At 50.9% G+C, this 57,671-nt stretch carries 54 protein-coding genes and 1 pseudogene (1 of these 55 only partly in view); 18 read left to right on the forward strand and 37 right to left on the reverse strand.

What is annotated here, in order from left to right; translation table 11 throughout:
- The 5 genes and pseudogenes from V7Z75_RS01405 to V7Z75_RS01425 form a co-directional block, all read right to left on the reverse strand.
- Positions 1-1,627: the 5' portion of an ATP-binding protein gene (locus V7Z75_RS01405; RefSeq protein WP_334106610.1), read on the reverse strand. 152 nt of this gene lie to the left of the window's left edge; the window shows 1,627 of its 1,779 coding nt (coding positions 1-1,627); it begins with the start codon at positions 1,625-1,627; the stop codon falls past the left edge of the window.
- On the reverse strand, positions 1,624-2,787 hold the full coding sequence (locus V7Z75_RS01410; RefSeq protein WP_334106611.1) for a hypothetical protein: 1,164 nt from the start codon (positions 2,785-2,787) through the stop codon (positions 1,624-1,626). Before V7Z75_RS01410 ends, V7Z75_RS01405 begins: the two co-directional genes overlap by 4 nt.
- Before the next feature lie 161 nt (positions 2,788-2,948).
- Positions 2,949-4,526 carry a hypothetical protein gene (locus V7Z75_RS01415; protein ID WP_334106613.1) on the reverse strand — a complete coding sequence of 526 codons (1,578 nt, stop codon included), beginning with the start codon at positions 4,524-4,526 and terminating at the stop codon, positions 2,949-2,951.
- Positions 4,523-6,358 (reverse strand): hypothetical protein, encoded by a 1,836-nt coding sequence (locus V7Z75_RS01420; RefSeq protein WP_334106615.1) that lies wholly within the window; start codon positions 6,356-6,358, stop codon positions 4,523-4,525. Before V7Z75_RS01420 ends, V7Z75_RS01415 begins: the two co-directional genes overlap by 4 nt.
- Positions 6,359-6,386: 28 nt before the next feature.
- Positions 6,387-7,098 (reverse strand): annotated as a pseudogene (locus V7Z75_RS01425) (cyclodeaminase/cyclohydrolase family protein).
- A 397-nt stretch (positions 7,099-7,495) separates the two neighbouring features.
- Between V7Z75_RS01425 and V7Z75_RS01435 the strand changes: the two are divergent.
- The 6 genes from V7Z75_RS01435 to V7Z75_RS01460 all read left to right on the forward strand — a co-directional run bounded on the left by V7Z75_RS01435 (position 7,496) and on the right by V7Z75_RS01460 (position 14,789).
- Entirely contained in the window at positions 7,496-8,662 is a 1,167-nt protein-coding gene (locus V7Z75_RS01435; RefSeq protein WP_334106621.1) for a tyrosine-type recombinase/integrase, read from the forward strand.
- Positions 8,655-10,163, forward strand: coding sequence for a site-specific integrase (locus V7Z75_RS01440; RefSeq protein WP_334106624.1), 1,509 nt, complete (start codon positions 8,655-8,657; stop codon positions 10,161-10,163). Before V7Z75_RS01435 ends, V7Z75_RS01440 begins: the two co-directional genes overlap by 8 nt.
- Before the next feature lie 2 nt (positions 10,164-10,165).
- On the forward strand, positions 10,166-12,511 hold the full coding sequence (locus tag V7Z75_RS01445; RefSeq protein ID WP_334106627.1) for a hypothetical protein: 2,346 nt from the start codon (positions 10,166-10,168) through the stop codon (positions 12,509-12,511).
- Positions 12,508-12,957: a hypothetical protein gene (locus tag V7Z75_RS01450; protein ID WP_334106629.1), complete on the forward strand. Its 450-nt coding sequence runs from the start codon at positions 12,508-12,510 to the stop codon at positions 12,955-12,957. Before V7Z75_RS01445 ends, V7Z75_RS01450 begins: the two co-directional genes overlap by 4 nt.
- A gap of 76 nt (positions 12,958-13,033) precedes the next feature.
- Positions 13,034-13,534: a GNAT family N-acetyltransferase gene (locus V7Z75_RS01455; RefSeq protein ID WP_334106630.1), complete on the forward strand. Its 501-nt coding sequence runs from the start codon at positions 13,034-13,036 to the stop codon at positions 13,532-13,534.
- Entirely contained in the window at positions 13,527-14,789 is a 1,263-nt protein-coding gene (locus tag V7Z75_RS01460) for a YiiX/YebB-like N1pC/P60 family cysteine hydrolase (protein WP_334106631.1), read from the forward strand. Before V7Z75_RS01455 ends, V7Z75_RS01460 begins: the two co-directional genes overlap by 8 nt.
- Before the next feature lie 698 nt (positions 14,790-15,487).
- Here the strand turns inward: V7Z75_RS01460 and V7Z75_RS01465 are convergent.
- The 8 genes from V7Z75_RS01465 to rpsF form a co-directional block, all read right to left on the reverse strand.
- A complete protein-coding gene (locus tag V7Z75_RS01465) occupies positions 15,488-16,030 on the reverse strand; it encodes a ThiF family adenylyltransferase (protein WP_334106632.1) in 543 nt (180 codons plus the stop codon).
- A 407-nt stretch (positions 16,031-16,437) separates the two neighbouring features.
- Entirely contained in the window at positions 16,438-17,799 is a 1,362-nt protein-coding gene (gene radA, locus V7Z75_RS01470) for a DNA repair protein RadA (RefSeq protein WP_334106634.1), read from the reverse strand.
- Positions 17,799-18,872: an alanine racemase gene (gene alr, locus V7Z75_RS01475; RefSeq protein WP_334106635.1), complete on the reverse strand. Its 1,074-nt coding sequence runs from the start codon at positions 18,870-18,872 to the stop codon at positions 17,799-17,801. The genes radA and alr overlap by 1 nt, the downstream gene beginning before the upstream one ends.
- Before the next feature lie 2 nt (positions 18,873-18,874).
- The gene (dnaB, locus tag V7Z75_RS01480) at positions 18,875-20,260 is read right to left on the reverse strand and encodes a replicative DNA helicase (RefSeq protein WP_334106637.1); all 1,386 of its coding nucleotides are present in this window, start codon (positions 20,258-20,260) and stop codon (positions 18,875-18,877) included.
- Between the two features lie 131 nt (positions 20,261-20,391).
- Positions 20,392-20,841: a 50S ribosomal protein L9 gene (gene rplI, locus V7Z75_RS01485; RefSeq protein WP_334106638.1), complete on the reverse strand. Its 450-nt coding sequence runs from the start codon at positions 20,839-20,841 to the stop codon at positions 20,392-20,394.
- 11 nt (positions 20,842-20,852) lie between these two features.
- Entirely contained in the window at positions 20,853-21,080 is a 228-nt protein-coding gene (gene rpsR, locus V7Z75_RS01490; RefSeq protein ID WP_334106640.1) for a 30S ribosomal protein S18, read from the reverse strand.
- 13 nt (positions 21,081-21,093) lie between these two features.
- Positions 21,094-21,393: a primosomal replication protein N gene (gene priB / locus V7Z75_RS01495; protein ID WP_334106642.1), complete on the reverse strand. Its 300-nt coding sequence runs from the start codon at positions 21,391-21,393 to the stop codon at positions 21,094-21,096.
- A 4-nt stretch (positions 21,394-21,397) separates the two neighbouring features.
- Entirely contained in the window at positions 21,398-21,781 is a 384-nt protein-coding gene (gene rpsF, locus V7Z75_RS01500) for a 30S ribosomal protein S6 (protein ID WP_334106644.1), read from the reverse strand.
- Positions 21,782-22,089: 308 nt separating this feature from the next.
- Here rpsF and pgi point away from each other — a divergent pair, with 308 nt between their 5' ends.
- Entirely contained in the window at positions 22,090-23,742 is a 1,653-nt protein-coding gene (pgi, locus tag V7Z75_RS01505) for a glucose-6-phosphate isomerase (protein ID WP_334106646.1), read from the forward strand.
- A gap of 65 nt (positions 23,743-23,807) precedes the next feature.
- Here pgi and V7Z75_RS01510 read toward each other — a convergent pair whose 3' ends face one another.
- The 3 genes from V7Z75_RS01510 to V7Z75_RS01520 all read right to left on the reverse strand — a co-directional run bounded on the left by V7Z75_RS01510 (position 23,808) and on the right by V7Z75_RS01520 (position 26,451).
- On the reverse strand, positions 23,808-24,746 hold the full coding sequence (locus V7Z75_RS01510; protein WP_334106648.1) for a S49 family peptidase: 939 nt from the start codon (positions 24,744-24,746) through the stop codon (positions 23,808-23,810).
- Between the two features lie 74 nt (positions 24,747-24,820).
- The gene (locus V7Z75_RS01515; RefSeq protein ID WP_334106650.1) at positions 24,821-25,477 is read right to left on the reverse strand and encodes an HAD-IA family hydrolase; all 657 of its coding nucleotides are present in this window, start codon (positions 25,475-25,477) and stop codon (positions 24,821-24,823) included.
- Positions 25,474-26,451: an RluA family pseudouridine synthase gene (locus V7Z75_RS01520; protein ID WP_334106651.1), complete on the reverse strand. Its 978-nt coding sequence runs from the start codon at positions 26,449-26,451 to the stop codon at positions 25,474-25,476. The genes V7Z75_RS01515 and V7Z75_RS01520 overlap by 4 nt, the downstream gene beginning before the upstream one ends.
- A gap of 585 nt (positions 26,452-27,036) precedes the next feature.
- Between V7Z75_RS01520 and V7Z75_RS01525 the strand changes: the two genes are divergently transcribed.
- On the forward strand, positions 27,037-29,739 hold the full coding sequence (locus tag V7Z75_RS01525; protein WP_334106652.1) for an Rne/Rng family ribonuclease: 2,703 nt from the start codon (positions 27,037-27,039) through the stop codon (positions 29,737-29,739).
- A gap of 121 nt (positions 29,740-29,860) precedes the next feature.
- On the opposite strand, the gene uvrB is transcribed toward V7Z75_RS01525, so the two are convergent.
- Entirely contained in the window at positions 29,861-31,906 is a 2,046-nt protein-coding gene (gene uvrB, locus V7Z75_RS01530; protein ID WP_334106654.1) for an excinuclease ABC subunit UvrB, read from the reverse strand.
- Between the two features lie 151 nt (positions 31,907-32,057).
- On the opposite strand from uvrB, the gene V7Z75_RS01535 reads away from it, so the two are divergent.
- The gene (locus tag V7Z75_RS01535) at positions 32,058-33,251 is read left to right on the forward strand and encodes a pyridoxal phosphate-dependent aminotransferase (RefSeq protein ID WP_334106656.1); all 1,194 of its coding nucleotides are present in this window, start codon (positions 32,058-32,060) and stop codon (positions 33,249-33,251) included.
- 171 nt (positions 33,252-33,422) lie between these two features.
- A complete protein-coding gene (locus V7Z75_RS01540; RefSeq protein WP_334106657.1) occupies positions 33,423-34,382 on the forward strand; it encodes a hypothetical protein in 960 nt (319 codons plus the stop codon).
- Positions 34,383-34,407: 25 nt separating this feature from the next.
- Here the strand turns inward: V7Z75_RS01540 and V7Z75_RS01545 are convergent, their stop codons facing one another.
- The 7 genes from V7Z75_RS01545 to V7Z75_RS01575 all read right to left on the reverse strand — a co-directional run bounded on the left by V7Z75_RS01545 (position 34,408) and on the right by V7Z75_RS01575 (position 41,186).
- Entirely contained in the window at positions 34,408-34,905 is a 498-nt protein-coding gene (locus V7Z75_RS01545; RefSeq protein ID WP_334106659.1) for a DUF2059 domain-containing protein, read from the reverse strand.
- Positions 34,906-35,004: 99 nt separating this feature from the next.
- On the reverse strand, positions 35,005-35,556 hold the full coding sequence (locus tag V7Z75_RS01550; RefSeq protein WP_334106660.1) for a hypoxanthine-guanine phosphoribosyltransferase: 552 nt from the start codon (positions 35,554-35,556) through the stop codon (positions 35,005-35,007).
- Between the two features lie 4 nt (positions 35,557-35,560).
- On the reverse strand, positions 35,561-36,436 hold the full coding sequence (gene galU, locus V7Z75_RS01555) for a UTP--glucose-1-phosphate uridylyltransferase GalU (protein ID WP_334106662.1): 876 nt from the start codon (positions 36,434-36,436) through the stop codon (positions 35,561-35,563).
- Between the two features lie 17 nt (positions 36,437-36,453).
- Complete coding sequence (locus tag V7Z75_RS01560) at positions 36,454-38,370, reverse strand: polysaccharide biosynthesis protein (RefSeq protein ID WP_334106663.1); 1,917 nt, start codon at positions 38,368-38,370, stop codon at positions 36,454-36,456.
- A 92-nt stretch (positions 38,371-38,462) separates the two neighbouring features.
- Positions 38,463-39,014 (reverse strand): sugar transferase, encoded by a 552-nt coding sequence (locus V7Z75_RS01565; RefSeq protein ID WP_334106664.1) that lies wholly within the window; start codon positions 39,012-39,014, stop codon positions 38,463-38,465.
- A gap of 2 nt (positions 39,015-39,016) precedes the next feature.
- The gene (locus V7Z75_RS01570) at positions 39,017-39,946 is read right to left on the reverse strand and encodes a UDP-glucose 4-epimerase family protein (protein ID WP_334106665.1); all 930 of its coding nucleotides are present in this window, start codon (positions 39,944-39,946) and stop codon (positions 39,017-39,019) included.
- A gap of 211 nt (positions 39,947-40,157) precedes the next feature.
- Entirely contained in the window at positions 40,158-41,186 is a 1,029-nt protein-coding gene (locus tag V7Z75_RS01575) for a glycosyltransferase (RefSeq protein ID WP_287110481.1), read from the reverse strand.
- Between V7Z75_RS01575 and V7Z75_RS01580 the strand changes: the two genes are divergently transcribed.
- Positions 41,099-41,284: a hypothetical protein gene (locus V7Z75_RS01580; RefSeq protein WP_334106894.1), complete on the forward strand. Its 186-nt coding sequence runs from the start codon at positions 41,099-41,101 to the stop codon at positions 41,282-41,284. The genes V7Z75_RS01575 and V7Z75_RS01580 overlap by 88 nt on opposite strands.
- Positions 41,285-41,300: 16 nt before the next feature.
- Here V7Z75_RS01580 and V7Z75_RS01585 read toward each other — a convergent pair whose 3' ends face one another.
- The 6 genes from V7Z75_RS01585 to V7Z75_RS01610 are packed head-to-tail and all read right to left on the reverse strand — an operon-like array spanning position 41,301 to position 46,677.
- A complete protein-coding gene (locus tag V7Z75_RS01585) occupies positions 41,301-42,161 on the reverse strand; it encodes an FkbM family methyltransferase (protein ID WP_334106666.1) in 861 nt (286 codons plus the stop codon).
- Positions 42,145-43,419 carry a glycosyltransferase family 4 protein gene (locus V7Z75_RS01590; RefSeq protein WP_334106667.1) on the reverse strand — a complete coding sequence of 425 codons (1,275 nt, stop codon included), beginning with the start codon at positions 43,417-43,419 and terminating at the stop codon, positions 42,145-42,147. Before V7Z75_RS01590 ends, V7Z75_RS01585 begins: the two co-directional genes overlap by 17 nt.
- A complete protein-coding gene (locus V7Z75_RS01595) occupies positions 43,416-44,144 on the reverse strand; it encodes an ABC transporter ATP-binding protein (RefSeq protein ID WP_334106669.1) in 729 nt (242 codons plus the stop codon). The genes V7Z75_RS01590 and V7Z75_RS01595 overlap by 4 nt, the downstream gene beginning before the upstream one ends.
- 4 nt (positions 44,145-44,148) lie before the next feature.
- Entirely contained in the window at positions 44,149-44,949 is an 801-nt protein-coding gene (locus tag V7Z75_RS01600) for an ABC transporter permease (protein WP_334106670.1), read from the reverse strand.
- Positions 44,936-46,339 carry a mannose-1-phosphate guanylyltransferase/mannose-6-phosphate isomerase gene (locus V7Z75_RS01605; protein WP_334106671.1) on the reverse strand — a complete coding sequence of 468 codons (1,404 nt, stop codon included), beginning with the start codon at positions 46,337-46,339 and terminating at the stop codon, positions 44,936-44,938. The genes V7Z75_RS01600 and V7Z75_RS01605 overlap by 14 nt, the downstream gene beginning before the upstream one ends.
- Positions 46,336-46,677 (reverse strand): MarR family EPS-associated transcriptional regulator, encoded by a 342-nt coding sequence (locus V7Z75_RS01610; protein WP_334106673.1) that lies wholly within the window; start codon positions 46,675-46,677, stop codon positions 46,336-46,338. Before V7Z75_RS01610 ends, V7Z75_RS01605 begins: the two co-directional genes overlap by 4 nt.
- A gap of 129 nt (positions 46,678-46,806) precedes the next feature.
- On the opposite strand from V7Z75_RS01610, the gene V7Z75_RS01615 reads away from it, so the two are divergent.
- On the forward strand, positions 46,807-47,505 hold the full coding sequence (locus tag V7Z75_RS01615) for an SDR family oxidoreductase (protein ID WP_334106675.1): 699 nt from the start codon (positions 46,807-46,809) through the stop codon (positions 47,503-47,505).
- Entirely contained in the window at positions 47,474-48,595 is a 1,122-nt protein-coding gene (locus V7Z75_RS01620; RefSeq protein WP_334106677.1) for a PA0069 family radical SAM protein, read from the forward strand. Before V7Z75_RS01615 ends, V7Z75_RS01620 begins: the two co-directional genes overlap by 32 nt.
- Before the next feature lie 68 nt (positions 48,596-48,663).
- On the opposite strand, the gene V7Z75_RS01625 is transcribed toward V7Z75_RS01620, so the two are convergent.
- The 6 genes from V7Z75_RS01625 to V7Z75_RS01650 are packed head-to-tail and all read right to left on the reverse strand — an operon-like array spanning position 48,664 to position 53,451.
- Positions 48,664-49,059: an RNA-binding S4 domain-containing protein gene (locus V7Z75_RS01625; protein ID WP_334106679.1), complete on the reverse strand. Its 396-nt coding sequence runs from the start codon at positions 49,057-49,059 to the stop codon at positions 48,664-48,666.
- Complete coding sequence (locus V7Z75_RS01630) at positions 49,056-51,197, reverse strand: Lon protease family protein (RefSeq protein WP_334106681.1); 2,142 nt, start codon at positions 51,195-51,197, stop codon at positions 49,056-49,058. Before V7Z75_RS01630 ends, V7Z75_RS01625 begins: the two co-directional genes overlap by 4 nt.
- A 43-nt stretch (positions 51,198-51,240) precedes the next feature.
- Positions 51,241-51,696, reverse strand: coding sequence for a molybdopterin synthase catalytic subunit MoaE (gene moaE / locus V7Z75_RS01635; RefSeq protein WP_334106682.1), 456 nt, complete (start codon positions 51,694-51,696; stop codon positions 51,241-51,243).
- Entirely contained in the window at positions 51,697-51,948 is a 252-nt protein-coding gene (gene moaD / locus V7Z75_RS01640) for a molybdopterin converting factor subunit 1 (RefSeq protein ID WP_334106683.1), read from the reverse strand.
- Positions 51,945-52,124 (reverse strand): hypothetical protein, encoded by a 180-nt coding sequence (locus V7Z75_RS01645; protein WP_334106685.1) that lies wholly within the window; start codon positions 52,122-52,124, stop codon positions 51,945-51,947. Before V7Z75_RS01645 ends, moaD begins: the two co-directional genes overlap by 4 nt.
- The gene (locus tag V7Z75_RS01650; RefSeq protein WP_334106686.1) at positions 52,114-53,451 is read right to left on the reverse strand and encodes a DNA recombination protein RmuC; all 1,338 of its coding nucleotides are present in this window, start codon (positions 53,449-53,451) and stop codon (positions 52,114-52,116) included. Before V7Z75_RS01650 ends, V7Z75_RS01645 begins: the two co-directional genes overlap by 11 nt.
- Before the next feature lie 255 nt (positions 53,452-53,706).
- Between V7Z75_RS01650 and V7Z75_RS01655 the strand changes: the two genes are divergently transcribed.
- The 5 genes from V7Z75_RS01655 to V7Z75_RS01675 all read left to right on the forward strand — a co-directional run bounded on the left by V7Z75_RS01655 (position 53,707) and on the right by V7Z75_RS01675 (position 57,084).
- Positions 53,707-53,907 (forward strand): YezD family protein, encoded by a 201-nt coding sequence (locus V7Z75_RS01655; RefSeq protein ID WP_334106688.1) that lies wholly within the window; start codon positions 53,707-53,709, stop codon positions 53,905-53,907.
- 60 nt (positions 53,908-53,967) lie between these two features.
- Complete coding sequence (locus V7Z75_RS01660) at positions 53,968-55,380, forward strand: OprO/OprP family phosphate-selective porin (protein ID WP_334106690.1); 1,413 nt, start codon at positions 53,968-53,970, stop codon at positions 55,378-55,380.
- Between the two features lie 29 nt (positions 55,381-55,409).
- A complete protein-coding gene (locus V7Z75_RS01665) occupies positions 55,410-56,423 on the forward strand; it encodes a sulfate ABC transporter substrate-binding protein (protein WP_334106692.1) in 1,014 nt (337 codons plus the stop codon).
- Positions 56,424-56,495: 72 nt separating this feature from the next.
- Positions 56,496-56,831 carry a DUF2325 domain-containing protein gene (locus V7Z75_RS01670; RefSeq protein ID WP_334106693.1) on the forward strand — a complete coding sequence of 112 codons (336 nt, stop codon included), beginning with the start codon at positions 56,496-56,498 and terminating at the stop codon, positions 56,829-56,831.
- Positions 56,832-56,868: 37 nt separating this feature from the next.
- A complete protein-coding gene (locus V7Z75_RS01675; RefSeq protein WP_334106694.1) occupies positions 56,869-57,084 on the forward strand; it encodes a TOBE domain-containing protein in 216 nt (71 codons plus the stop codon).
- A gap of 193 nt (positions 57,085-57,277) precedes the next feature.
- On the opposite strand, the gene V7Z75_RS01680 is transcribed toward V7Z75_RS01675, so the two are convergent.
- The gene (locus V7Z75_RS01680; RefSeq protein WP_334106695.1) at positions 57,278-57,661 is read right to left on the reverse strand and encodes a cupin domain-containing protein; all 384 of its coding nucleotides are present in this window, start codon (positions 57,659-57,661) and stop codon (positions 57,278-57,280) included.
- Positions 57,662-57,671: the final 10 nt, after the last annotated feature.

The following is a 57,671-nucleotide window of genomic DNA, read 5'->3' on the forward strand; positions in this document are numbered from 1 at the left end:
AGTTATCAAGGGTAGTGATTGTGTTATCTATTAGAAACAAATCACGATCATTCACAAGACGATGAATGAAAAAGTTATGTAGCTGCGAGACGATGGTTGGGGAAATATCAGCGGGCCTTTGGCTGGCGATCGTAATAAAAATGCCAAACTTTCTGCCTTCTTTAATTATTTCTTCGAATTGCTCTAGTCGATAATCTTTCCAACTTTCACTTTCGCGAGCGGATTGATGGGAAAGAATGTTATGAGCTTCATCTATGATGAGATGAACTGTTTTATTTGGCGGCGTTTGGACTGAGTCTTTATGTGAGATGTAGTAGTGCTTAGCAAATAAAAGTGGCAATACTTTTTTTATTTCATTATTGCAACGCCGCAAAGATATTACTGTTAACAGCTTCTGTTCAGGCTGCTCATCGCCGACAGATAGGACCTTTTTCAAGCTGTTTAGCGATGACTCAATTCGTTTAAGCAATGGCTGAATATGCTCAAACTGCACATATCCATTAATAAGATCACCGATCAACCGTAGATGAATGCGAAGGATTAATTGATTGAAAGCATCCAAATTTGTGGCGTCAATCGTATTGACCATAGGTTCTAGATTCTGGGCATACGCTAGCCCATTTGCATCGTAATATGCTCCGGGACCGATAAATCTTTTTTGAGTGCTGTGCCAGGAGATCTGATTTAATGCCATTTGCAATGGGCCATTTTCCAGTAGCCGGGCTACAGTCCGCATCAGGTCAAGCGTCGCTGGCTTAGGGTCTGCAGCGCAAAAGGCATCTCTGAATTTGCTCTTGGCATAGTTTGAGAGCGCTTCTGGACTATTTCCGTATCTTCTCTTTCCTTCAATTACACGATTCAAGAATGGCCGTTGAGTATTAGTCGTTGCTTGGAACAACAAGGATAATGTTTCCAACTCCCAGAACTCATTCTCAAGGAGTGGGAAACGGTCCACTGGAACATTTGGATTTGAATTTTGGGTTGTTAATGCATATACCATTTTGGAAGCAGCTGGAGCAAGTTGCTCGCCTGCGTATTCGCCATTAAAGTCAAGAATTACAAATTGGCTTTTGCCCTGAATTGCGGCCAATTTTTTCTCAAAAAGAACTGTAAAAAGTTTGGCGAGCGTGTTCGATTTCCCGCTACCGGTATTCCCGAAAATTCCAATATGACTATTGAATAGACTCTGCCAAGGCAAGCTAACAGGTAACTCTTCCTTTAGCATAACTCCAATCTTGAACCCGCCTTCACTACCAGCATCGCGATCATAGATCTTTGCGACTCGATCCTCAGAGAGAAGAAATGCTGCGTCTCTAATCATAGGCATGTATTTAATGCCTTGCTTGAAGCCTTCTAGATCAAAGTAACCAATTGGCCTTGCCTCAACCTTTCTGATGTATCCGATTTTTCCGCCATTGTTTTGTACATGAGACTCATCCAAATACTCACCTTCAACCAAGCATACAATATCCCGAAAACCTCGCTGAATAGTCAGGTACTCTCGAATCGATACCCCTCTGTACTTATTTCCTTTGAAAAAAAGCGTATCTTTATTCGAATCCTCATCGATTTTTAAGGTAATTTTGGTCCCGTTGACTGCTATGACCTCTCCTACACGAATAGTCATGCCAATGCCTCTTCTTCCGGACCAGGTTCTGGTGCTGGAGCGATTGGCGTAGCAGTATCCCCACTGGCAAGAGTAAAGACTTTGGAATTGAAAGCTGAAAAATCTAGACTCTCTCCCTCGAGAGTGAAACACTTAACATTTTTGAAACTGCGGAATTCATCCGATAATTTTTGACAAGAAGCTTCGCTATAACAGCAAACAAAAACCTGCAAATGTGGATTCGAAAGAGACCGTTTCACCAAATTGAGGATATGTTCATCTGCAAACGAAAATCCAAATGTAATCAGCACAGCATTAGGTTTCTCTAACTCATAACTTAGAAGCCTTAACATCTGGTAGTAATGCTCTTCGTATACTGTTTCGTGAAACTTCCACTTAGTCGGATTAACGATTGGTATTTTCTGATACGCGTCCCAGAACTCATCTAATTCTGCCTCTGTAAATCCTGGGGTAGCCAAATCACCGAGGGTCGAGTCAGCATTCTCTAGCACGTCAGAAAATGGCTTGAGCTTGGCTAATTTAGCCTCGTCTAGTAAAGAGTCCCCTACTTCTGACTCATAATTTACTTGAATGCCCCTATCGGTTCTCTTCCAATATATAGATCCATGTAAATTCATTAGATTGATTTGAGGAATGCTGACTAAATGCCGATCAAAAACACCTGATTGACATAGATACTGACTAAAATTCTGAATTTGAAGATGCTTTGTTCTGAATCCGCGCGACCCGTCATTCAAAACAAAATTGAATAAGCCTTCTTGTATTAGCTCATCGGCAACGAGGGGAAAGCAACCATCATAATTGGTGGTGAAAAGATTACAGCGCCGTTCCATTGATTTCCTGCGTTGCAGGATATTTAAAACGGTTTTGAGAAAGACGCGATAGTTTTCGATTACAGTTCGTTGAGGTCCGATCGCGGGGATCAAAGTCAGATCCAATAATTGAGCAGGCCTTATGCATGAGGAATAATAGTGCATGAAAAGAGGGATTCGCCTGCTCGGCCCCTCTGCTTCAAGATGGGTGGCAAGCTCTTCTAGAGACCAGCGCGTTTCTGCATCTTTTTGGATCTGGAGCTGTAATGTAGGATAAAGCCCAGAAGACGCTCCAGATCCAAATAAGAAATTCAGATCCTTATCGTAGATATCGCTGATTGAAATCATCTTTAACTCCCTTATTCTTCTTTATAATATTGACTAATTTATAACTTCGTGCCGCCCCGACATCGTCGTGAAATAAAGGACTCTACGAAAGAAGCCAAAAACAGTAGGATGCGCCAAAGAGTGCTGTAAATCGCGGAGTGCAAGGTTTGTAACTCATGCTCTTAAACGTAGTACTTGAAATTGTGCCTCCACTTGTCCGGAGGCAAGCCTGGATTGGCAAGAAGAATTTCCCCCACCCGGTCAGAGTATTTGACTGTAATTGGTTGCCCCTCCCCCAGCTGACATGCGTTGTAATTTAGTTTGGTGAGGCCCAGAATGTCCCTTGCGACCTGTACCACATCTCCCTCGCCATGTTGAAGTGTGATAGCCAATGGAACAGGAATTTCGAAACCATCGTAGGTTCCAATCCTAGGTTTGAAACCATTAGTAAATAAGAGGCCATGGCGTGCTGAGCGCTGCCAGAAAACACCACGCTGAACTGGATGTTGGCCGCGCTTTACGGTATTCGGGTGCTCGTCATATCTAAAGAGGCGTAGCCCGCCGCGATCTTGGCGGACGCGAATGGCGACTAAGGTAACTCCCGGCGGACATGCCCTTAGGAAGCCTTTGTACTCTTCCAGATCGATCCCAGATCGAGCATGCAAAAAGATTTCTTTTAAAGGACGGCCATCTTCTTGCTGGTAAGTTTCAATGGTGCCGCGCAGCAGTGCTTCAGCCTTATCTGGCGGCAAATGGAATTCACCTCGCTCTTTGGAATACCACGGGCCGAACTCGCCAACGAAGACGACACCATCCCCGCTATCAAGGAACATCTGCGCAGCGCAGCATGCATTTCGACCATTCTCTGTGAGTTTGTAGGCAAGTCCGACGTAACAGACACCTTCCCGGGCCCAAGGGGTTTTCCATGGTTTAGCGCCACATTTGTAAAAGACTGCAGTACTAAAGTTCCAGAGTCGGTCAGATAGTGGATTTGTGCCAGGTTCACCATTGCGGACCTGTGGTGTAATACGTAATGTAGACTCTTTGATGATTTGCACTGGCAGTTCATAAGCCATCATCCTTGCCTTCAGTTGTCGTCGGAAGTCAGGTGATAAGCCGCGTGCCTCCTCGAACTTGTCCATCTCATCAAGAGTGGCGCTAACGAGCGGGTCGTCGTCGTCGAACATTCGCGCTTGACCGCTGTCACGATCGTCGATGGCTTGCTTGATGAACTTCACCTCAGCCTTTGATCGGGCAGTATCACTTTGTTTTGCTGAGGCTACGGAGGAATTGGGACGGCAATTCTCATAGATCTCGTCCGGGACAACACATATTGCCATTGCAGGCCGACCGTCCAGCTTTGACAACCGATCTAGTGGCTCCATGTAGAGATTTGCTACTGCGAAGGCCCGATCAAACTTGTCGGCCTTCCGTGAGGCCTGAGAGAGCAAACCAGCTTCTACAGGATAGCTTCTAATCGGGCTAGGCCACTTTGCGCCAAAAGCCACATCAAAGCCCGGGAAAGGTGGCCAAGCTCTATGTCGTCCAGGGTCTATGCAGGCTGCCGGAGCATTTAACGCTGCGCACCATTCTTTCCAGAGATTGATGCCATTCGTTGTGCCAATAACTATGTTGTCCGGTAGTTGTGAGCGCTTTTCAGCAGGGCCAAAGAGCGCAAGGCCATCATGCGGATCTTCCGCAGTTTGATTGTACCCAAACTGAAGAAATGGCTCTCCAAGGAAGTGGAAAGTATCCGTCATGAGCCAACTCCTTCTGGCAATGGAGAAGAGGCGGAGGCATCCTCCTCCTCATCATCACGTGAGCGATACTGTGCAATTTCTTGACCGATATCGGACACTCCAGATAAGGCTATGACATCCAATCCTACTGGACACTCCCAGCTCAATGGGGTGGTCTGCATTACAACAGCGCGAGCTCCTTCGCCAACTTCTATACGCCCGTCAGAGGTCTGTAAAGCTTGTACCACCCCTAGTAGTCGCGCAAGCCATTCCTTATTCCACCAACTCTTGCTAACAATTTTTCTCCGTCGGCCAATTTCTTTACTTTCAAACATTGCGCCTTCTAAAGTAGTAACTCGGATGTAGACGTTGACGACTACATTCCAAGTGCCGTTAACATCCAGCTGAGGGCGGAAACGAGGTGCGAGTTGATAAAGGAATGGAGAAGCCCGATCGCCCCATCCTTTGGTACGTTCTCCCGTGAGTTGGACCGTCGTCGTACGTCCATCAACATGCTTTATCGCTTGGTTCCAATCGCCAGACTCGCCCTTGGGAAAATAGAAGACTCGTCTGTCGGTACAAAACTTTAGCCCTTTTTTCGCACATACAATTTCGAGGCTGCGCCAAGCAAGCTCCTTTGCAAGGTCAAAAGTTTTCTTGCCATCTTTTTGAGGAATATCTGCCCATGAAAATTCCGGGATACGCTCGACCTGTATTGCAGAAATAGTTTTCGGCGGAGGATGTGTAAATGCAATGAGACGGTTTGCGCTCAGCCCCACAAATGCCCATCGTTTACGGAGCTCGAGCATTTCTACGTCCGTAAGCGGATTTTGAAGGTCTAAAACAAGCATTGACTTTGGCAGTTGAAGCGGGAATACATTCGCGAATACTGGCTCAGGCTTTGCTACTGTAACTCTCGTCGGAAGGTAGTCTCTGAGAGCAATCTGCCGCCCTCGTTCAAGTTCAAGTGTGGGTTTGATGCCTAGCGTCTCCAGCCGTGCCAATACTTGGCCTAGGCCCACGTTCCATGAATTGCTGAAATCTGCCGGCATCAACTTGGCAAGCCTCGATGGCATGCGTGAATCTTGGATTGCAACTGAACTGCATGGCAGTACAAAGTCCTCTTTAGCTGTGGCAATGGTGCAGCGCTCGGTAAACATTCCGTCTGAAAGACTAGATCCGGAGACTATGGGTAAATAGTGGCTCGCACGAACATCTAGCAGCTTTCGCACGGTTTCATCGTCGTTTTCTCCAGCAAGTGGTGCAGTTCCGTGGCACCAAGTCCGAAAGCCAGCAAGAGACAAGCGGCGAGCCAACCAAGTGGCTAATGCATGATCAGCAGCAACGTGGTCAATTAGAAGCGTATCTCGGCTTTCTGCAATCGATTGGCCGCCACGCTGGGGAAAGAATGGCGGCGTAAAAATGCTCGGGTGCTGCGCAATTAAATGCCGTTGCGGCCCAACAAGTTGCACCCTCAGTCTCTCAAGGTCAAACAAGTCAAGTGTCCAACCGTACTTCTCAGCAATGTACCTGTGTGCAAAATCTTTATCTGATGCTGACAAGGCCTCGGTGCAAACGAATACGAATACATCTGGATCGTGCCCCATTTCGTGAACACGCTTACTGTCACTTGCAAGCTTGGTGCGCCAATCTGACCGTACAGTATAGGCAAAGCCAATTTGCCGGCCGGCCTCGTCACTGCGAATGATAGCGTCACGCCCCTCGTCGCCTGTGCCACCCATAGGGTCGATAAGAGGATACCCAATGCTCGCTAGAAAGGCCGAACACAGCCGTTCAAAGTCGCGATAGTCGGATATCCGCTCGAGACAATAGATAATAGAATCTGCAGACATCTCAACTGATCCGATTTGATTACATTAATTATTTAAATAGGGCTTGCATATCAGAGTGTACTGGGGCCTCCCCGAAATCAAGCGACATGGCCTCCACGTCCTCCTCTTTGAGCTTACTTACCCGCCCAAATGCCGCGAGTTGCTTGGCTTCGAGTTCCCGGTGTAGCGCTTCCACGCGCTTTCGTTTCGCTTGCGCCCACGCACTCTGTTTGAAAGAGCGAAGATTAAGGCTTACCACGAAAATGCCCGACATAGCTCCTGCTACAGCTGAGCTTACTGCTGCACCGCTATCACCTCGAGCCGCCTGAAAACCCATATCAAACATGGCAATACCATGGTCGATTAGGCGCAGGCATAATTCACAAATTCGAATTGGAATATCCGTAGCAATGCGGAGTTTCTCATTTGCCTTATCCGCTAATCTACGTTTTTCCTTCGGATCGCTTTCCTGATCGCGGGCTACACGAAGTTTTATGACTTCATCAAAGATTGTTGCGTCGACGTAGTTCAGGCTCAATGTCCTGTTCGATTCGCTGATTAATGTATTCAATTTTTGAGTGATCCTTCTGATACTCGGGCTTTTTTAGAGAGAGCTTTCCCACAGTAATAATCAACTTCGCAGAAAGTACCCCCATCAGTGCAGCCGCACTTCCTGAGCCTGGTGCGTGCGCCCCTGAACCAAACTTATCCAGCAGCACTCCCGCTGGCAATTCCATTAACACAGCTCCGTTCTCAGCCATAGCCCCCCTTTACTGATTGCAATAATCTACCACTGCCCAAAATGCCAGACGTCTTCGCAATACTTAACTTGCGAGCTACGCCTCAGTCTTCCTGGATTACGAGCCCGCGCGCCCTGAAGGGAGTATCCGAAAGATGCACCGATACAGCAAATTAATCCATCTTTGCTCTGGTGCTATTATATTCCCAGTAATAATACGTCCTACAAATGACGATGAAAAAATTTAATTGATCAGAACGTTATGCGCATTGCATAACGAATATAGATGGAAATGCTAGAACTTCCAATGGGCGACGACATTGACGAAGAAAGCCTAAATCTCTTATAGCGAGACAAAAAGGATGGTATGCATCAATCTTCGTAATTCTTCCGTGCCTAAAGCGTCCAAGGGATGGCTCTTGGTTGACAGCTTGGGACTACCTCGGTTTTGGGCAACGGTGTGGGCAGACGTCCTCAAAGCCAATATGGGATCCACTGCCCGTGGACATCATCTTTATGCTGTTGAGAGGCTTTACCGAGCGACTGATCAACAGTTCGGTGCAGGGGCCCTTGATCGAATGCTCACTGCGCTAGACATGACCTCGCTGGAAACCGCTCTAACTAGCTATCTGGCTAGCTTGAGAAATGACAGCAGCATACGGGGCGTTAACAATGGTCAAGCATGGCAATCAGTCAGAACCTTTGTAGCAGACACTATTAGTCACCTCAGCGCCTCCTCAGCAAAGGACTACAGCAAAGTTCATAGCCGTCTCATTAGGCTTGATCGTCTGTACTCTCAGGTGATGCCGACAAAACCAAAACCAACGGCTGCCATCAGAGCATTACCGGCAATTGTAGTCGAAGACCTCTATGAGATTTTCTCTCCAACATCTCCGCGAAATCCATTCCGTACAGAAACACTTCAGTGGCGAAACTTTCTTATATTCCTCCTGATGCTGCACCTTGGACTAAGGCGTGGAGAGATCGCTATCCTGCCAGCGGATGCGATCAAGTCTGACTTTGACATAGAAACAGGGGGCGACAGATTCTGGCTGAACGTCGATGAGAGTCCTTACGAGAATGAGGACAACCGGTTCAACGCCCCTAGCCTGAAGACAGCTAATTCCCGTCGCCAACTGCCACTTAATGAGGAAATCGTCTCGGTCTATGACATCGTGTTGAATAACTACCGTATTGGAGCACCTCACAGCTATTTGTTCAGCTCTCAACATGACAAGCCCCTGTCGCTTCGGTCGATTCATCACCTATTTGAGGTGGCCAACGAGCATTTGTCACCGGCCGCGAAGAAGGTGCTGGCCGCACGTAATAAGTCAGGGATCACAGCACACGACCTTCGGCATACCTGCGCTGTATACCGGCTTGGGAGATACGTTTCTCTTGGGGATGAGCTTGACCTGGCAATCGAGAAGCTTCGTATCTTCTTTGGATGGTCGCCCTCCTCCCCCATGCCACGACATTACGCGCGAGCATACTTCGAGTCGAATTCTGCAGACATGTGGAACGAAACTTATGATCGTCTCCTTACAACCCTAAGATCGCTTTCTGGTAAGGAAAAAAATGATTAACGCGGCACCTGAATTTGCCAGCAGGATTGCGGTCATCGCCGCCGAATTGCCAGGCCTCCCAAGTGCAATTCGCTATTACGACGACTTCGATGAGAAATACTATTCAATCCGAAATTTAGAGGATTCGGATGTATGGGAAATCCGATTCGATGGCGTAAAGATCAATCTCGATTTTTCAGCTCTTGAAAATAACCTCAGCTCAATTTTTAAACACGTTGCAGCAGACCTACTTTCTAGGCTTGATCCTTCTGGGGTGGCAACTATTTGCAACGGAATTCTCGGCAAGCCCGAGCATTTCATTAAGGCATTAATTCTGCAACCTGAAGAATTCCGCAATCTTTGGGTGACTGAGGTTCGGCCGTACCAGAGCTGGGGTTATGCCCTCCACCTTAGGACAATAGTCCACTCGCTCTGCAATTTATCCATAGGGCTGTGGCGGCCAGAAATGCGGCCCTATGTAAGTCAGTTGGAATCGCCAATCAGGGACATTTATAAAACCGTCCGAACTGGTGAGTGCTTTTTGCCGCTGGATCACCAGTCATTACTGATCGACTACTTGGATGAACTCGTTGATTCTTTGAGAAAAACCCCTGAGGCTCTGTCAGCCATCCAACTTCGAGACGCCTGCATTCTGGTCATTGCACATCAGCATGGATGCAGACCAGGTCAAATCGCACGCATAAAAACAACTGATGTCCGATGTTACGAAAATGGCTTAGTACATATTGCGATCCCCCTTATCAAGCAGCGAGGTAACGAGGCTCTGCGAAGGGTTACCCGGCGGGTAAAACACGAATGGTGTCCGATCTTCATCGAATACACTGCTCGACAATTACGCACTACTGTTGTTAGCGATCTCCCTCCAGATAACTATTTCAATATAGCACCCAGGAGTTTATCGATTGCCTTAACAGACCTTACCGAGGAAATCACTGGTACTCGTTGGTCTCCTACGGATCTTCGGCATACCGCAGCTCAGCGCTTGGCAGATGCTGGAACGGCTCACATTGTGCTGTCCGAGTTTATGGGGCATGCCACCACGCTAACGGCCAACGTCTATTTCGATGCATCGCCGACTCAGGCGCAGCGGATCAATCAGGCACTTGCTCTTTCCACCATCTACTCCAGTGTGGCGGAAGTAGCAAGGACGCGGACGATCGACAAGGCCACTCTCCTTCGCCTTCCTCCGGATCAGCAGATTGGAGGAGCCCCGCATGGCATACCGATTGCGGGCATTGGCGGCTGTTCAGCTGGGCAATCACTGTGTGCGAAGAATCCGGTTCTGAGCTGCTACACCTGTCGAAAATTCCTCCCACTGTCTGATGCTAATGTTCATGAATCCGTAGTCGAAAGCCTACGGCCGGTCGTTATTGAGTTTGCCAACGCATCTCGCTTCAACGAGGAGAGCCCTGCGTATACACAGCTCCGCCGAATGTTTCAAGCCGCATTACAAGTGGCGGAGAATGTCCGTTCAATGCATACCGAAAACGGGACTGAGTAAGCATGAACGATTTTTATCGTCGATTCATCGAGAACGGCAAATCACTGGCGGAATCGCGAGGGCTACAGTGGGTTCTGCCAATGGACACTAATGGCGAGGTCCCGAAGGCAGCGCGGTGGGATCTTGCAGCTCTTTGCGGCCTAGTCACTCCCCCCTACTTCTGGCATTCGTCGCTGGGTTACGATGTCAATGCACTAAAAGTCCTTAATGCCTTGCGTGGAAAGCAGGATCTCCAGCACATTGCTGCCCAGCCCCTATCAGAGCACTGGCGCGATTATTACCAAGCGGCCTTGCTCAACGAACTTCTCGTCAAACGAAACAAGCCGGGACATGCGCTGTTGAATATCGGGCGTTCATTGCGAATCATTGCGACCTGTGCCGAGTCAGAAGCTCCATGGGAGCTGACTCCTGCCACGATACAGCGTGCCTATAACGTCGCCCTTGAAATTGGCACCTCTGGCAAGTTGGCGGCCAACATTTCCATGGCCGTTCGAACTCTGATAGATGGTCTGCATATCGCAGATCGCTCACCCCTCGCCAAGTTCAGCACCGCCTATCCAGACCAGCAGTCTGCCGATGAGAAAGTGGCAGACCTCAAGCGAGGTAACAATACATACCGTCAGACGAACAAGGTCAGGGCCGAGCTTTCCGATCGTAAAGGAACGGCAAAATTACCGAATGAAAAATCTTTCTGGGAGCTCGTTCGCATCGTCTTTACTGAACAGCCTAGGAGCTTTGCCGACGCTATCCGATTCAATCAAATCAAGATAGCGATAGCCTGTGGATTTCGCGTTGGCGAAAACACACTACTTCCGGTTGACTGGGCACGCTGGCATGAGTACCTGGCCGCCGATGGTAGCCTCGCAGGCGCCAAGGGAGGAATTTCCCACTCTCTGTCAGTCCGGCACTTCGCCGAAAAGCAAGTCGAGGATGTAGGTGCTGAGGGCATCGTGCTTTTCGAGAGTACTCAACACGTCCCTGCCATCTTTGAAGATTTGGTTTCAGAAGCTCTCGGACAAGCGGAAAAGCTTACAAGGCCGTTACGTGAGCGACTACGCCTCCAGGTCAGTACGGGCCACCTCCTGCCAGAACTACCATCGGAAACCTTAGTTCCAGCATGGGACATTTACAGTCGCGTATCTGGCTCTCTTCAGTTTGTCTCACAACCGCTGCCTGAGGATCTCATCGACAAATACAGTCAATCATTCGACTCAGCGTATCTGGATGAAATGCGCCAATGGCAAATTGGCCAACTAGCTACTCACGGCGTATCCAGCAATTGCATGAAGTACTTCAACAAGTTGCCCATCACTATTCGGCACGCCAACGGCTCCCCTTTTATCGGGACGGTTAACTGGAAGAAGGCCTATCTTCGAGTAAGCGAGGCCGAAACTATGATCCGGGAAACGATGGCTACAAAACTACCGGATATAAAACCTTTTTTACTTCACGACGGTGATCGTCTGAGCCCCGCCGAGTTGATGTTCCTGATGCCTATCCGAGCATTGATCGAAGAACGAAATGGCGGACTTCTGGATGTCAATCGCTACTTTGCGGTAGGTCGTGCATCGACTGCGGACTTGCAACTTCATCTAGGCAGCCGAGACAACAATATCTTTTCCCGCTATGGTCAGACGGACGAGGACCGTGCCCTTAGCCTGAACACTCATTCACTCCGACATCTTCAAAACGCCGAGTTGTTCCGACTGGGCATAGCGGACACAATTATCACCAAGCGATTCAACCGGCACAGTGTTGCCCAGAGTTACGTGTACGACCATCGTAGCCTAGCGGAGGATCTGGCACATATTGATCTACCACCTGGTGCAGAGGCTATGGCTCCCAGAGCACAGGAGACCCTGCAAATGATCATGGCCAAAAAGATTCGAGGCCCGATCGTCGACGAGTTCCTGAAGATTCAGGAGGACATGGGGGACGACGAAGCTTTCCGCTATCTCTCTGCCGAAGCGGATGGTCTGCACGCCACTCCGTTCGGGTTCTGTGTTAATAGCTTCACAGTCGATCCTTGCCCCAAGCACCTTGAATGCTACGACTGCCGACATCTGACTCGCTCAAGTGTCTCTGAGGGAAATCAAAAGCTGGAGCAATTGAGACATCGAATGATTGATATCATTAACGTCATCGAAGCGAGTTCGGCCGAGGCCCGAAACGTTGGCTGGCAGAACCAGCTGAAGCATGCGCAGTCGCGGCTCGAAAGCCTGGAAAAAATCCTTGTCACCGCTCCAGGGGAACGCCCATTCCCTGATGGCAAGGATCTCTACCGCCCCGTTGAGGAAAAGTCTGGAAAGACCATTCTGGATAAGCCAAAAGTCTGGAGACCCATGTGAAGATTCAGGAATTGGAAACTATTCTCCAGCGCATGCTTAATGACAACGTTGTCATCAGTGCACGCGCTGTTATTCGGGAGAAGGACTCTCCCTTCAGGCACGCCAGTGATATAACACGGCAGCCCGAGCGCAAGATGCTGCTTGATCAGTATCAAGAGCGCCAATGTAAACTACGTGTCTTAATGGAAAAGACTGACAAGCAATCCCGTACCAATCTACAAGCACGGGTAGCGAGGCTGAAACAAGAGAACGAAACCCTAAAGGCTGAGAGAGATTTACTAATAGCCTCCCATAAAGCTATGCTCCTCGCCATCGGCGAGATGGGTGGAATGGCCGCGTGGCGTAAGCTATTCCCGAATTGGGACGAAACACGGCAGCGGCTCAGCCAGTTGCAGGCACTGCCGAGTGCAGGGATTCTGCTCTCGCCAAAACGAGGCAGAGAATAATAAAAGAGGAACAGCCGGGAGCTGAGTTATTTGAAGGCTTTACGGCTGAAGTACTTAACCCTAATAGGTGAGCACCATGCCATTACCCGACGTCGCAGGAGCACTCAAGTCATTTCAACAAGCCCTAGCTGCAAATGCGATAACGGTGCAGAGATGCGACCTTGATCGAGACATGGTGGTCTACATGGACCAACCCAACGGCGAGACTAGGCTGAGCTACGCGCGGATGGCTGGAAATACCGTTGTGGCTCTCGTGCAGTTCATTCCGTGTGACCCAGTCGAAGGTGAGCCATGTTTCAACGTAGGCTGGGCGGTCGCTGAGCCTTACCAAGGACAAGGAAGGGCTCATGGGGCTATTTCAGCCGCCATCAAAGAGATGCAAAACGGCTTCAATCGATCAGGAATGAAGGCCTTCTGGGTTGAGGCCATCGTTGGTGAGGACAACATTGCCTCGCAACGGCTGGCGGAGAAGATATTGTCTGGGCCTATGAAGAAGGCGACAGACAGCTATAGCGGAGACCCCATCGTTCAGTACCTGCGCCGGTTCGATGATCAATCGGAGTTACGAATTGAGTAAATCGGAACTGCGGCCCAGGGTGTTCGTCGTCGGCCTCATCCAACCCGGCGATGTTGTCCTGACTACCACGCCGGAACCGATGAGCCAAACGATACGTAAGTTCACCGGCGCGGACATCTCTCACGCCATGATTTGTGTGGCTACGTCGAGCGTGATCGATTCCACTGGCGACGGTGTTCACGCACGAAACCTTGGACGGATCATTCTTGAGCTAGGCTGCGCAGGTCATGTGCTTCGACCGGTGAAGCCTCTGTCGATTGATCAATTGCGCTCTGTCCTCTCCTTCGCCAGAGCTTCGGTTGGTACTCGATACACAATGACTGGCGCTGCCAAGAGCGTGTTGGCTGGTTTCGTGGCCGGCCGGAGGCAGTTCTGCTCGCGTTTGGTCGCTCAGGCCTACCACGAAGCCGGCGTGAACCTTGTATCGGATGCCGACTTCTGCCATCCAGGAGAGCTACTGAAGAGCACGGCGCTTGTTGAAGTACCAAATGTGCTTAGGAATCTCAGCCCAGAAGAAGAGGCCGACTGGCGTGAGAATATTGACAATGTCCAGGCCATGCGCGATTCAACCAACGCCTTGCTTCAAGAGGCCCGCAAGCTGTCCCCTGAGATCGAGTCGCTGAACGATATCGATGCTTACCTGGCGGAGCATCCAGAGGGAGATGATCAACTTGTGCAAGCCCTGCGATCTTCAAGGTACCTGGAACTGTGGCGAGATGAGTTCGAAAGGAATTCCTGGCAGTACCACATTGCCATGATGGAGGGGCACAATTGCTCGGAGGAACGCAAGCAAAGGTACTGCGAAGGGCTGCTGGCAGACGAGGAGTTGTGCCAAAACCGTTTTATCCTGAACCACGCGGGCTACGTGACCTTGAACACGTTGCACCCTCGTCAATACTTTGCCCTGATGGTAGAGCTGTACGACATCCTGACCCAGTTTCATGCTAGGCGCATCGAGGCGGCAACTGCCTGGCTTGAGCGTAGGGGATTGCTTGAGACCACGCTTCCTGAGCTGCTTCGTCCGCACACGCCTGAGTGGTTTGCTTCGCTGCGCACATGGAATCCCAAGCAGGCTGCAATGACGGAAGCGGCCATTCAAGCGGCGGAAAGTTCAGATGTGTGCAGTGTCTGTGCGGATGATCCGGCCCGTGATTACGCCTTGGTGAGTATGCCGGCGGCTGGACCAGGGACGCTTCGGCTCTGCGATGACTGTTTTCGCATCCGGTCTCTCGACGAACTAATGAGACCTTTCTGACCGCCTAGTCTGCAGCGTTTCTGCGCAAGTTTGCTTGGACTGCTGACGTGATTAACCAGTTACAGATATGCACAGAGAAAGCGAAGAGACAACGAATCGTGCAACATTTCGATCAATATCAAGTGCAACAGATTTATTCGTTAATAATAGGATAATAATATTTTAAGTAACTGTATTTTATACAAATAGAATCTCATATAATTTTGCAACAAGATGCCAATTGGCCTACATTGTTAAATTGATGGGCAAAATTACATGGTTTGTACGGTAGACAAAATTCAAGCCCATTTGAGGACTGGGATTAGTCAAGACGTATTCCAGGCGCCTGCCGCTAACGACATTCAGTTCGCAATAGTACCTGCATATAGCATTCACTAGTTCCTGCTCATACCCCAGTTCCACCAACCGCAGTTTTTCTTTCAGTACATATCTGTAATACCGATGCCGCTTAACTCTTGAGTGACGCTCAACACGAATCACCCAGTACAACTGTTTCAATCGATTGGCCCATGTAGGGACATCCACGTAATGCGTTTGCTTTGGTGAATAACTCATCTATAGGAACGATTTTTTTCTTGTTACCTATATCTTACCCTTAACCATCAAATTTAAACGCGTGTTGCAAATATGAAAAAACCCCGCAATTGCAGGGTTTTTGAATTAACTACTTTTTACCGTAGGTCGCATCGTGATCAGGCTCAATGGTAAGAAATCTTAAATACCCACCTTGCCTGATGGCTCACAGCCGCACCTGGGCCCTCAATCCAAACATGGATGTTAGGTATAAAGGCACCATGGTTCAAAGTTGTGCTTAAGTAATCGCTAATAGTTTGCTCACCAGTTGCATTGATGATGAGATGAAAATCCGCTAGGTCGTATTGCCTTACGTCAACAGTAAGACCTTCAATATTTGCACTAGGGAAAGACATTAAGATCTGCTTTACAAGGGCCATAGATTTCAATTGTCCTAGGGACTCCATGCCGAGTCGGTGCCTCCCAATATTTCCAGGCTTTAAATCATCTGGGTCTATTATGGTGAATTTTCCGTTTCCTAGGCCAGCCCCACTTCTGACTAATAGATCAGCTAGATATCCCCCTATAGCTCCTGCTCCAACCAGTAAGATATTTTGACCAAGTAAAGTCTTCCGATTTGGCTGATTTCTTTCAGCGATATAAGCGTCATCAATACGGGCTATCCATTCAATAATCCAAGGCGAGATCTTGCAGCCGCAAAAATGCAAAAACCCTCGATTAGGATACTGTCGAGGGTTTTTTGTTACTTCTAGCTTCGATTGCAGCTTTTTTGTCTACAGGGCGCGTTAAAACGGTCGGCTTGATACTGGGGATCAATTCCCGCGGAAAACGCCGCTACGGGCTTCAATGCCGTCAGTCTACATGGGGCGCTGCGCCCCATACCCCCGCTAATGAGAACACCGCCAAAGGCTTCCGTCATTTGGCGTAAGGCAATTAGAAGTTCGGCTTACTCTCCATATATGCTGGATCTTTACGAAATGCTTCTGCCATGGCGGTATCTCGTGCAGTTTGTCTTTCATCGCTCATTTTCCTTTCGATATTGCGCGTAATAAATGCGATATCCCAGCCCTACGTCGATTCGGAGCTTCCACACGCCTTCACGCAAATAGTGAGATCATCCATTGCGTAACAGTTGCAGTGCTTGTTCAAGGCGTTCCACGCCCTGAATATTCAGCCCATCAATGGTTTGTTTAGGCAAATTAGATTTAGGCACGATTGCATGAGTAAAGCCAAGTTTGGCCGCTTCTCTTAGGCGCTCTTGTCCGCGCTGCACAGGTCTTACTTCTCCGGCCAACCCAACTTCGCCAAAGACTATAAGTTTGTTGTTCAAGGGCTTGTTTTTCAGGGAGGATACAATGGCAAGCAGAACAGCTAAATCCACTGCAGGCTCACTGATTCTGACCCCACCCACGGCGTTGATAAAAACATCCTGATCAAAACAGGCAACCCCGGCATGACGATGCAGGACGGCCAACAGCATGGCAAGTCGGTTTTGCTCCAGGCCTACGCATAGGCGTTTGGGATTGGGAGCATGCGCCTCGTCGACCAATGCTTGCACTTCCACCAAGAGTGGCCTGCTACCTTCCTGCGTTACGGTGATGCAGGAGCCTGCCACTTCTTCGGCGTGATGGGATAGAAACAAGGCGGAAGGATTGCTGACTTCGCGCAGGCCTTTCTCGGTCATGGCGAATACGCCCAGCTCATTGACGGCGCCAAAGCGGTTCTTGAAGGCGCGCACCAGGCGGAAACTGGAGTTTTGGTCGCCTTCGAAATACAACACGGTATCGACGATATGCTCCAGCACACGCGGGCCGGCCAGTGACCCTTCTTTGGTTACATGGCCAACGAGGATCATGGTCACCCCGCTCTGCTTGGCAAAACGCGTCAGTTGCGCAGAACACTCCCGCACTTGCGCTACGGAGCCGGGCGCCGACTGCAAGGCTTCGGAGTATAGGGTTTGGATAGAGTCAATGACAGCCACTTCGGGCTTATGCTGCTGCAAGGTGGCCAGTATTTTTTCCAGGCTGATCTCGGCCAGCAATTCGACTAGGCCTGCATCTAGCCCCAAACGTTTTGCGCGCATGGCAATCTGTTGTGCTGACTCTTCACCGGAAACATACACAACCTTGCGAGCATTGCTTATATGGCAAAGCGTCTGCAACAGCAGCGTGGATTTGCCAATACCTGGGTCGCCCCCGATCAACACTACACCGCCAGGCACCAAGCCACCGCCAAGCACGCGGTCAAATTCATGAATGCCGGTCGGATGGCGCGGCACATCTGCTGCTTCGACATCCGCAAGTTTCTGCAAGCCACTGGATTGCGCCAGCGCGGCATAGCGATTCTGACCAGTGGTGGTTTCCACTATGCTTTCAACTAAAGTATTCCATGCTAGGCAAGCTGGACATTGCCCCTGCCACTTGGGCGTTTGTCCTCCACATTCAGTACAACTGTAAACTGTTTTTGCCTTTGCCATCAGCCAATGACCCTGAACAATACCCGTGGCGCCACGGCGCACAATAATTCATATCCCACTGTTCCTGCAGCTTCTGCAACTGCATCTACCGATACCAGCCTGCCCCACAGCTCGACTTCGCTACCCACACGGGTGGCAGGCAAATGGGTGATATCTACAAACAGCATATCCATGGAAACGCGCCCCAAGGTACGCGTCAACGCTCCATCGACGGCAATGGGGGTACCAGTAAGGGCATGTCGCGGATAGCCATCGGCATAGCCACAGGCAACAACTGCTACATGAGTAGTTTGTGTAGCAGTAAAGCAAGCACCATATCCCAGGGTTCCCCCTGCTCCCAGCGTTTGAATGGCGATGATTTCGCTGCTGAATCTCATCACTGGCTGCAAACCAAAGCTAGCGGCACTTGTGCCTACCATTGGCGATGATCCATACAGCATGATACCTGGGCGCACCCAGTCACGATGCGCTTCCGGGAATTGCAGCACGGCAGCGGAGTTGGCAAGGCTGGCCGGATAATCCATGCCCTGCGTCGCAGTATCGAATACGCCCAGTTGAGCCGTAATGCCGCACTCATCATCGGCAGTGGCAAAATGCGTCATTAAGACAATATCTGCTACAGCAGGACAAGCTTGCAAGCGCTGCAAGGCGGCTTGATATGCCTGTGGCCTGAATCCGAGGCGGTTCATGCCGCTGTTCATTTTCAGGAATACCGATATGGGTCGGGCCAGTTGCCCTGCCCTCGCTTCCAGCATGGCGAGTTGCTGCTCGTTATGCACCACGATGCTGATGCCATGCTCGGCTACTGGATCAAGCTCATCAATACTGAAAACCCCTTCCAGCAATACCAACACCTGACTATAACCAGCCTCACGCAAGGCCAGCGCCTCGCTTACGCGCAAGACGCCAAATCCATCGGTATCTTCCAGCCCGGGCGCAGAACGCAACAAACCATGGCCGTAGGCATCGGCCTTCACTACAGCAAGGATTTTTGAACCAGGCGCCCGCTGGCGCACGATTTGCAGGTTATGGCGCAAAGCGCCGAGGTCTATGGTTGCCTTGGTCGCGCGCATGTTTATTCGTCGTAGTTATCGTGGTATTGGCCCACAAAATTTTCAAAGCGAGTATTTTCACCGAGGAAAGTCAGACGAACGCGGCCAATCGGGCCGTTACGCTGCTTGGCGATGATGATTTCAGCCGTGCCCTTGTCAGGGCTGTCGGGGTTGTACACCTGATCCCGGTAAATAAAGAGAATCAGGTCAGCGTCCTGCTCGATCGCGCCGGATTCGCGCAAGTCTGACATTACCGGGCGCTTGTCCGGGCGTTGTTCCACACTGCGGTTAAGCTGTGACAAGGCAATTACTGGAACATTAAGTTCCTTCGCCAAGGCCTTGAGTGAGCGGGATATTTCTGAAATTTCAGTGGCGCGGTTTTCACTTTTTCCACTAGTGGATGCCCCTGTCATCAATTGTAAATAATCGATAACAATCAAGCCTAGCTCCCCCACTTGGCGATGCAAACGCCGCGCACGGGCGCGCACTTCGAACGAACTCAATCCTGCGCCTTCATCAATATAAATCGGTGCTTCGTTGAGCTTGCCCAGTGCTGTGGTCAGGCGTACCCAGTCCTCATCCTCCAGGTTGCCGTTACGCATTTTGTGCTGATCCAGCTTGCCAATAGAGCCGATCATCCGGGTTACCAATTGTGTCGCACCCATTTCCATAGAGAACACAGCCACAGGCTTGCCAGTATCCATCGCCACATTCTCGGCTATGTTGAGCGAGAATGAAGTTTTACCCATGGAGGGACGGCCCGCTACTATAATCAGATCGCCCGACTGCATGCCTGAAGTCATCTTGTCCAGGTCGGTAAAACCGGTCGGAATTCCGGTTACATCGCTATGATTGTCGCGCTGATAGAGATAATCGATACGATCCGCCACTTGCGGCAACAGGGTTTTCATATCAAGAAAGCCTTGTGTGGAGCGTTTGCCACCCTCGGCAATCTGGAAAATCCTGGCTTCAGCCTCATCCAGCAGTTGTTGCGCATCTCGTCCCAACGGGTTATAGGCACTTTCCGCAATACTGGAGCCGACCTCGACCAATTTGCGCATCACGGCACGTTCGCGCACAATTTCCGCATATCGGCGGATATTGGCCGCAGTTGGCGTATTTTGCGCCAAGGCGGCAAGATAGGCCAAGCCGCCGACGCTGGAAAGCTCTGCTGCATTTTCCAGCGACTCAGCCACGGTCACGATATCTGCAGGCTTGCTACGCTCAAATAGCTTGCCAATATGCTGGAAAATCAGCTTGTGGTCGTGGCGATAGAAATCATCAGGCCCGAGAATATCGGCAATGCGGTCGAGTGCCTCATTTTCCAGCAACAAGCCACCCAGTACGGATTGCTCTGCCTCAACGGAATGCGGGGGAAGTTTAAGGGATTCTAGTGTATCGTCAGCCATGCCGCATTATAGCAATTTAGCCAGCCTCGCTGCGTGCCCTCTGCCAGGGTCGGAGAATAAAGCGGTTATCAGATCCAATAAAAAAGGCTGCCGTAGCAGCCTTTTTGTGTTCTGGTCAGACCAGAAAGCGATTATTGCTCACCCAATACGGAAACAGTGATTTCCACAACTACATCATGATGCAGGGCAATGCTAATTGGATGGTCGCCAATAACCTTGAGCGGACCTTCCGGCAGGCGAACTTCAGCCTTCACAGTTTCAAAGCCTTGCGCACTTAGCGCTTCAGCAATGTCGCTGTTGGTCACGGAACCAAACAAGCGGCCATCAACGCCAGCTTTTTGGCTCACTTGCAACAGGAAGCCAGCCAGCTTTTCACCACGTTGCTGTGCAGCAGCCAATTGTTCGGCTTGTTGCTTTTCCAGCTCAACACGACGTGTTTCAAACTCAGCCTTGTTGGCTTCAGTCGCACGCTTTGCCTTGCCTTGGGGAATCAGGAAGTTACGACCGTAGCCATCTTTCACCTTGACGATGTCACCGAGGTTACCCAGGTTTACTACTTTTTCCAACAGAATAACTTGCATGGTGTCACCTCTTAGTGCTTGTCAGTGTATGGCAGAAGAGCCAGGAAGCGCGCGCGCTTCACAGCAGTCGTCAACTGGCGCTGATATCTGGCTTTGGTGCCGGTGATACGAGCTGGGATGATCTTGCCGTTTTCGTTGATGAAGTCCTTCAGCAGATCCACGTCCTTGTAATCCACTTGCTTGATGCCCTCTGCCGAGAAGCGGCAGTAGCGGCGGCGTTTGAACATATCGCGTGCCATGATTGAAAACCTTTCAAATAATTTTCTTTAATGTTTGTACATGCAATACCAGTTGAGTGCTCTTGAGACTGCGCTTGGCGAGAAAGCCTGTCACACTGACCTGGCTGCCCTCTTCCATCTCCTGCGCCCCCATTGCCAATGGCCCTACGACCATAGCTGGAACGACACATTCGACCTTGCGCTTCATTCCCGCTTCAACCTGCTCGGATAGATGATGCAGGTCGAAACTCAATACCGGTATGCCTGCCGGGGTATACCGCAGCTCAGTCACTTTGGTGACCGCGCCACTCAACTCCAGCCGGTTTAAACTCACTTAATTAAGCAGATGCCTGCTCTGTTGCTGGTGCAGCAGCTTCATCCTTGGCCAGCAATGACTTGGACTTTTCTTCCTTCATCATTGGGGATGGCGCAGTGACTGCTTCATCTGTGTTCAGGGTCAGATGACGCAACACAGCATCGTTGAACTTGAATGCATGCTCAAGCTCATCCAGCACTGCCTGGCTGGCTTCGATGTTCATCAGCACGTAGTGTGCCTTGTGGATTTTCTGGATTGGATATGCCAGCTGGCGGCGGCCCCAATCTTCCAGGCGATGGATGGCACCGCCATTGGAAGTCACGAGGGTGCGGTAACGCTCGATCATCGCTGGCACTTGCTCGCTTTGGTCCGGGTGGACGATGAAAACGATTTCATAATGTCGCATAGAAACTCCTTTTGGATTAACAGCCTTCCGCATGCGATGACGGTAAGGCAAGGTGGAAAGCCCGCGACTATAGCAGGAATTCGCTTTTCAATCAATGTAAAGCTACATATTCGCGCCATATTGCGCGCTGGATGAATAATGTATCGCAACTGAAATTGTTTATTTGTCCGGAATTGAATAGAATCAGTAGGATTGATGGTCACCTCTCTCTTGGCAGGCTTTCTGGATTGGCATGGCGCGGCGTGCCGGACTAATGAATTGTGATGACCTGATTATTTTACATTTACCACCAAAAATTATAGATCCTCATGACAAATCCAACCCACTGCCCCATCTGGCATGAACTTAATGCTCACTACCAAGAAATTTTCCCTTTACAAATGCGCGACATGTTCACCAAGGACAGTCATCGCTTTACCAAATTCTCATTAAAAGCAGAAGGCCTGTTGCTGGACTATTCCAAGCATCGTATCACGGACGAAACCCTGCCCTTGCTTTTCAAGCTGGCGCGCGATTCCAAGGTAGAAGAATGGCGTGACCGCATGTTTGCCGGGGAAAAGATCAACTTCACTGAAAACCGCGCCGTGTTGCACACCGCTCTGCGAAATCGCAGCAATACGCCGGTATATGTGGATGGCAAGGATGTCATGCCCGAGGTCAACCGTGTGCTGGCCCAGATGCGTGACTTTAGCGATCGCGTACGCTCTGGCGTATGGAAGGGTTACAGCGGCAAACCTATTACGGATATTGTCAATATTGGCATCGGCGGCTCCGACCTCGGCCCCGTTATGGTATGCGGTGCGCTGAGACCTTACGCCAAGAAAGGCCTGAATACGCATTTTATTTCCAATATCGATGGCACTCATCTGGCTCAGACCCTGGAAGGCTGTAATCCCGAAACTACTTTGTTCATCGTGGCTTCCAAGACTTTTACCACTCAGGAAACCATGACCAACGCCCGCTCCGCGCGTGAATGGTTCTTGAGTGCGGCAAAAAATGATGCACATGTCGCCAAACACTTCGTCGCCATTTCCACGAATGCAAATGAAGTCAGCAAATTCGGTATTGATGCTGCCAACATGTTTGAGTTCTGGGATTGGGTCGGTGGGCGTTATTCCCTATGGTCGGCCATTGGCCTGTCGATTGCTATCTATATTGGCATGGATCATTTCGAGGAACTGCTACTGGGCGGCCATGAAATGGATCTGCATTTCAAGAATACCCCGCTGGAAAAGAATATTCCGGCCATCATGGCCCTGCTTGGTGTCTGGTACAACAATTTCTTTGGTGTGGATAGCATGGCGATCCTGCCTTATGACCAAGGTCTGGCGCGCTTCCCTGCCTATTTGCAACAAGCAGATATGGAAAGTAATGGCAAGTTCATTGATCGCGATGGCAACACCGTGCAATGCACCACTGGCCCCATTATTTGGGGCGAAGCCGGCACCAATGGCCAACATGCTTTCTATCAACTTATTCACCAGGGTAATCGCCTGATTCCATGTGATTTCATGATGCCGATGGAAAGCCAGTATCAGGTTGGCAAGAACGGTAATGAGCATCATCTGATCCTGATGGCTAATTGTTTCGCACAATCCAGCGCGCTCATGCAAGGTAAAACCCTGGAAGAAGCCAAGGTGGAACTGGTTGCTCAGGGCTTGAGCGAAGATGTCTTGGAAATTCTGCTGCCGCACAAGGTATTTGAAGGTAACCGCCCTAGCACCACCATCTTGTTCGATAGACTCACTCCGCGGATGCTGGGCAAGCTGATTGCAATCTATGAACACAAGATTTTTGTGCAAGGCATTATCTGGAACATCAATTCCTTCGACCAATGGGGCGTGGAATACGGCAAGCAGATTGCCAAGAAAATCCTGCCGCAGCTCAACGATGGCAAGAAGTCAGTGGAATATGACAGCTCTACCAATGGTCTAATCAATTACTTTAAATTCAGAAATTAATTCATTGATTAAAAATAAAAAAGCCACGAAATTCGTGGCTTTTTTATAAGATAATTATTCAGCGCCTATTCAAGTCCCAGTTTTTTGCCTAGCAGGTTGGCACTGACGCTTGCCCCCAGTCGCTTGGCAAAACGGTCAGCCAAACCTTCCCTCGCGGTAAAGTCCACCACGTTGACCTGCTTGATCACTTCACGCGCCACATAGTCGGAACTGCCAAACTCGTCAGCAAGCCCCATCTCCACGCTACTCTCGCCACTCCAGAACAAACCGCTGAAAGTTTCCTCGGTTTCCTTGAGTCGCTTGCCGCGGCCTTCGCGCACCACGGCAATAAACTGGGCATGAATCTGGTCCAGCATTTGCTGGGCAAATTCTTTGTGTTTTGGATTAATAGGGGAAAACGGATCCAGCATTGCCTTGTTGCTGCCCGCTGTCATCAGGCGCCGCTCGACACCAAGCTTTTCCATGGTGCCGGTAAAACCGAATCCATCCATCAATACACCAATCGAGCCTACGATGCTGGCCTTATCCACGAAAATCTTGTCTGCAGCTACTGCAATATAGTATCCGCCGGAGGCGCAGATATCCTGTACCACGGCATAAACAGGAACATTGGGATAGAGCTTACGCAGGCGCTTGATTTCATCATTGATCATGCCCGCCTGCACCGGGCTGCCTCCAGGGCTATTGATACGTAGAATAATGCCTTTGGTGCCCTTGTTTTCATAAGCTGATTTCAGGCTGGCGATCACGTTGTCGGCATTGACTACATCGTCGCTGCCAATCACGCCATTGATATCGATCAAGGCAGTATGCTGCGTTGATACCGGACTCTTATCTCCCCATCCGGCAACATAGAACAATATGATGAACAGATAGAGGAATCCCAACGACTTGAAGAAAATACCCCATTGCCGTGACCGGCGCTGTTCCTTGACTGTCGCCAAGGCAAGCTGATGCAAGGTGTCACGCTCCCAGTTGGAGCCGTTCGGATGATTATCAGACATTCGTTACACTTTCCAGATGAATTGATATTTTCTGCTCCCTCTCTATGACTTGCACGGGAAGCTTGCTTCCTATATCAGGCGTTCGTTTCCAGCCATTTGCCGAGTGTAGCAAAATCGTTGAAATGCGCTAGCGGAGAATGTGGCAGCAAACGCTCCAGCGGATGTGCTCCATAGGTTACGCCGAGGCTGGACACCTTGGCGTTCTGTGCCATCTGCAGGTCAAAGCTAGTATCCCCGACCATCAAGGTGCGCTCAGGCTCAGCGCCAAATTCGTCCATGAGTTCCAGCAACATCTGTGGATGCGGCTTGGAATGGCATTCGTCTACACATCGTGTGCCATGCATGAATCCGCCCAGGCCGCTATGCTCCAGCGCATGGTTCAGTCCCCGTCTTCCCTTGCCGGTCGCCACTCCTAACATATAACCCTGTTGATTGAGACGATCAATGGTTTCATACGCTTGATCAAACAACACAACATCATTCTGTCGGGCGTTGTAGTGCACGTTGTAGCGCGCAGCCATCTGCTGCACCTGCTCCTGGGCCACTTCGCCAAACAATTGATGAATCGCCTCTCTTAGCCCCAAGCCAATAATACTGCTGGCAGCTTCCTGTCCCGGATCGTCCAGTCCGGTTTCAACCGCCCCCTTGCGTATGCTGTCCACAATGATCTGTGTTGAATTGGCAAGCGTGCCGTCCCAGTCAAATACGATCAGATCAAAGCGCTTGCTCATTGCTTGGGCTCCGCATTTATAACTTCAATAAACTTATCAAGTTCCTTTGGTAAAGGCGCGATTAATTTAAGCTTTTCACCACTAATAGGATGGCGAAGATTGGTTTCCGCAGAATGTAAGAACATGCGTTTCAAGCCACGTTTTTGCAAGGCCTTGTTCAAGGCGAAGTCTCCATATTTATCATCGCCCACTATCGGGAAACCAAGATGAGATAATTGCACACGCAGTTGATGGGTTCGACCAGTAACCAGTTGCGCTTCCAGCAAAGTGAAATCTCCCAAAGATTTACGCAGATAAAAAATGGTCTCGGAATCCTGGCCACCCTCTTGCACTGCCACCCTGCGCTCTCCGCTGGGCAATACAAACTTGTGCAGTGGCAGCTTAACTTTGCGCTTTTGGTTTTTCCACTGGCCATGTACCAGCATCAGATAACGCTTGTCAGTCTGGTTATTACGAATTGCCTCATGCAGATTGACCAATGCCACGCGCTTCTTCGCCAGCAGCAGCACGCCCGACGTTTCACGATCCAGGCGGTGCACCAGCTCCAGAAACTTGGCATGGGGCCGCTCCAGGCGCAATTGCTCAATCACTCCCCGGCTGATGCCGCTGCCCCCATGCACAGCAAAGCCGGCGGGTTTGTCGATCACCAACAGCGCTTCATCCTCAAAGAGAACAGCCCCCTCGAATTTGGAAACTTGCGGCTTGGCTACTGATTCAGTTTGCGGTTGCGCCATGCGCACCGGCGGCACGCGCACCTGGTCGCCCAGATTGAGCTTGCAGCTCGAATCTACCCTCTTACTGTTGACCCTGACTTCGCCGCTGCGCAAGATGCGGTAGATATGGCTCTTGGGCACCCCTTTGAGGATCTTCGCCAGGAAATTGTCGATTCTCTGACCTTCACTGGCCTCATCCACATCAAGCAAATTGACAGCTGCGGGATTAAATTGATTTCTTGTTTTGCTTAAATTAATCATCTCACCTATACTACGACCATCTTGAAATAGATGCGCCAAGCGCCTCTTCAAGAATACATCCGAAACGGAAAAATACCTTGGTTAACTCGCTCGCCAATCACTTAAAAAAGTAGCGATTTTTGAAAATTATGCGCTCTAGCCGCCGCAGGCCATGATGGCTCATGTGGCGCAACAGCCCAGGATATACTGAAAATTAGCATATTAGCCGATATTGACGGCTAATCCGAGACAGAAATAGACGTACCGGGGTCTAGACCCAATAGTTTACGAAAGCTTTCGTTAACAAATTCAAGCTGATATCGTGCCATCACGATATTGGAATTTCTTTTTCCAGCTGGCCCAAGACGCCATCTCAAATGATTGCACCAAAACGCAACTCAGGAAAAAGCAGCCTCAAGGCATGGAACTGCCTAGCTGAAAAATTGAGAAACTATTGTTTCGCGTTACCTCTTGCGGACTTCGTTCTGCTCGTATAGTGTTGTTATCGCCCGCCACAAGACCGGGCGCGCGCATTGTCGAATTCAGTTACCGCTGCTGCCCCAGGCTTATAGCCTGCTGCCCGCTTGAAGAGCGCGGGAGCCCGCAATGAAACGCATGCTATTTAATGCGACGCAATCAGAAGAACTACGCGTCGCGATTGTCGACGGACAAAAACTCATCGATCTCGATATCGAGTCCGCCGGCAAGGAACAGCGCAAGAGCAATATCTACAAAGGTGTCATTACCCGCATAGAACCTTCCCTCGAAGCTGCTTTTGTTAATTACGGCACTGATCGTCACGGCTTTCTTCCCTTCAAGGAAGTAGCTCGCAGTTATTTCCAGAACGATGGCGAAGCTGGTCGTAGCCCTCGTATTCAGGATGTCCTGAAAGAAGGCCAAGAGCTCATCGTACAGGTAGATAAGGATGAGCGTGGCAACAAGGGCGCCGCTCTGACCACGTTTGTCTCGCTTGCTGGCCGCTACTTGGTGCTGATGCCCAACAATCCGCGCGGAGGTGGTGTATCCCGCCGCATCGAGGGCGAGGAGCGCAACGAGCTGCGCGACACCATGGCGCAGCTGCAAGTGCCCAACGGCATGAGCATCATCGCTCGCACTGCCGGTATTGGCCGCAGTGCAGAAGAGTTGCAATGGGATCTCAACTACCTGCTGCAACTCTGGACCGCGGTTGAAAGCGCCTCCACCATCCAGAGCGGCCCGTTCCTGATTTATCAGGAAGGTAGCCTAGTGATCCGCGCCATTCGCGACTATTTCCAGCCCGACATCGGCGAAATTCTCATCGACACGCCGGACATTCATGAGCAAGCCGTGCAATTCATGAACCACGTGATGCCGAACAATGTTTCCCGCGTTAAGCTTTATCGCGACGAAATTCCGCTGTTCTCGCGTTTTCAGATTGAGCACCAAATCGAGTCCGCCTTCGCACGCGAAGTGCGTCTGCCTTCCGGCGGCGCGATCGTGATCGATCATACGGAAGCTCTGGTCTCCGTGGATGTCAACTCTGGCCGTTCCACCAAGGGCAGCGACATTGAGCAGACTGCATTCAATACCAATCTGGAAGCGGCCGATGAAGTGGCTCGCCAGTTGCGCCTGCGCGACCTCGGTGGCCTGGTTGTCATCGATTTTATCGATATGGAAAACGCGCGCAATCAGCGCGAAGTGGAAAACCGCCTGCGTGAAGCACTGCATCACGATCGTGCCCGTGTGCAGACTGGTAAGATCTCACGCTTCGGTCTGCTGGAACTTTCGCGCCAGCGTCTGCGCCCTAGTCTGGGAGAAAGCAACCATATCCCCTGCCCTCGCTGTCATGGCACCGGCCATATCCGCGGCATAGAGTCCACCGCCTTGCATATCCTGCGCATCACGCAGGAAGAAGCCATGAAGGAAAACAGCGCTATCATCCAGGTGCAGCTGCCAGTCGAAGCCGCTACCTTCCTGCTCAATGAAAAACGCTCGGAAATTCACAAGATTGAACAACGTATGGGCGTACAAGTGGTATTGATTCCCAATATCCACATGGAAACTCCTAACTACAACATCCTGCGTATCCGCAATGATGACGTGGAAGAGAACAACCGTCCAAGCTATGAAATGGTCGAGCTACCTTCTGACAACATGGAGCCCACAGGCGCCCAGGAGCCAAAACCAGTCAGGTTGGAAGCTGCAGTCAAAGGTATTACTCCAGCCTCGCCAGCTCCTGCCATCAAGGAAAAAACCACAAGTACTTCTCTGTTGGGTCGTTTCAGGTCCTGGCTGTCCAGCGTTACTGCTTCCAAACCTGAAGTCAAGCCTGCCGCCGAGGAAGAACAACGTCGCGACAATGGCCGCGCACCACGCCGCACCAATAATACGCGTCGTAACGAGCGTAACGGTAACGGTGAACGCCAGGCGCAGAATGACCAGCGACAAGAGCAACGCAAGGAGTCGCGCGGCAACCAGAATGAGCGCCGTCAGCAGCAAGTGGAGCAACGTCCTCAAAACAAACCTGAAAAGGCGGAGCGTAGTGAGCGTCAGCCAAAACCACAACAACAGGCTGTAGCTGCCGTGTCGCAGACAGAAACCCCAGCGGTGGAATCTGGTAGTGAGCAACGCGGTACCCGTCGCGGACGCAATGGTCGCCGCGAACGCCAACCTCGCGGCGTGAATGCTGCTCGTGAAAACCGCCAGCAACCTACTGAGGAAGTACGTTTAGAAGATACGCAGGCAGTAGAATCCGTACCTGCGAGCAATATCACTACAGAAGCAGCGCAGACTGTTGAAGCGCAGGCCGCAAACACTACAGTAGAAACAGCTCCAGTTCATCAGGTTGAAATGCCCTTGGAAGCCGCTGTGGTTGATACCCCTGCTACGCCCAACCAAGAAGACACTGAATTGCCAGTGCTCGTGGCAACAGTTGCCGAGACCAGCGTTGCTGTTGTGGAAACGACTACCAAGAAACCTGCCAAGAGTGCTGATGCTGATCAACAAGCAGTAGCCGTAGCTGAGGAACCTGCCCCTACAGAAATTGCCAAGGTGGAAACTGTTGTTGAAGAAGCTCCGGTTGAGATTGCCAAACCAGAGAAAAAACCACGCGCGCCTCGCCGCCGCAAGGTTGAGGCAGAAAAACCTGCTGATCTGACAGACTCCGGATTGCAACTGGTGGAAACCAAGCTGGAGGCTATCCAGGCTGTGGCCCCTGTTGTGGAAGAAGCTCCAGTGAAGCGCACTTCACGCAAGGCCGCCTGGCAACAAAAAGCTGCCAAGGAAGAAGCCGGCGGCGAACCTCTGGTCATGGTGGAAACACAAAAATAATCGACTATCCCAGGTTCGAGATTTCTTTCGAACCTGGCAATAAAAAATCCCTTATGCTTCAAAAACATGAGGGATTTTTCTTTGAACAGGTTTCTTACAAGCTAATTACACCAGCGTCATTTCATGCCTCATCTGCCAACCCATCGGGAATCTCGGCACCATAAAAGCTGTTTTTCAGCTTTTTCAGTTGGTCACGATAGTCCGCGGCTTTCTCGAATTCCAGGTTTTTCGCGCTATCATGCATCGCCTTTTCCAACCGCTTCATTTCCTTGACCAATTGCTTCTCGGTCATCTGGCCGTAACTGGCCTGCTCTTCCGCTACCTTGCGCTCGCGCTGGGCGTCTTCCTTGCTGTATACACTTTCAATGATGTCCTTGATGCGCTTGCTGACACCCTTCGGGGTGATGCCGTGCGCGGCATTGAATGCCATCTGCTTTTCGCGGCGGCGCTGGGTTTCATCCATGGCCAGCTTCATGGAACGGGTGACGGTATTGGCATAGAAAATCACCTTGCCGTTGAGGTTACGCGCCGCACGGCCTGCGGTCTGAATCAAGGAGCGCTCGGAACGCAGGAAGCCTTCCTTGTCCGCATCCAGTACGGCGACCAGTGAAACTTCGGGAATGTCCAGGCCTTCTCGCAACAGGTTGATGCCGACCAGCACGTCAAATTCACCAAGGCGCAAATCACGGATGATTTCCACACGTTCCACGGTATCGATATCCGAATGCAGATAGCGCACGCGCACGCCATGGTCGGAAAGGTAATCCGTCAGGTCTTCCGCCATGCGCTTGGTCAGCGTCGTCGCCAGCACCCGTTCGCCCGCTTCCACCCGAAGCTTGATCTCGGACAGCAGATCATCCACTTGGGTATCCGCAGGTTTGACGATAATTTCAGGGTCGACCAGCCCAGTTGGACGCACTACCTGCTCTACCACACGCTGTTGGTGCGTAGCCTCATAATCCGCAGGGGTTGCACTGACGAAGATGCATTGCGGAATGATGCGCTCGAATTCCTCGAACTTGAGCGGCCGGTTGTCTACCGCCGACGGCAGGCGGAAACCATAATCCACGAGGTTTTCCTTACGCGCGCGGTCGCCCTTGTACATGCCGCCAATCTGCGGCACCGTGACATGGCTCTCGTCGATGATCATTAGCGCATTATCCGGCAGATAGTCGATTAGGGTCGGCGGCGCATCACCCGGTTGCCGTCCTGTCAGATGGCGGCTGTAGTTTTCGATGCCTTTGCAGAAACCGATCTCGTTGAGCATTTCCAGGTCGAAGCGCGTGCGCTGCTCAATGCGTTGCGCTTCCACCAGCTTGCCAGTCTTGATGTAGAAATCCACGCGCTCGCGCAGCTCCTGCTTGATGGTCTCCATCGCGCGTATCGTCGCCTCGCGTGCCGTCACATAATGGCTGGAGGGAAAAATGCGGAAGTTGTGGATTTTGTTGAAGATCTGCCCGGTCAGCGGATCGAACAAGGTAATGTTCTCGATCTCGTCGTCGAACAGGCTGATGCGTACCGCCGTTTCGCTGTTTTCCGACGGGAATACATCAATCACATCGCCGCGCACTCGGAATGTGCCACGGGAAAAATCAAAATCGTTGCGATCGTACTGCATCGCGATCAACTTGTTGACGATATCGCGCTGCGTGGTTTTCATGCCTAGGTGGATATGCAGCACCATGCCGTGATATTCGCCTGGGTCGCCAATACCGTAGATGGCGGACACCGTAGCAACAATGATGCTGTCCTCGCGTTCGAGCAAGGCTTTAGTCGCCGAGAGCCGCATCTGCTCGATATGGTCGTTGATGCTGGAATCCTTCTCGATGAACAGATCGCGCGACGGCACATAGGCTTCGGGCTGGTAGTAGTCGTAATAGGAAACGAAATATTCCACTGCATTCTGCGGGAAGAACTCCTTGAACTCCGAATACAATTGCGCGGCCAGCGTCTTGTTCGGCGCCATCACAATCGCAGGACGTCCAGTACGCGCAATGACATTGGCCATGGTGTAGGTCTTGCCGGAGCCGGTGACGCCAAGCAGAGTCTGGAATTTCAGCCCTTCATTGATACCTTCTGTCAGCCGCTCAATCGCGACCGGCTGATCGCCCGCCGGAGGAAAGGGTTGGAAAAGCTTATATTTACTGCCAGGAAAAGTGACAATCACAACAATCACCCATGAGAAGAATAAGTGATTTTAACAGGCCAGCCCCGTGTCGCCCAAATATCCCGCAGTGCCATATTCCGCATTACAAATAATGCGCGTAAAATTAGACGTTTTGCCGTTATCTTTATAATTTCTCTATAGGATTTAGATCTTGGAACTCTCGCAGCGCGTTCAATCCATCAAAGAATCTCCCACCTTGGCTGTTACCGCCCGTGCCGCAAAACTCAAGGCAGAAGGCCGCGACATTATTGGCTTGGGCGCAGGTGAACCGGATTTCGACACCCCACAGCACATCAAGGATGCCGCAAAAAAAGCGATTGACCAAGGCTTCACCAAATATACCCCTGTCGCCGGCATTCCCAGCCTGAAGAAAGCCATTGTCGCCAAGTTCAAGAACGAGAATGGCTTGGACTACACCGAGAAGGAAGTCATTGTCGGCGTGGGCGGCAAGCAATGTATCTTCAACCTGGCGTTGGCAGTGCTGAACCCTGGCGATGAAGTCATTGTACCCGCTCCCTACTGGGTTTCCTATGCGGACATCGCGCTGGTTGCCGGCGCCAAGCCCATTATCATCGAGTGCGGTATCGAACAGGGTTTCAAGCTGACTGCAGCACAGCTAGAAACCGCCATCACGCCAAAAACCAAGCTGTTCATGATCAACTCCCCGTCCAACCCGACTGGTGCAGTCTATAGCCTGGAAGAACTCAAGGCATTGGGCGAAGTGCTAAAAAAGCATCCTCATATATTGGTTGCCACTGATGATATGTATGAGCACGTCAACCTCACTGGTGACAAGTTCTACAACATCCTCAATGCCACGCCGGAACTCAAGGAGCGCTGCATCGTGCTCAATGGCGTTTCCAAGGCCTACTCCATGACCGGCTGGCGTATCGGCTATGCCGCCGGCCCTGCCCCTATCATCAAAGCAATGGAAATCCTGCAATCACAATCCACCTCCAACCCGACTTCCATCTCGCAAGTGGCGGCCCAGGCTGCGCTTGAAGGTCCGCAGGAATGCATTACCCCCATGCTTGACGCCTTCCGTGAACGCCATGAGTTTGTCGTCGAGCGCTTCAACAGCATGCGCGGCCTGAAATGCATCAAGGCTGGCGGCGCATTCTATGCATTCCCCGATGCCCGCGAAGCCATCAGCAATCTGTTCAACGAAGGCAAGATCAAGGCTGCTACCGATATTGCGCTGTCCGAATACCTGCTGGAGCAGGAAGGTGTGGCTATCGTTCCAGGCTCGGCCTTTGGCGCGGACGGCTATTTCCGCATTTCATTTGCCACCTCGATGGACAACCTCCGCAAGGCATTGGAGCGTATCGAGCGCGCACTGGCATAACCCCTGAAAATTCAGTGTAAAGCCCGCTATCGCGGGCTTTTTTTATTACCCACTTCTTCCGGTCACATTAGTACGATTGGGTAAAGGCATTCCAGCAATACGGGTTCTCAGTGTAGAGTAGATACTTCTCCACCGTGCTCAATCACAAACGCAACAGCAAACCCTGACGAAATGAAGCTCAATCTCTGGCTATTCATGATCATGCTGCTCGGCAAGCGTGAGCGCTCCTTCAACATTGTGGCCACCACCTCGCAATACGGCGTGCAGAAAATCCTGGCTGTGGATGGCAGCAATGTCTATGGGCAATCCCTCAATACAGAGGGTTCCCTTTCCCGCAATGTGATTGCCAGCCCGATTGAGCGCTTTCCTTATCAGAATATCGTGGTGGAGTATCGTTATTCCGTTGCTGGCAACAATCGTTTCCGGCGCTACACATCCCTATCGCGCCTGTTGCTCGAACTTCCCGTCATCCTGACGCCTGTTTACCGCTGGGCTGCCAATATCAGACATTTTCTTGCCAATGCCCTTTTCAACCGCAGACCGGCAGAAACACGTGAGCGTTATGATCTGCTCAAGTATATCGTGGCGCACAAAGCGGTTTCTGAAACCCCTTTCGCGCTCAACGAACTGCTGGAGGAAATGTATGGCTACCTATGCTTCACGCAGGAAGACCGCATCTGGTACCTGCAAAAGATGAAATACCAACTGGCTTCGCTCGTGGAAACCCGCGACCTGGAAATCACGGCCAAGGGTCAATACAAAGTCACCGGCCTGGCATGGAAAAGCCTGAGCGACTTTCAGGAAGAAAACCGCAGGCACCGGGATAATGCCCGCATCCAGTTTGTAATCGCTATGCTGACACTGGCAATCGTCCTGTTTGCCATCTCCAGCACCGGTATTGTGCGCCTGCCAGTATTGCTGGATATGGAGGAAGAGGCGCATCAGGTGAAAAGCATCGTCCAGTCCCGCTGGCATTCATTGCTGCAAGCCGATGAGCCCCTGCTGGACGAACAAAAGGCTCTGGAATCCATCATGATGATGCAGACCGAGCCTCAGTCAATCGAACAGATTACCGCCACTCCACCCGCAAAAAGCAGCTCCCCATCCAAGATAAAAGAAAAAACAGAATGAGTTACTCCTCATCTCATTGGCAAAACTACTTAGCCAACCTGATGCGTTCTGCCGTTTCCTGGACAATCTTCTGATATTGCGGAATCACCTTCTGGTTCAGCTCCGCTGTTAATTTCATTGAATCTGCCGCCAGCAACGGCATTTTCCGGTTGATGGATTTGCCTGCAGGGGAATGGTAGAAATCAATCGCCACCTGCAACTCTTCCCGGGTAAACGTGCGGCGGTAAAGCGGCAACACCAGCTTGACGATACCATCATAGGTCAAGGAGTCCTGCTGGATTTTCACTACCTTATCACCAGCTTCGCGCGCTATTTTCTTTTGCCTGTCATTAAGCTGTTGATATTGCAGAGATTGCATGAAGCTGTTTCTCAAAGCGATATCTGCATTGGTGCGCATAGTATCCAATGTCCCTTTGACATTGGATACTTGCATGAACTCCAGGATCAGCTCATCGGAAGGAGTCTCTGCATATGCGCTGCACCAGGAAACTAATATACCGATGGCCAGTATGTATTTCAGCATATGGATTCCAACAGATTAATCAGGGTGACGCGGACTTTATTAGGTGTAACGGGATAAAGCATGGTTTGGGCATCTCAGCAGTTGCCCGAGGATGATCACTCAACCTCGCATGGCATAAATAGCTGGCAGGTTACGCCACCAGCCATAAGCATCCATGCCGCATCCGAATACATATTGATTGGGAACTTCGAGGCCAATAAAATCCGCGCTGACTGGTTTTTGCTGCTGCAAAGCCTTTTCCACCAGCACAGCAATAACTACACGTTTGGCTCCCAACGCCAGGCATTGCGCCTTGATTTCAGCCAAGGTCACGCCTTCATCCAGGATATCATCAAGCACCAGAACAGTCCGTCCACGAACCTCCTCTCCCGGCTTGACCTTCCAGGCCAGTTGCATATCGCCATGCGTACGGTTGTGATACCGGCTGGCCTGGACATAGCCAAATTCCAAGGGAAAAGCCAGCTTGGGCAATAGCTGGCCTGTAAAAACTACGCTACCGCCCATCACGCACAGCACAAGCGGATTTTCGTCCTTCAAGAGCGCCGTGATTTCCTGTGCAATCCAGTTTATGGCCTGATTGACGCTGGCCTCATCGTGAATCAGTACGGCTTGCTGCAGAATATCTGCCGGATTGCGCTGCAATGCTGACACAGTATTACTTGGTCAAGTCACGCAGATACTGGGCGAATTCAGGACCTAACTCTTCATGTTTCAGGGCATATTCCACATTCGCCTTGACGTATCCCAGCTTGCTTCCGCAATCGTAGCGTTTGCCGTCAAAACGGTAGGCCAATATCCTTTGCCTCTCCATCAATGCAGCAATACCATCCGTTAACTGAATCTCACCGCCTTTGCCAGGTTTGACATTTTCCAGACAGGCAAAGATTTCAGGGGTGAGAATATAACGGCCAACAACTGCCAAGTTGGAAGGCGCCTCTTCTGGTTGCGGCTTCTCAACAATGCCATTCAATTGCAGCACGTCTGGGCCAGCTACTTCAGTCGCATCCACAATCCCATAACTGGCTGTCTCGCTAGGATCGACATCCTCGACACCGAGAATGGAAGCGCCTTCTTTCTCAAACAATTCCGTCATCTGCTGCATTGCAGGTTTCCCTGCATCAATCAGGTCATCTGCAAGAATGACGGAAAAAGGCTCATCACCCACCACTGATTTGGCCAGCAACACAGCATGCCCCAGACCCAAGGCTTCAGCCTGGCGGATATAAATGCAGGATACTTCTTTCGGCAGAATATTCTGGACTTGCTGCAGCATGTCTATCTTCTTGCTGGCTTCCAGTGAGGCTTCCAACTCGAAAGACTTGTCAAAATGGTCGGGAATGGAACGCTTGTTGCGCCCGATGATAAAAATCAGCTCGGTCGCGCCTGCCGCTACGGCTTCTTCTGCGGCATATTGAATCAAAGGCTTGTCGACAATAGGCAACATCTCTTTGGGGCTAGCCTTGGTGGCTGGTAAAAAACGTGTACCCAAGCCTGCTACGGGGAAAACCGCTTTGGTAATTTTCTTTGTCATTTCTGAATATCTTTCTTCTAATGAATAATTGAAGACCTAATGGGAGAATTCACCGTTGGACTGGCATGAATATTCCCTGCATATTCCTCCACCCATGTCTTCAGTTCCTGCTTGATGACTATTTCCTCCTCAATCAAGGAGGCTGTGTCTATCCACTTCAATAAGGCCTGCACCCAAGCCTCATCCACCCGGCGCGCCACCGCAATACGCAATTTGTCGTGTGGGGTTGGCATAGTGAGCTCATCATCCGCCAAAAGTTCCTCATACAATTTCTCACCAGGGCGCAGTCCAGAATACACAATCTCAATGTCATCTTCATTAAGACCGGACAAACGTATCATATCACGTGCCAAATCGACAATTTTGACCGGGTCTCCCATATCAAGCACAAAGATTTCCCCGCCGTGTCCCATCATGCCAGCCTGCATCACCAGCTGGCATGCTTCAGGAATGGACATGAAATAACGTGTAATCTCGGGATGCGTTACTGTAATCGGCCCGCCTTGTGCAATCTGCTCGCGGAACTTGGGAATCACACTGCCGCTGCTGCCCAGCACATTGCCAAAACGTACCACAACAAACCGTGTACCAGATTCTTCCTGCAATCCCTGGCACACCATCTCGGCCAATCGCTTGCTCGCTCCCATCACATTGGTCGGGTTTACTGCCTTATCGGTCGAAACCAGCACAAACTTAACAACTCCGGCACTTTTACATGCCTGTGCCAATGTGTAAGTCCCTTTGACATTATTTGACAATGACTCCGCCACATTGCGGTTTTCCATCATGGGCACATGTTTATAGGCCGCTGCATGAAACACCACAACAGGCTTGTAGCGCCCGAGTATTTGCTGCACCCGGCGGGCATTTCTTACATCTCCCACCACATATTCAATCCGGGTATCGACCTCAAGCCGTGAAAACTCCTGCTCCAGCCGATAAAGCGCGTATTCCGATTGATCAAAGCAGACTAAGCACTCAGGACGATATTTCAAGACCTGGCGGCACAACTCCGAGCCGATCGACCCACCTGCTCCGCTGATCAACACCACTTGTTTCTCAATCAGGTGCTGCAAACCCTCACCATCCAAGGTAACCGGATCACGCCCCAGCAAATCCTCCACATCAACCGGCCTGAGCTGGGACATGCTCAAACGGCCACTCATCAAGTCATCGAAAGAAGGCACGGTCAATACATGTAATCCACATTGACTGGCTAGCTCTACTACTTGTCGACGGCGTTGATGTCTTGCAGATGGCATGGCCACAATCACATGTTCAACCGACAACCTCTTCGCAATATCCGGCAACTGCTCAACCGAACCCAGGATATTGACTCCCAGCAACTCCCGCCCATGCATCGCCTTGTTATCGTCCAGCAAACCGACGACATGCCACTCATAACTTTTGGATAGGTCCTTCAACAAAGCAATCGCCGCCTCACCTGCTCCTAATACCAGCACTGGCTTGCCTGAAAATTGTATCGCCCCATACAAACGATGCTCTTTCCATGCACGGTAGGCAAAACGGCTCCCTCCCATGATCAGCAATAACAGCATAGGGTCCATAATCAGCACGGATCGAGGCACTATTCCATTAGGCTTAAACATGAATAAAACCGCCACAACTAGAACAGCACTGATCGCAATCGCGCGAATCAGCCGCTGCAAATCCGGCAAACTGGCAAATCGCCAGACTCCGCGATAAAGACCGGCAAACAAGAATACCATTGCCTGCAAAGGAATAACCCAAGCGGCACTTTCCAGCATGCTTTGAGTGAAGTTGTTCGGAATATCGAAATTAAAGCGGAAAAGAAAAGCCACCCACCATGCCAACGCCGCAACAGCAATATCATGAAGCCAGGCGCTTAAAGACCGTGGGTTCCTCAAACTAATATAATTGGACCACTTGAATGTTGAATGGATGTTCAGCACGCATCAAACCCAAAATGAAATAAATGCATTTTACTCAAAACCGTTTCCTAATAACCCATCATTCACAACAATTAACACATGTCCTTGCTAAATCAACGCACAACACGATCGCCACGCCCTTTACCCAGCAGCGTCTGGAACAACAATTTAAAATAAAGCGATACCCGCATATCGCGCAACATGCGTGCATCCGTTTCAGCCAAAAGCTGAGGAACGGACATATCGATACCGTTCACCTGCGCAATTCCCGTAATGCCAGGGCGCGCATCATAGACACCTAGCTTTGCCCGCTCGGCGATCAGCTCCTCTTGATTGAACAAATTAGGCCGCGGTCCGACAAGGCTCATTTCCCCTTTCAGTACATTCCATAACTGCGGCAACTCATCCAACTTGGTCTTGCGCAAAAAACTTCCCAATTTTGTAATCGATGAAGCCGAAGCCAAATGACTGGCAACTGAAGCCGTATTCACCTGCATGGTGCGAAACTTCACCAAGGTGAAAGGTTGCTGATAGCGTCCGACACGCACCTGGCAAAATAAAGGTGCCCCTGTATCCCACACCCCTAAGACATAGATAATTAGAAGTAATGGCAAGCCGACAATCAAGCCTAAGAGTGAGAATACAACATCAAAAAATCGAATCACGATCAGCCTTCTGCATCAAAACAACGCAGCAGACCTTCATCCACGCTCACAGGCGGCGCCCATCCCAACATTTCCTGAGTCTTGGAAATATCGACTTGCAAAGAACCCAAAAGCCGCTGGGCAATCATCTTTTTACCCAGCATGGTCAAACCCATGTTTAACAAACCGGCTGGAATTGGAATCAATCGAGAAGAAACGCCAGCAGCCTTGGCTAAACGCCGCAGCAAATCGGAAGTGGATACATCCTCACCGTCGCTAACAAGAAAAACCTGATTAACGGCTGCCGGATGATCAATACATGTGATGATCAGACTTACCAGATTATCAATCGCCACCAAAGAGCGCTGGTTATAGATGGCTCCGAAAGGTAAAGGCACACCGCTTGCAACAAACTTCATCATACTAGCAAAGTTCTCCTTAACCTCTGGCCCGTACACTAATGGCGGACGGATGATAACCACCTCCATCTCGGTTTCCTTAGACAGAATTAACAACCCCTGCTCCGCCTCTAACTTAGAAATGCCATATGCATCTTCGGGAGCAGGTATATCATCCGCAGCAAAAGGCTTTCCAAGCAAGGTTTGCTCACCATTAACCTTGATGGAGCTGACAAAGATAAAACGCCTCACCCCTGACTTGGCGGCTTGGCGAGCCAGATTTAGCGTACCGTCAACATTCGTTTCACGATAGGCATCCAAGGGATTGGCAAGCTGCTCCTTCATAACATGACCCCGGGCTGCAAGATGAATGACGACATCAACATCATCAAGAATACGGGTCCACTCTGTTTGGCGATCAATTGAAATCACTTGATAGTCCAGAGCTCTGGCTTGTACATTGTCAGCACGCCCAACTGTTATTACATGATAACCATGCTGCCGCAAATAAGCACATAATGCCTTGCCAACAAAACCAGTACCACCTGTAAGCAAGATGTTCTCTGCTTGGTGCACTAAAAACCCCCGCAACATTAAAAATATTAACGCTAAAAATCATACACCAGCGTCCAAAAAATCAAATAATATCGCTGCAATACTCACTAAACGAGCAGAGTAGTTAATTACAGGTCTAAGTGGCTTGCAAGAAATAGTCTAATCTGATGGCCAAAGCCATCTTTGGCATGGCACTCATGAATTTAAACTATTACATCCGAACATAAACATCATTGTATAAATGGGCATAAGCCTTACCAAGCACCTTACCTGAGAACAATGTTTCATAACGTTGCCGGGCTGCTCGGCCAAATTGCTGGGTTGCAGCCTCATCAATTAACAACATGTTCATCGCCTGAGCCAATGCTTGAGGAGATTCAGGCGGCACTACAAGCCCTGTTTCTCCATCCTTGTTTACAAAAGAAGTACCGGTTCCAATTTCACAACTGATCATGGGTTTTCCAAACATGGATGCCTCGACCAGAACCATGCCGTAAGCCTCTGAGCGCAAGTGTGAAGGCAAGACAAAGGCTCTACAACACCTCAATAGGGCGATCTTTTCTGAATCTGAAATTTGACCGGCAAAAATCACGTTCTTGAGGCCCAGTTGCTGAACCAAAACATCCAAAGCATTAAACTCTGGACCCGAGCCTGCAATAACGACTCGAGCTCTTATAGATGCCGCAGCTCGCACTAAGGTATGTAACCCCTTATAGTAACGTAGCACCCCGATAAACAGGAAGTATGGCTCCCCAGACTCCAGCCCAAGTCGCTGAAAAATAATATCCTCATCCAAATAAGAATATGAAAGTTCTTCAATTCCTAAAGGAATTATTCGCACACGATCGCGATTTTCTACATTTGCAAGAACTGGGCTTGTTTTGGCATAAGCAGGAGAAGTTGCCACAATAGCACTCATGCTCCGTAGCATCCTTCGCATCAAGGGAGCATAGGCACGACCAAGCCAGCGCTGCCGCACAATATCCGAGTGGTAAGTCATAACCGCTGGAGTCGTTGGCTGTACCACCAAGTGTAACAAGTCTGCAAAAGGCCACGGAAAGTGGTAATGAATCACGTCTGCCCACTTGGCCAATTTAGCAAATCGTTGAAATGAAGTGACTCCTCCCAAACTACATGATGCCGGAGCAGCCCATGCCCGGCACCGAATTACATGCGCCTCTGGTCTATCAATCTCTGATGGATGCGGGTCTGGCGAAAGCGCAAAAATACGTGATTCAATACCGAAAGATGCGCTTGATAGGGCAATTTGTCGTATTGCCTCTTGCAAACCACCCTGTGGGTCAGGGTAATAAGTGCGGTAAACGTGAAGAACTTTAATGTTGACCACCCTCTCTTAAGAGGATCTTTTGAGGAGAACATCACAATGCTCTACCTGAGAAAGCTTTTCATATCCCTCAAGTATAAGAGTTGAATCATGAGCAATGCGAAAAGCCTTGAAACCGTAGCTTGAAAGAATATCCCAAAAGTCACGTGCCGTCATGTCAGAGCGATTTAAAAATGCTGGAGCCCATTCCATCATGATTTTAATATTATGATTTTCACTAAGCAGTCTAGAAGCACCTTTAAAAATATCTGGCTCGGAGCCCTCTGCATCGACTTTTATAAAATCAACCTTCGAACCTTGTGGAAAATAATCATCAAGAGAAGTTGCATCAACATGTATTTTCGTTATGTTATCTTGATAAACCTCCACCAATTTTTCATCTATAAATAGTGATGAAGAACCTTGATGCTTTTGGCAAACATTAAATTCAAGCTTTGTAGTTCTTGAAAATACGGCTTTATTTACAATTTTTGTCCGCGGTAGAAATCCATTAATCTCAACATTTTGAAAGAGAATTTCATACACATCTGGATTTGCCTCAAAACAATGTAGATGTCCATCATCCCCAACAGCAGCAGCAGCCAAGAGTGAATAATAACCAATGTTTGCCCCAATATCACAAACAGCCATGCCCGGCTGAACCTCCCTGATAAACACCTTGGTGATCCAATTTTCCCAAAACCCATCAAGCAAGATGTGAGGGGCCAAACTTAAATCGTCAGTCTTTACATACATTTTATGACCATAAATAGTTCTTGTAAGTGCTTTCGAATCTCCCATGTAAGCGCAGGGGCGCTCAGAATTGGATATCGACTGTGCTACGGCATGGCCAATAAATGATTGAATCCTCTGCTTAAGACTTGACAACATAATTCAGCCCTTTCTCGAACTGTGTTAAAGAGAATTTTTTTCGAACATAATTCATGGCTACTTGGGTGTCCTTTTTGTTCCGACGTATTACATGCTGAATTCCTTCAGCAATTGACCCCGGGTCATGCGGATCAACAAACTCAGCGTGCTCAGCGAAAAGCTCTCTAAATACCGGAATATCCGACAGCACACAAGGGACACCCTTCCACATCGCTTCTAAGGCGGGAAGTCCAAAGCCCTCCGTAATTGATGGAAAAACAAAAGCAGATGCATTTTTTAGAACCACTTCGAGTTCACGGTCTGGCAAATATCCCAAATGTTGAACTCTTCCCTTCAAGTCCGCAATCAAACCACGTTCACGAGTACTTGACCATGCAAACTGCCCTACAACAACAAGCTTAGGCAAATTCTTATTATGCTGGACCGCTTTAAGCAAATTAAAAAGATTCTTTTTTGGCTCGATTGCTCCAACAAAAAGTATGTAAGAGTCTTTTTCCAACCCAAGCCCTTCGAGTGAGGGCTGGTCACTCTCATCTAATTCATCTGATAGAGAGTAGCGACACGGCTGATAAACTACATGCAACTTTCGCTCATCCACACTGAAGCGGTTTAGTAACTCTAGTTTAGTTGTATTAGAAACGCAGATTATTTTGTCTGCACTCTTAAGCGTGTACTCCAATGTTTTACCAACAGCTTGTGCTATGGTTGACCACCTATCCATTAACCAAGGATGCGATAAAGGAATGACGTCATGGACTGTTAAGACATTCATTCGACCACGCACTCTGATCGGAATCGGTGAGCTGAGGAATAGAATCTCATGGTCATGACAACCCGAAATATTGCTTACTCCCAAACCCAAGCCAGCGCGTGTGAACGACCTAAGAAACAGTCCAGGATCAACGCGAATTTTATCGACATAAGCCCACTCTTTACTCTGATATTGAGAAAGCAGTTTCCCTCCATGGCTTTCATGAAGATTTATATCTCCCTTAAAACTTCTTCCAAGTAAGGACAGATGCTGCATCCACCGATCATAGATTTTTCTTTTGTTATTTGCCACCGATGTAGATGGCAGTGTGGAAGCCAAATACGCATCAAGTGGTGAGACATGTCTTATTTTAGGCATATCTTGCTGAGACAAAATATCGATTGAGTGTCCATGCGCATGTAAAGCTGCAAGCACTGATCTTGTATAGGTTTTTATCCCGGTTCCACGTTGAAGCTCGAAATTTAACCCATCAACTAGTATTTTCATCTTTTCCCCAGTACATCAAAGTCAACTTCTCGTAACATACCATGGTCGAGAGAAAAAATTCTTTTACAATATTCACGCAAAAGTTTATGGGAGTGGGATGCAAAAACAAAAATTTTTGATGAGTTAATCAATGATCTCATACGAGAATGAGCTTTTTCCTGAAATGCGGCATCGCCTGTCCCAAACATTTCATCGATTAGAAGTATCTCTGGTTTAACTGATGTAGCCATAGCAAACATGAGCCTCATCGTCATCCCAGATGAGTAAGTGCGTACCGGCAACTGCAGAAAATCCCCTAGCTCTGTAAACTCTTCGATGTCATGAATACGATCTCTTGCTTGTGATGGTGTCATCCCCATCATTAGCCCCATTCTAATAATATTTTCATATCCGCTAAGTTCGAGATCCATGCCTGCCCCAATCTCGAAGACTGTCGCAAGGCTGCCCTCTCGCATTACTTGTCCTGATACAGGAGCGTAAATCCCTGCCATAGCTCGAAGCAACGTGGTTTTTCCAGAGCCATTATGCCCAATAAGACCAATCGAATCACCATCACCAAGTTCGAAGCTAACGTCTCTAAGTGCTGTTACAAGATTAACTTGACCAGCCTCAGCTTCAATTTTTCCACCTGTTCCCAACCTCAAGACCTGATTGCGAAGTGACATTCCTCGACTATTGTATATAGGATATTGGATTGTTACATTTTTAAATGCTAGTTTTGCCATTAATTTAGACCCAATATGCAATTTTATTGCGGCAAGTGTTAAAAAAGACTAATGTGATGCACCACCCTGAAATTAACATCCCTAAAACCGTGGCATACACGAACCAAGGGGGCGATACTCCTAGCAAGGGATCACGCACAACTTCAATCAAATGCGACAATGGATTTAGCCAAATCAAATCTGAATTGAATGGCAAATAGCTTGGCCGATAAAGAACAGGGCTAACAAAAAATAGCAATGGGATTAAGCTTGCCAACAGATATTCAATATCGCGGAATCTTGCACCCAGCATTCCCACAAGTAAAGCAATCCATGCCATGTTCAGAAATAATAGAACAATACCTGGAATAACAAGCAATGTACTCCAAGTAACTGGAACCGAAAGTACTATGACAATAGCGACATACACGACTAGATTATGAGTAAAATTTACTAAATGCCGCAGCACCAATTGGAGTGGGTGGATAAAATATGGCAATTGGAGATTGCGTATCACACTTCCCTGTTTGACAAATATAGTGGAACTTTCTGTAATACACCCAGCCAATACCTGCCAAATAATTAATCCAGCAGTTAATGAAGGAATAAACGTCGATCGATCGACCTTCAATAGCTCACTCCAAAGCCACCCTAGACCAACAACACCAACTGCAGTACCTAATGTAAGCCAAAGCGGGCCTAAAACACTTCGACGGTAACGAGCTTTTGTGTCGCTCCATGCGAGGTAAAGTGAAACGCGACCGCGCCTAATACTTTGCAATACATCATTAATCCCAGAACCTGAAATCGGATTAATTTCGGCCATATTTATCCTCAAATCTGACAATATCATCTTCTCCAACATATTCGCCACATTGCACCTCAATGATATGCAACGGCACATCTCCCGGATTCGATAATCGGTGACGATGGGTTTTAGGAATATATGTGGATTCGTTTTCTGTTAATGTGATTTCCCGATCGCCATTGGTAATGCGGGCAACTCCGGACACTACCACCCAGTGTTCAGACCGATGATGATGCATCTGCATCGAAAGGCTGGCGCCGGGGTTGACTGAGATGCGCTTGATCTTGAAATTGATGCCTTCCTCCAACACGGTATAGGCACCCCAAGGACGCTGGACCGTCCGGTGAAGTTCGGCAAGTTCAGGTTTTTGCTTCTGCACCAACGCCACCAACTGCTTGATGTCCTCGGTCCGGCTGCGATCACAGATCAAGGTGGCATCGGCGGTCTGGATGATGGCGAGGTTGCTGACACCCAATGTTGCCAATAAGCCGTGCGTGTTCCATAACAGGCTGTTGTTGGTATCCAAAGCGATAACGTCGCCCTCGCAGACATTGTCATCGGCATTCTTGCCATTGCGCCGATAGATCGAATCCCAATTGCCTAGGTCGCTCCAGGCTATATCGACTGGTACGACAGCGGCGCGGCTCACTTTTTCAGCCAATCCGTAGTCAATGGAAACATTGGGCAGTTTTGCATATTCTTCGACCAGGTTTCCGCTATCGAGCTTGCTTATCAATGCACTGATTTCAGGCTGATGTTCGGCCAGCAATTGCATAAAGATATCGGCACGGAAAACGAACATGCCGATATTCCACAAATAGCCTTGCGCCAGGAACGCTTCAGCATTGGCCCGGTCGGGCTTCTCCACGAAACGGGCGACTTCGTATATGGCATGCCCGGAATTGCCTCCGACAGCCGTATCGGCAGGCTGGATATATCCGTAACCGGTTGCCGGCTCGGTCGGCGATATGCCAAGCAGGGTGAGGTATCCCTGGGCCGCTCCCTCTTCCGCAGCAGCCCAAGCCTGATGGAAAGCTTCTTCATTATCAATCGAATGATCAGAAGGAAAGACGCCGACGATCGCGTCCGGGGATTGAAGATGGATGCGGCTGACAGCCCATGCAATGGCAGGCAGTGTATTGCGGGCGCACGGTTCTGCCATGACGCCGTTGATTGCCTCCGGCAGGATGTCGGCAAGCTGGCCCTTGACCTCGAACTTGTGATCCTCGTGAGTGACGGTAATCAGGTTACTGGACTGTACATGACGGGAAAGACGCAGCGCAGTTTGCTGAAGCAAGGTTTCCTTGCCGTTCAAGGCAAGAAGCTGCTTGGGCCGCAATGTGCGTGACAACGGCCATAACCGCGTACCCGAACCTCCGCAAAGCATCACGGCATAGCGCTCGCTCATTTGACTCCCTCATCCACCGATTCACCTGCTGCCCGGCGCAGCTCTTCGATTTCCGCCTGCAGGTTTTCATATTCTTGCATTTTATATTTCAGGAAGCGCATGGTGATACCAGCCTTCTCTTCTATTCCTTTTGGCGTCAGCATATACATATAGGCCAGCTTGTTTTTACTGTTGCGGAAATTGGAAACCTTGAGCAATCCAACTTCAGCCAAGGCTTTGAGGCAAAAATTTGTCTTTCCAAGGCTGACACCCAAAGCTTTTGCCAGCTCGCGCTGGCTGATTTCGGGGTTTTCCTGCACTAGTTTGAGTATCTTGTACTGGTATTCGTCAGTGAGCATGAAAGTAATTTGATCACACTGCGTTCAAATGATGAACGCAGTTTACAAAAACTTTGTCATCGCCACAACCCTGAAAAATTCACCACCGAATGGTATCCTGTTAGTACTAGTCACTATGGAGTATGAAGCATGGCAACTGTCCTCATTACCGGCGCCAATCGCGGCTTGGGCCTTGAATTCACCCGGCAATATGCTAAAGACGGCTGGCATGTGCTGGCTTGCTGTCGCAACCCTGAATCGGCTGAAGATTTATTAAAACTAGCTAGTCATTACAAAGACCGGTCGAGCGTGCACAGGCTGGATGTGGGTAATTTCAGCCAGGTAGATGAGCTGGCTGCCTCTCTGGAAGGTCAAGCGATCGACGTGCTGATCAACAATGCCGGGATTTACCCCGACAGCGGCAGCGGAGTTTTCAGCGATGCGGATTATGCTGCCTGGTTGGAGGCGTTCCGCATTAACAGCATTGCCCCTTTCAAGGTGGCGCAGGAGTTCACGCCGCACCTGAAGCAAGGCAAGCTCAAGAAACTGGTCAACATGACCAGCAAGATGGGTAGCATTGCGGACAACACCAGTGGGGGTAGCTATCTCTACCGCTCCAGCAAGACGGCGCTGAATATGGTTACCAAGAGTCTGTCGATTGAATTAGCGAAGGATGGCATCACTGCGCTGTTGCTGCATCCTGGCTGGGTATTAACGGACATGGGTGGCCCTAATGCCCTGATTACCACCGAGCAGAGTATCAGCGGCCTGCGTCAGGTGATAGACCGTGCCACACTCGCCGATGCAGGTAAATTTTATGCATATGACGGACAAGAAATCCCCTGGTAATCCATTGCATGGCGATATCGCGTCGCAGCCATTGGTGTTCAAAGGCCGTGGCGCGGTCAGCAACCATAGTGGCCGTTTTGAGCAGCATCAACATACCGATATAGATGATGGCTGGGATAACCTGGAACAGGATATCCCACCGCTGACGACGGAAGTGCTGATCGACAGCTCCCGATCCATCATCAGCTGGAACACTTCCCCCGATATACCGTTTGACCGTTCGATCAACCCTTACCGCGGCTGCGAGCATGGCTGCATTTATTGTTTCGCCCGCCCTACCCATACTTATCTGGGGTTTTCCGCCGGGTTGGATTTCGAGAGCCGCATCCTGGTCAAGCCGGATGCGGCCAGGCTACTGCATGAGGAACTGGGTAAAAAGAACTATCGCTGCGCCACCATCGCCATGGGCAGCAATACCGACCCTTACCAGCCACTGGAAAAGCGTTATCAAATCACGCGTCAGATATTGCAGGTGCTGGCCGAGCACAAACACCCAGTCAGCATTGTGACCAAATCCGCCATGGTGGAGCGCGATATTGATGTGCTTTCCCGCCTAGCCAGCGAAAAGCTTGTGCAGGTATTCATCTCGCTTACCACATTGAACAACCAGATCAGCCGCACTCTGGAACCGCGCGCTACCGCTCCGCAACGGCGGCTGGAAACCATCCGGAGACTGTATGCCGCAGGCATTCCCGTGGGCGTCATGGCTGCGCCCATCATTCCTGTGCTGACCGATCCTGAGCTTGAATCCATGCTCACAGCGGCGCATGAGGCCGGTGCCGCTAGCGCCAGCTATGTGCTGTTGCGCCTGCCGCTGGAAGTGGCGCCGCTGTTCGAGGAATGGCTCCAGCATCATTACCCTCTCAAGGCCAGCCATGTGATGAGCATCGTTCGACAGAGCCGCGAGGGTAAGGCCAACACGGCGGAGTTTCACGATCGCATGCGCGGAAGCGGACTGTTTGCCGATATGATCCGGCAGCGCTTCAAGCTGATGACGAAGAAACTGGGGCTGAATTATCGCAGCCTGGAGATGGATACATCCCTGTTCCGCCCGCCCGGCAAGCCAGACCAGCTTGGGCTATTTGATTAAAAAAGGCGTTGTTGGCGTCCTGAAACACCGAGACTAAAAGCCTTATCAGGTTTCAGCTCCTGCCATCTTCACCAATCAATACCGGTAAACTTCTTGATGTCCCGGCGTTGGCGCTTGGTCGGGCGGCCCATGCCGCGCTCGCGCTGCGCGTGCTCATGCTCGCGGGTCACAGCAAGGTTTTCGCGCTTGGCTATGCTCTCCGGCGTTTCCTCATAAAGTAGCGCTGCTTCTGGCGCTCCGCGGCGCTGAGTGCTCAATCCGCGCACGACCACTTCCATTTCCAGTTCCTTGCGGCGGATATAGATACGCTGCCCAAGGCGTACTTCCTTGGCTGGCTTGGCGCGGTCGCCATCCACATGCACCTTGCCGGTATCCACGGCATCCGTTGCCAGGCTGCGCGTCTTGAAGAACCTTGCCGCCCAGAGCCATTTGTCCAGACGGCACTTGCTATCCTGATCGCTCATGTTGTTGGCCCAGATTGACGGTTGCGGCGGTATATGTCCTGATAAGCTTGCAAGTTGCGCTGCACGCGGCCTAGCACGGTATTGGCCGGATAAGCGCCATCCATATCCATACTGCCCGCTGCAACGCCAGTCAGCAGTTCGATCCCTTCCAGCACATGCGCCATGGTATAGATATGGAATTTCCCTTCCTCCACAGCCCTGACAATATCCTTGTGCAGCAGCACATGCCGCAGATTACTCTCCGGCAGCAATACGCCTTGATGTCCATCCAGCCCAAGGGTTTCACAGATGCGGAAGTGGCCTTCTATTTTTTCGCTGATCCCACCCACCGGCAGCACATCGCCATGCTGGTTCAGCGCGCCGGTCACGGCAATGCCTTGCGCCAACGGCAGCCCGGACAGGCTGGAAAGCAAGGCATACAGCTCGGCGCACGAGGCGGAATCCCCTTCCACCCCATGATATTCCTGCTCGAACACCAGCGAGGCGTTGAGCGACAAAGGCGCTTGATGCACGAAGATGGCGGCGAGCCAGTGTTGCAGGATGAACATTCCCTTATCGTGCTGCGGGCCGGTCAGGTCGACCTCGCGGTCGATATTGATGACGCCATGGTGGCCCGGATGGCAGCGTGCGGAAATCTGCACTGGGGAGCCAAAGGCGGCATCGCCCATGTCAATGTGTGTCAAGCCGTTGACGCGTCCGGTTTCCTGCCCGGTGACGGTAATTTTCTGCTCCCCATCGATGATGGATTCGCGGATCTGTTGCTCGGCATAATCATGCCGCTCTCGAGCGGCAGCTAGCGCCAGCTCAACCTCTGCAACATCCACAAGGCCGCCTGCATGCGCAAAAGCAGCAGCTTCCTGCAGGAAAGGCAACAGGTAGCCGAAAGCCAGGCTCACACGCGACTGATCCTCTTCCCACTCATGCAGCATCTGCAACAGCCGCGCTACCGCTGCCGCAGTCAACTGCGGCAGTCCATATTCATTGCAGCTGCGGGCAATAAAACAGGCAATCTGGCGATAGACCTCTGGCGTTGCCGTGGCGCTGTCCGCAAATTCAACCTTGATGCGGAAATGTTCGAGGAAAGCCTCATGCTCTTCATGCAGCATGTAGTAATCCTCGCGGCTGGCAATCAATATCAGCCTGAAATCCAGAGGCAATGGCTCGGGCATCAAGGCGCTCAAGGCGGCGTTGCCGGAGGCACTGCCGCTATCCTCGATCTGCAGCCTGTTGTTACGCAACACGCGGCCCAGTTTCTCCAGCAAGGGGTTGGCTCCCGATTGCTGCTCGGCAAGAATATCTTCCAGATGCAGGATCAACGCGCCACCATTGGCACGCAGCAGGTTCCCTGCCTTGAGGCGCATGAAATCCGCCAGGTGATGGTCGGCGGAGGCTTCCATGCCGCCGAACAGCGATGAATATCCAGGATCGTCATCGTAAATGACAGGCGCACCGCCAAGCTGGTCGCGGCTCAGCAACAAGTTGGCGCGGAACCGGCCGATAAAGGCCTCCTGCACATCGTCGGATTCGTTGCCGGATACAGGATTGAACAGCTCGATGTTATCGAGCACTTCCCGCACCAGTTGCGCAATCCAACGCTGGAACAGCTCAGGCTCCAGCAGGCTTGCAGATATTTGCTCGAATATCTCTCCCAGCTCGCGTTCCAATACCTGCTTGAGGTTGGCCTCAGGCGTATCAGCCTTTGCGTTGCCGTCAAGCTGCTGCGCTGATTGCAGAAAAGCGGAAATGGCGCGCATCTGCTTGCGGACGAATTGATCAAGCAAATGGCGCAGCTCGCTGCCTTTGCCCGCCTTGAGCCGCAACAGGAGAGGTTTCTCCGGCAATTGAAAGTTAAACAGATAGATAAGATCGGGCGGCGCTGGTTGCTGTCGCAAGGCGTGCTTAACCATTTGCTCTATCAATGATGTGCGGCCCGAACCCGGCTCGCCTATCACCAGCATGTGGTTACCCGGTCTGGGCAGGCGCAGGCCAAAGCTGGCAGCATCAAAGGCGCGTTGCTGCCCTATCCAGGTATTCGCATGGGCCTGCGCTTCGTCCAGCAATTCTGAAGTATTGCCAAACCCCAGGGTGTGCGGATCGATATCAATATTAAGTTGTTGCGGTGTCAGCTTGCTTAGCATCAGGTGAGGCGCCTGTCAGGGTGCTTGTCGTGATTGAGGGGTGTTATGATTGCTGCCAGCGCTCGCGTGCCACCTGGTCGCTTTGTCGTGCGTCCAGCCATTGCGTGCCGTCAGGAGTCGCTTCTTTTTTCCAGAATGGTGCTTCGGTCTTGAGATAGTCCATGATGAATTCACAGGCGGCAAAAGCGTCGCCGCGGTGCATGCTCGCCACGGCCACCAGGACAATCTGGTCCAGCGGCAGCAAAGTGCCGGTGCGGTGGATCACTGTTGCATCCAGCACCTGCCAGCGCTGCCTGGCCTGCTCCACGATGGCATCCATGGTTTTTTCCGTCATGCCTGGATAATGTTCCAGCGTCAGGCTGGCTACGGTGTTGCCGTCGTTCAAGTCTCGCACCTGCCCAACGAAGCTTACTACCGCTCCCGCCTGAGGATACAGATGACGCAAGCGGGTAATTTCTGCGCTTACGTCGAAATCCTGCTGCTGCACGCGCACTGTCATTCAGCCTCCCGTCACTGGCGGGAAAAACGCCACTTCGTCGCCGGGATGAACCGTGGCTGTTTCAGGCGCAAGTGTTTGATTGATAGCGGCACGCAGGCTGGCATTACTGACAAATTGCTCCTGCCAGACATCACCACGTCCGGCCAATTGCCTTTTCAGCTCTGCAATGCTGGCGGGAGTTGTCCATTCCAGGCTTTCGGCTTCCATCCCCAGCGCTTCGCGCAGTCGGGCAAAATACAGAACGCGGATCATGCGCCCGTCACATCCTCGTCCGTCACCGGCCCGCGCTTGCCGTTGAGCGCTTCCATCATCAGCACCAGCAGTTTTTGCTTGTGTTCTTCGTTATCCATCAGGCTGGAGCTAAAAGTAATGCCGAATTTACTGGCATATTGCTGGATCAGCATGATCAGGCCTTGTTCATCGCTCATGGTCTTGTTCCTCCAATTCATTATCGGTCAACGCCAGGCCGGCTTGCGGCTGACCTTCCAGCTCCACGCGCTCGATCTGGGCGAAGCGGCGTGAAATCTTCTGGCTGGTGGTATGCACGTCCTGCACATCCTCGTGTGCCTGGCGAATATGGTCGGCAAGCTTCTTCATGCGCACGTCGAAGCGCGAGAATTCCTTGGAAAGCTTGCCCAGTTCGTCCTTGATGATATGCACCTGCTTGCGCGTCTCCACATCCTTGAGCACCGCGCGCGCCGTGTTGAGCACCGCCATCAGGGTCGTGGGCGACACCACCCACACGCGGCGGCTCATGGCGTAATCCACGATATCGGGATGGTAGGCGTGTATCTCGGCGAACACTGCCTCCGCCGGGATAAACATCACGGCGCCGTCCGAGGTGACATTCGGGATGATGTACTTGCCCGCGATATCATCAATATGTTTTTTGACATCTGCCTTGAACTGGCGTTGCGCGGCAATCCGTTCGGCATCGGTAATGTCGCGGTCCAGCATGCGGTGGTAATTCTCCAGCGGAAACTTGGAGTCTACCGCCACCGTTCCCGTCGGCTCGGGCAGGAACAAGGCGCAATCCACGCGCGTGCCGTTGGCCAGCACATGCTGCATGGCATAGGAAGTCACAGGCAGCACATTGCGCACCAGCGCCTCCAGCTGCACTTCGCCGAACGCGCCGCGTGAGCGCTTGTCGCCCAGCAGTTCCTGCAGGCTGACGACATTGGTGGTCAGGCCGTCTATCTTTTTCTGCGCCTCGTCTATGGTCGCCAGCCGCTCCATCACGCGCACGAAAGTATCATTAGTCTTCTTGAAGCCTTCGTCCAACCGTTCCGACACCTTGCCGCCAATTTCTTCGAGGCGGCCATCGACCGTCTTGGAAAGCACCTCAATAGTGTTGGTGAGTTGGGTAGCCGTCTTGAGCATGGTTTCATGAATCATGGTTTGCTCGGCCTTGCCCTGCTCGGCCAGGGTCACATGCAAACGCTCCAGCACGGTTTCGCGCGTCTGCGCCAGGCTCTCGGTCTGGCTCAGTTGCAACGACTGCATGGCATCGCGGGTCTGCTGCAACTCCTGCGCCACTGCCGCGCGCAATAGTTCGGATTGTCCGCCGGACGCCTGGCTGAGCCGGTCACCTAGTTTGTTCAGTCCGTCATTGAGGTCGCGCAGCATTTCGCGGTGTTTTTCTTCCAATTGTTGCAGCAGCAACTGGCGGGCATCGTGGCGTGATTGGCGATAAACCAGCCAGAGCAGGAGCAGCACGGCCAGAGAAATGAAAGCGAGCAAAATAGTATTCAACATAAGGCTGGAATTATACCGCATCCATATCAGTATATTGATCTTGCCGCATATTGATTGACCTTGTGGTGGCGCTTTTGCACAGTTTTACCTCTCTGGCTTCTTTTCAACCCAGCCTCCCCTCACACCACATTCCCAGCTGTTTTCTCACACTGCCTTTAAATTCTATTTAATTATATAAATATCAAAATAAATTATTTTTTAATATAAAAATATATTGCTAAAGTGCATCACGTCTTTCGCATATCGGTGCTTGCCATGCCACATGAATCCAATACCACCCTGAGCCATGACCTGCTGCTTGAAATCGTCCAGGCGATTGGGCAGACCAAGTACGGGTCGATAGAAATCACTGTACATGAAGGCCGCGTCACGCAGTTGGAGCGCCGGGAGAAAGTGCGCTTCAGCCAGGATATACCCCGTCAGAGGACTACTGCTGAAACAACTGTCACTTCCTGAAAATAGAAGTGAAGTATCAGGTAGAACGCATATAGATAATTGATTTAAAAGGAGTAAAAAATGAAATTCAAGACGAGTGCAATTTCCGCAGCATTGATCGCCAGCGGGCTGATCTCCATTCATCACACCGCATTGGCTGGAGATGCGGAAATCGAGGCGCTGCGCCAGACCATTCAGGAACTGGACCAGAAAATCCGCGTGCTGGAACGCAAGAATGAAATCGCCGCCGAGGATGCCGCCGCCAAGAAGAAGGAAACACCTATCGTGACCGCAGGCCCTTCCGGTTTCGGTATCAAGTCTGCCGACGGCCAGTTCGAATACCAGCTCAAGGGATTGATCCAACTGGATTATCGCCACTTCGACAAGCCGGACAGCTCGGATGATGGTTTTACAGCGCGTCGCATCCGTCCGACCTTCCAGGGCACCCTGTTCGGCAAATACGACTTCCGCTTCACGCCTGAATTTGGCGAGGCCAACAATAACCTATCCGGCAGCGGCAATATCTCCCGCGTCGTAGATGCTTACGTGGATGCGCGCTTCGACCCCGCATTCAAGATACGCGCTGGTAAGTTCAAGCCGTTCGTCGGCCTGGAACGTCTGCAGGGCGGCGGTGATATCAAGTTCATCGAGCGCAGCTACGTCAGCAACAACTTCCTGCCCAACCGTGGTCTGGGTGCATCGCTTTACGGCGATGTATGGGACAACAAGTTCAGCTATGCCGTGGGTCTCTTCAACGGCACTGCGGACGGCGGCGAGGACACCACACGTATCGATAGCGACAATGACAAGGAATACGCCGCTCGCGTGTTCACCACGCCGTTCAAGGGCAGCGACAGCGCCCTCGAAGGCCTGGGTTTTGGTATCGCCGCCACTTATAGCGATTCACGCCAAACGGCTTTGCCTTCATACAAGACTCCTTCGCAAAGCAATAACTTCTTTACCTACACCACAGGTACTGTTGGCGATGGCACCCGCATCCGCTGGGCGCCACAGGCTTATTACTACAATGGTCCATTAGGTGTTATCGCTGAATATGCAAGAGTCAATCAGGATGTGCGCAATGCCGCTGGCACCGTCTCTGACAAACTCAAGAACGATGCCTGGCAGATTGCCGCCTCATGGGTGCTGACCGGCGAGGATGCCTCTTTCAAGAGCGTGAAGCCCAAGACACCGTTTGAAACCGGCAAGGAAGGCTGGGGCGCCTGGGAAATCGTGGCGCGCTACCAAGAAAACAATATCGATAGCAGCGCATTCAACACCAGTGCTGGCAACCGCTTTGCCAACCCGCTCACCAGCGCCAAGGAAGCCAAAACCTGGGGCATCGGCCTGAACTGGTACCTGAATCAATGGGTGCGCCTGGCAACCAATTATGAGCAGACCAAGTTCGAGGGCGGTGGTGGCGGCACGCTGGCCAACATCCGCGACCGCGAGGACGAGCGCATCCTGTTCAGCCGCTTGCAGTTCCAGTTCTAAATAGATTTTAAGTAAAGGAAAGCAACAACATGATCGACCACAAATTGAAACTCAAGGCTCTGCTCGGCGCGGTTGCGCTAATTGCCGCCCCCCTGCTCTCCCATGCGGCGGAATATTCCCTGCTCAATGTCTCCTATGATCCGACACGCGAGCTTTACCAGGAATACAACGGCGCATTCAGCAAATACTGGCAGGCCAAGAGCGGCGATAAAGTCACCATCAAGGCTTCGCATGGCGGCTCAGGAAAGCAGGCACGCTCCGTCATCGACGGCTTGCAGGCCGATGTGGTGACGCTGGCGCTTGCCTATGACGTGGACGCGCTGTACGAGAAAGGCAAGCTCATCAACAAGGATTGGATCAAGCGCCTGCCGGACAATAGCTCGCCCTACACTTCCACCATTGTGTTCCTGGTGCGCAAGGGTAACCCGAAAAACATCAAGGATTGGGACGACCTGGCCAAGCCCGGCATCAAGGTGATCACCCCCAATCCCAAGACCTCGGGCGGGGCGCGCTGGAACTATCTGGCTGCCTGGGCCTACGGCCAGAAGCACTTCAACAACGACGAAGCCAAGACACGCGAATTCGTAGGCAAGATCCTCAAGAACGTGCCGGTGCTGGATTCCGGCGCGCGCGGCTCGACCACGACCTTCGTGGAACGCGGCATCGGCGACGTGCTGCTGGCATGGGAAAACGAGGCTTTCCTCGCGCAAAAGGAGCTGGGGCCGGACAAGTTCGAGATCGTGGCGCCATCCCTATCCATCCTGGCTGAGCCATCCGTTTCCGTGGTGGACAAAGTCGTGGACAAGCGCGGCACCCGCAAGATCGCGGAAGCCTACCTTGAATACCTCTACAGCGAGGAAGGTCAGGAAATCGCCGCCAAGAACTACTACCGCCCGCGCCTGGAATCGGTGGCCAGGAAATATGAGAATTTCTTCCCCAAACTGAACCTGATCACGATCGATTCGGCATTCGGCGGATGGCAGAAGGCGCAGAAGACCCACTTCGCAGATGGCGGCACATTCGACCAGATATACCAGCAATAGCACATATTGATAAACGGGAAACGTGCTGGACACAATCCGGCACTTTTCCATAAGCCAAAGGAAACTCTGATCATGAGTACAGCATTAATCGTCGGCGGCGACCAGATCGATGGCATCAAACAGGAACTATCAAATTTTGGCATGACCCGTATCAACCACTGGTCGGGACGCAAGGTCGGCGACGGCAAGAAAGTCATCCCGCAAGATACCGAGCTGATCGTCCTGGTCACAGACTGGATCAGCCACACCTTCACCCACAAGATCAAGCAGAGCGCAGCCAAGCGCGGTGTCAGAATCGTCTATACCTCCAACGGCCCCGCCGCGCTACGTGCCCGGCTCAGACAATTACACTCCGATCATGGCATGGAGGATGAATGTAGCGTGACCACCCATCACACGCTTCACTAATCCATATTCACAGCGCAACCTAATCAAGGAGTACATCATGTCCATTCACGCCATCAATGTCCGCAACCAGTTCCGTGGCCGCATCAAGGAGATCGTCCTCGGCCCGGTCGTCTCAGAAGTCGATGTGGAAACCCCGGTCGGCATCGTTACTTCCGTCATCACCACGCGTTCCGTGAAAGAGCTGAACCTGCAAGTCGGTTCCGAAGTGCTGGCGCTGATCAAGGCCACTGAAGTCTCGCTCGCCAAGATATAAGAATAATTAACACAACCCAGCGCAGCGATCCTGGTTAGGCGCTCAAAACCGCTGATATTTCCCTCTACCCTCCTCCTAATGCCGGCCTCGCGCCGGCACTTTTTTGCACCTGATTGCGATTCAAAGCGCAAAAAAAAGCCCTGGTCTTTGCAACCAGGGCTTTTACAGGTTCAGTTACAGTTTATGTGCGGCATTAACCGCCAAATGGCGCAGTCACGTCTTCAGGCAGGTCGATGGTGAAAATCTTGCGGATTGTCTTGATCGTTTTCCATGTGCCGCTGAAGCCAGCTTTCACCACGAAACTATCGCCAGCCTTGTAGGTGACGGATTGTCCATCTTTATCGGTCAGCACAGCCTCGCCTTCAAAGATATGCACCACTTCATCGGCATTGTATGTCACTGCATAAGTGCCAGGCTGTGCCTCCCAGAAGCCGGATAGCAACTTGCCGTTTTCGGCTGCATATTCGATCCAGGTTTTCATGCTTGGGGAACCTTCCACCGGCTGCCAGCCGTCAAGGTCAGTGGTGATCGGCGCTACATTCTTGGTGTCGAACTTGCCATAGGTGATGGTGTTCATCAGTATTCTC

The organism is Methylobacillus sp. (assembly GCF_036844465.1).
Classification (GTDB): Bacteria; Pseudomonadota; Gammaproteobacteria; order Burkholderiales; family Methylophilaceae; genus Methylobacillus.

Excerpts from the sequence above, each read along its gene's own strand:
- V7Z75_RS01650 (WP_334106686.1), bottom strand. The coding sequence starts at position 53,451 with ATGTTGAATACTATTTTGCTCGCTTTCATTTCTCTGGCCGTGCTGCTC.
- V7Z75_RS01525 (WP_334106652.1), top strand. The coding sequence starts at position 27,037 with ATGAAACGCATGCTATTTAATGCGACGCAATCAGAAGAACTACGCGTC.
- galU (WP_334106662.1), bottom strand. The coding sequence starts at position 36,436 with ATGACAAAGAAAATTACCAAAGCGGTTTTCCCCGTAGCAGGCTTGGGT.
- moaE (WP_334106682.1), bottom strand. The coding sequence starts at position 51,696 with ATGACAGTGCGCGTGCAGCAGCAGGATTTCGACGTAAGCGCAGAAATT.
- dnaB (WP_334106637.1), bottom strand. The coding sequence starts at position 20,260 with ATGGCTGACGATACACTAGAATCCCTTAAACTTCCCCCGCATTCCGTT.
- rpsR (WP_334106640.1), bottom strand. The coding sequence starts at position 21,080 with ATGGCACGCGATATGTTCAAACGCCGCCGCTACTGCCGCTTCTCGGCA.
- V7Z75_RS01610 (WP_334106673.1), bottom strand. The coding sequence starts at position 46,677 with ATGCTCACTGACGAATACCAGTACAAGATACTCAAACTAGTGCAGGAA.
- V7Z75_RS01440 (WP_334106624.1), top strand. The coding sequence starts at position 8,655 with ATGATTAACGCGGCACCTGAATTTGCCAGCAGGATTGCGGTCATCGCC.
- V7Z75_RS01590 (WP_334106667.1), bottom strand. The coding sequence starts at position 43,419 with ATGAAAATACTAGTTGATGGGTTAAATTTCGAGCTTCAACGTGGAACC.
- alr (WP_334106635.1), bottom strand. The coding sequence starts at position 18,872 with ATGCGCGCGACCAAGGCAACCATAGACCTCGGCGCTTTGCGCCATAAC.
- V7Z75_RS01675 (WP_334106694.1), top strand. The coding sequence starts at position 56,869 with ATGTCCATTCACGCCATCAATGTCCGCAACCAGTTCCGTGGCCGCATC.
- V7Z75_RS01600 (WP_334106670.1), bottom strand. The coding sequence starts at position 44,949 with ATGGCCGAAATTAATCCGATTTCAGGTTCTGGGATTAATGATGTATTG.
- V7Z75_RS01410 (WP_334106611.1), bottom strand. The coding sequence starts at position 2,787 with ATGATTTCAATCAGCGATATCTACGATAAGGATCTGAATTTCTTATTT.
- moaD (WP_334106683.1), bottom strand. The coding sequence starts at position 51,948 with ATGATCCGCGTTCTGTATTTTGCCCGACTGCGCGAAGCGCTGGGGATG.
- V7Z75_RS01670 (WP_334106693.1), top strand. The coding sequence starts at position 56,496 with ATGAGTACAGCATTAATCGTCGGCGGCGACCAGATCGATGGCATCAAA.
- V7Z75_RS01515 (WP_334106650.1), bottom strand. The coding sequence starts at position 25,477 with ATGAGCAAGCGCTTTGATCTGATCGTATTTGACTGGGACGGCACGCTT.
- V7Z75_RS01580 (WP_334106894.1), top strand. The coding sequence starts at position 41,099 with ATGCCCGGCACCGAATTACATGCGCCTCTGGTCTATCAATCTCTGATG.
- V7Z75_RS01455 (WP_334106630.1), top strand. The coding sequence starts at position 13,034 with ATGCCATTACCCGACGTCGCAGGAGCACTCAAGTCATTTCAACAAGCC.
- V7Z75_RS01615 (WP_334106675.1), top strand. The coding sequence starts at position 46,807 with ATGGCAACTGTCCTCATTACCGGCGCCAATCGCGGCTTGGGCCTTGAA.
- V7Z75_RS01655 (WP_334106688.1), top strand. The coding sequence starts at position 53,707 with ATGCCACATGAATCCAATACCACCCTGAGCCATGACCTGCTGCTTGAA.
- rpsF (WP_334106644.1), bottom strand. The coding sequence starts at position 21,781 with ATGCGACATTATGAAATCGTTTTCATCGTCCACCCGGACCAAAGCGAG.
- V7Z75_RS01630 (WP_334106681.1), bottom strand. The coding sequence starts at position 51,197 with ATGCTAAGCAAGCTGACACCGCAACAACTTAATATTGATATCGATCCG.
- V7Z75_RS01520 (WP_334106651.1), bottom strand. The coding sequence starts at position 26,451 with ATGATTAATTTAAGCAAAACAAGAAATCAATTTAATCCCGCAGCTGTC.
- rplI (WP_334106638.1), bottom strand. The coding sequence starts at position 20,841 with ATGCAAGTTATTCTGTTGGAAAAAGTAGTAAACCTGGGTAACCTCGGT.
- V7Z75_RS01660 (WP_334106690.1), top strand. The coding sequence starts at position 53,968 with ATGAAATTCAAGACGAGTGCAATTTCCGCAGCATTGATCGCCAGCGGG.
- V7Z75_RS01540 (WP_334106657.1), top strand. The coding sequence starts at position 33,423 with ATGAAGCTCAATCTCTGGCTATTCATGATCATGCTGCTCGGCAAGCGT.
- V7Z75_RS01605 (WP_334106671.1), bottom strand. The coding sequence starts at position 46,339 with ATGAGCGAGCGCTATGCCGTGATGCTTTGCGGAGGTTCGGGTACGCGG.
- radA (WP_334106634.1), bottom strand. The coding sequence starts at position 17,799 with ATGGCAAAGGCAAAAACAGTTTACAGTTGTACTGAATGTGGAGGACAA.
- V7Z75_RS01510 (WP_334106648.1), bottom strand. The coding sequence starts at position 24,746 with ATGTCTGATAATCATCCGAACGGCTCCAACTGGGAGCGTGACACCTTG.
- V7Z75_RS01420 (WP_334106615.1), bottom strand. The coding sequence starts at position 6,358 with ATGTCTGCAGATTCTATTATCTATTGTCTCGAGCGGATATCCGACTAT.
- V7Z75_RS01665 (WP_334106692.1), top strand. The coding sequence starts at position 55,410 with ATGATCGACCACAAATTGAAACTCAAGGCTCTGCTCGGCGCGGTTGCG.
- V7Z75_RS01545 (WP_334106659.1), bottom strand. The coding sequence starts at position 34,905 with ATGCTGAAATACATACTGGCCATCGGTATATTAGTTTCCTGGTGCAGC.
- V7Z75_RS01620 (WP_334106677.1), top strand. The coding sequence starts at position 47,474 with ATGCATATGACGGACAAGAAATCCCCTGGTAATCCATTGCATGGCGAT.
- V7Z75_RS01625 (WP_334106679.1), bottom strand. The coding sequence starts at position 49,059 with ATGAGCGATCAGGATAGCAAGTGCCGTCTGGACAAATGGCTCTGGGCG.
- V7Z75_RS01645 (WP_334106685.1), bottom strand. The coding sequence starts at position 52,124 with ATGAGCGATGAACAAGGCCTGATCATGCTGATCCAGCAATATGCCAGT.
- V7Z75_RS01445 (WP_334106627.1), top strand. The coding sequence starts at position 10,166 with ATGAACGATTTTTATCGTCGATTCATCGAGAACGGCAAATCACTGGCG.
- V7Z75_RS01680 (WP_334106695.1), bottom strand. The coding sequence starts at position 57,661 with ATGAACACCATCACCTATGGCAAGTTCGACACCAAGAATGTAGCGCCG.
- pgi (WP_334106646.1), top strand. The coding sequence starts at position 22,090 with ATGACAAATCCAACCCACTGCCCCATCTGGCATGAACTTAATGCTCAC.
- V7Z75_RS01415 (WP_334106613.1), bottom strand. The coding sequence starts at position 4,526 with ATGACGGATACTTTCCACTTCCTTGGAGAGCCATTTCTTCAGTTTGGG.
- V7Z75_RS01595 (WP_334106669.1), bottom strand. The coding sequence starts at position 44,144 with ATGGCAAAACTAGCATTTAAAAATGTAACAATCCAATATCCTATATAC.
- V7Z75_RS01585 (WP_334106666.1), bottom strand. The coding sequence starts at position 42,161 with ATGTTGTCAAGTCTTAAGCAGAGGATTCAATCATTTATTGGCCATGCC.